The 56,767-nt window shown below is 69.9% G+C and carries 55 protein-coding genes and 2 pseudogenes (2 of these 57 cut by a window edge); 33 read left to right on the forward strand and 24 right to left on the reverse strand.

Annotation, left to right across the window (positions count from 1 at the left end; all coding sequences use genetic code 11):
* A protein-coding gene (locus A0130_15145) for an ABC transporter (GenBank protein ANF32815.1) crosses the window boundary here: on the forward strand, positions 1-328 show its final stretch. Its footprint begins 503 nt before the window's first position; the window shows 328 of its 831 coding nt (coding positions 504-831); its start codon lies off the left edge, out of view; it ends in the stop codon at positions 326-328.
* Between the two features lie 21 nt (positions 329-349).
* Here A0130_15145 and A0130_15150 read toward each other — a convergent pair whose 3' ends face one another.
* Positions 350-1,744, reverse strand: a complete 1,395-nt coding sequence (locus A0130_15150; protein ID ANF32816.1) for an MFS transporter — start codon at positions 1,742-1,744, stop codon at positions 350-352.
* Positions 1,745-1,915: 171 nt separating this feature from the next.
* Here A0130_15150 and A0130_15155 point away from each other — a divergent pair, with 171 nt between their 5' ends.
* From A0130_15155 to A0130_15170, 4 genes are all read left to right on the forward strand, one after another.
* Positions 1,916-2,344: a conjugal transfer protein TrbL gene (locus A0130_15155; protein ID ANF32817.1), complete on the forward strand. Its 429-nt coding sequence runs from the start codon at positions 1,916-1,918 to the stop codon at positions 2,342-2,344.
* Positions 2,345-2,424: 80 nt separating this feature from the next.
* Positions 2,425-2,775 (forward strand): transcriptional regulator, encoded by a 351-nt coding sequence (locus A0130_15160; GenBank protein ID ANF32818.1) that lies wholly within the window; start codon positions 2,425-2,427, stop codon positions 2,773-2,775.
* Positions 2,772-3,248 (forward strand): polyketide cyclase, encoded by a 477-nt coding sequence (locus tag A0130_15165; protein ID ANF32819.1) that lies wholly within the window; start codon positions 2,772-2,774, stop codon positions 3,246-3,248. The genes A0130_15160 and A0130_15165 overlap by 4 nt, the downstream gene beginning before the upstream one ends.
* Before the next feature lie 5 nt (positions 3,249-3,253).
* Positions 3,254-3,868 carry a DNA-binding protein gene (locus tag A0130_15170; GenBank protein ANF33481.1) on the forward strand — a complete coding sequence of 205 codons (615 nt, stop codon included), beginning with the start codon at positions 3,254-3,256 and terminating at the stop codon, positions 3,866-3,868.
* Here A0130_15170 and A0130_15175 read toward each other — a convergent pair.
* The 5 genes from A0130_15175 to A0130_15195 all read right to left on the reverse strand — a co-directional run bounded on the left by A0130_15175 (position 3,865) and on the right by A0130_15195 (position 8,656).
* Positions 3,865-4,341 (reverse strand): 6,7-dimethyl-8-ribityllumazine synthase, encoded by a 477-nt coding sequence (locus A0130_15175; GenBank protein ID ANF32820.1) that lies wholly within the window; start codon positions 4,339-4,341, stop codon positions 3,865-3,867. The two genes, A0130_15170 and A0130_15175, sit on opposite strands and share 4 nt — an antisense overlap.
* Positions 4,338-5,639 carry a bifunctional 3,4-dihydroxy-2-butanone 4-phosphate synthase/GTP cyclohydrolase II gene (locus tag A0130_15180; GenBank protein ANF32821.1) on the reverse strand — a complete coding sequence of 434 codons (1,302 nt, stop codon included), beginning with the start codon at positions 5,637-5,639 and terminating at the stop codon, positions 4,338-4,340. Before A0130_15180 ends, A0130_15175 begins: the two co-directional genes overlap by 4 nt.
* Positions 5,636-6,265, reverse strand: coding sequence for a riboflavin synthase subunit alpha (locus A0130_15185; GenBank protein ANF32822.1), 630 nt, complete (start codon positions 6,263-6,265; stop codon positions 5,636-5,638). The genes A0130_15180 and A0130_15185 overlap by 4 nt, the downstream gene beginning before the upstream one ends.
* Before the next feature lie 4 nt (positions 6,266-6,269).
* Positions 6,270-7,355 carry a riboflavin biosynthesis protein RibD gene (locus A0130_15190; protein ANF32823.1) on the reverse strand — a complete coding sequence of 362 codons (1,086 nt, stop codon included), beginning with the start codon at positions 7,353-7,355 and terminating at the stop codon, positions 6,270-6,272.
* A 293-nt stretch (positions 7,356-7,648) separates the two neighbouring features.
* Positions 7,649-8,656 carry a transcriptional regulator gene (locus tag A0130_15195; protein ID ANF32824.1) on the reverse strand — a complete coding sequence of 336 codons (1,008 nt, stop codon included), beginning with the start codon at positions 8,654-8,656 and terminating at the stop codon, positions 7,649-7,651.
* A gap of 138 nt (positions 8,657-8,794) precedes the next feature.
* Here A0130_15195 and A0130_15200 point away from each other — a divergent pair, with 138 nt between their 5' ends.
* The 3 genes from A0130_15200 to glpK all read left to right on the forward strand — a co-directional run bounded on the left by A0130_15200 (position 8,795) and on the right by glpK (position 13,038).
* Positions 8,795-10,534 (forward strand): FAD-dependent oxidoreductase, encoded by a 1,740-nt coding sequence (locus tag A0130_15200; protein ID ANF32825.1) that lies wholly within the window; start codon positions 8,795-8,797, stop codon positions 10,532-10,534.
* Between the two features lie 181 nt (positions 10,535-10,715).
* Positions 10,716-11,444, forward strand: coding sequence for a glycerol transporter (locus A0130_15205; protein ANF33482.1), 729 nt, complete (start codon positions 10,716-10,718; stop codon positions 11,442-11,444).
* A 73-nt stretch (positions 11,445-11,517) separates the two neighbouring features.
* The gene (glpK, locus tag A0130_15210; protein ANF32826.1) at positions 11,518-13,038 is read left to right on the forward strand and encodes a glycerol kinase; all 1,521 of its coding nucleotides are present in this window, start codon (positions 11,518-11,520) and stop codon (positions 13,036-13,038) included.
* Between the two features lie 51 nt (positions 13,039-13,089).
* Here glpK and A0130_15215 read toward each other — a convergent pair whose 3' ends face one another.
* The 9 genes and pseudogenes from A0130_15215 to A0130_15255 all read right to left on the reverse strand — a co-directional run bounded on the left by A0130_15215 (position 13,090) and on the right by A0130_15255 (position 21,023).
* Positions 13,090-13,815, reverse strand: coding sequence for a hydrolase (locus A0130_15215; protein ID ANF32827.1), 726 nt, complete (start codon positions 13,813-13,815; stop codon positions 13,090-13,092).
* On the reverse strand, positions 13,812-14,399 hold the full coding sequence (locus A0130_15220) for an acetyltransferase (protein ANF32828.1): 588 nt from the start codon (positions 14,397-14,399) through the stop codon (positions 13,812-13,814). Before A0130_15220 ends, A0130_15215 begins: the two co-directional genes overlap by 4 nt.
* Positions 14,399-15,379, reverse strand: a complete 981-nt coding sequence (locus tag A0130_15225; GenBank protein ANF33483.1) for a tryptophan--tRNA ligase — start codon at positions 15,377-15,379, stop codon at positions 14,399-14,401. Before A0130_15225 ends, A0130_15220 begins: the two co-directional genes overlap by 1 nt.
* A 103-nt stretch (positions 15,380-15,482) precedes the next feature.
* Positions 15,483-16,319, reverse strand: coding sequence for an exodeoxyribonuclease III (locus A0130_15230; protein ANF32829.1), 837 nt, complete (start codon positions 16,317-16,319; stop codon positions 15,483-15,485).
* Positions 16,320-16,328: 9 nt separating this feature from the next.
* The gene (locus A0130_15235) at positions 16,329-17,564 is read right to left on the reverse strand and encodes a hypothetical protein (GenBank protein ID ANF32830.1); all 1,236 of its coding nucleotides are present in this window, start codon (positions 17,562-17,564) and stop codon (positions 16,329-16,331) included.
* Positions 17,565-17,655: 91 nt separating this feature from the next.
* Positions 17,656-18,416: pseudogene (locus A0130_15240) on the reverse strand (succinate dehydrogenase iron-sulfur subunit).
* Positions 18,416-20,218, reverse strand: coding sequence for a succinate dehydrogenase flavoprotein subunit (locus A0130_15245; protein ID ANF32831.1), 1,803 nt, complete (start codon positions 20,216-20,218; stop codon positions 18,416-18,418). The pseudogene A0130_15240 and the gene A0130_15245 overlap by 1 nt, the downstream one beginning before the upstream one ends.
* Positions 20,219-20,239: 21 nt before the next feature.
* Positions 20,240-20,683, reverse strand: coding sequence for a succinate dehydrogenase (locus A0130_15250; protein ID ANF32832.1), 444 nt, complete (start codon positions 20,681-20,683; stop codon positions 20,240-20,242).
* Position 20,684: 1 nt separating this feature from the next.
* The gene (locus tag A0130_15255; protein ID ANF32833.1) at positions 20,685-21,023 is read right to left on the reverse strand and encodes a succinate dehydrogenase, cytochrome b556 subunit; all 339 of its coding nucleotides are present in this window, start codon (positions 21,021-21,023) and stop codon (positions 20,685-20,687) included.
* A 240-nt stretch (positions 21,024-21,263) separates the two neighbouring features.
* Between A0130_15255 and A0130_15260 the strand changes: the two genes are divergently transcribed.
* Positions 21,264-21,488: a hypothetical protein gene (locus tag A0130_15260; protein ANF32834.1), complete on the forward strand. Its 225-nt coding sequence runs from the start codon at positions 21,264-21,266 to the stop codon at positions 21,486-21,488.
* A 9-nt stretch (positions 21,489-21,497) separates the two neighbouring features.
* On the opposite strand, the gene A0130_15265 is transcribed toward A0130_15260, so the two are convergent.
* Positions 21,498-22,634, reverse strand: a complete 1,137-nt coding sequence (locus tag A0130_15265) for a mannose-1-phosphate guanylyltransferase (protein ANF32835.1) — start codon at positions 22,632-22,634, stop codon at positions 21,498-21,500.
* Positions 22,635-22,708: 74 nt separating this feature from the next.
* Here A0130_15265 and A0130_15270 point away from each other — a divergent pair, with 74 nt between their 5' ends.
* The 11 genes from A0130_15270 (at position 22,709) to A0130_15320 (ending at position 34,364) form a co-directional block, all read left to right on the forward strand.
* Positions 22,709-23,878 carry a glycosyl transferase gene (locus tag A0130_15270; protein ID ANF32836.1) on the forward strand — a complete coding sequence of 390 codons (1,170 nt, stop codon included), beginning with the start codon at positions 22,709-22,711 and terminating at the stop codon, positions 23,876-23,878.
* A gap of 66 nt (positions 23,879-23,944) precedes the next feature.
* The gene (locus A0130_15275; GenBank protein ANF32837.1) at positions 23,945-25,078 is read left to right on the forward strand and encodes a transporter; all 1,134 of its coding nucleotides are present in this window, start codon (positions 23,945-23,947) and stop codon (positions 25,076-25,078) included.
* A gap of 181 nt (positions 25,079-25,259) precedes the next feature.
* On the forward strand, positions 25,260-26,339 hold the full coding sequence (locus A0130_15280) for a hypothetical protein (GenBank protein ID ANF32838.1): 1,080 nt from the start codon (positions 25,260-25,262) through the stop codon (positions 26,337-26,339).
* Between the two features lie 193 nt (positions 26,340-26,532).
* A complete protein-coding gene (locus tag A0130_15285) occupies positions 26,533-28,053 on the forward strand; it encodes a heme ABC transporter ATP-binding protein (GenBank protein ID ANF32839.1) in 1,521 nt (506 codons plus the stop codon).
* The gene (locus A0130_15290) at positions 28,050-29,336 is read left to right on the forward strand and encodes an ABC transporter permease (protein ANF32840.1); all 1,287 of its coding nucleotides are present in this window, start codon (positions 28,050-28,052) and stop codon (positions 29,334-29,336) included. Before A0130_15285 ends, A0130_15290 begins: the two co-directional genes overlap by 4 nt.
* Entirely contained in the window at positions 29,333-30,622 is a 1,290-nt protein-coding gene (locus A0130_15295; GenBank protein ANF32841.1) for an ABC transporter permease, read from the forward strand. Before A0130_15290 ends, A0130_15295 begins: the two co-directional genes overlap by 4 nt.
* Positions 30,619-31,053: a cytidine deaminase gene (locus A0130_15300; GenBank protein ANF32842.1), complete on the forward strand. Its 435-nt coding sequence runs from the start codon at positions 30,619-30,621 to the stop codon at positions 31,051-31,053. Before A0130_15295 ends, A0130_15300 begins: the two co-directional genes overlap by 4 nt.
* A gap of 14 nt (positions 31,054-31,067) precedes the next feature.
* Positions 31,068-32,375: a thymidine phosphorylase gene (locus tag A0130_15305; GenBank protein ANF32843.1), complete on the forward strand. Its 1,308-nt coding sequence runs from the start codon at positions 31,068-31,070 to the stop codon at positions 32,373-32,375.
* 115 nt (positions 32,376-32,490) lie between these two features.
* A complete protein-coding gene (locus tag A0130_15310; GenBank protein ANF32844.1) occupies positions 32,491-33,609 on the forward strand; it encodes an adenosine deaminase in 1,119 nt (372 codons plus the stop codon).
* 24 nt (positions 33,610-33,633) lie between these two features.
* A complete protein-coding gene (locus A0130_15315) occupies positions 33,634-34,095 on the forward strand; it encodes a PTS ascorbate transporter subunit IIA (protein ANF32845.1) in 462 nt (153 codons plus the stop codon).
* A complete protein-coding gene (locus tag A0130_15320) occupies positions 34,092-34,364 on the forward strand; it encodes a PTS ascorbate transporter subunit IIB (GenBank protein ANF32846.1) in 273 nt (90 codons plus the stop codon). Before A0130_15315 ends, A0130_15320 begins: the two co-directional genes overlap by 4 nt.
* Here the strand turns inward: A0130_15320 and A0130_15325 are convergent.
* Complete coding sequence (locus tag A0130_15325) at positions 34,361-34,663, reverse strand: transcriptional regulator (protein ID ANF32847.1); 303 nt, start codon at positions 34,661-34,663, stop codon at positions 34,361-34,363. The two genes, A0130_15320 and A0130_15325, sit on opposite strands and share 4 nt — an antisense overlap.
* A gap of 52 nt (positions 34,664-34,715) precedes the next feature.
* Here A0130_15325 and A0130_15330 point away from each other — a divergent pair.
* Positions 34,716-35,902, forward strand: a pseudogene (locus tag A0130_15330) (hypothetical protein).
* Positions 35,903-35,916: 14 nt separating this feature from the next.
* Here A0130_15330 and A0130_15335 read toward each other — a convergent pair.
* The gene (locus A0130_15335; protein ANF32848.1) at positions 35,917-37,626 is read right to left on the reverse strand and encodes a phosphomannomutase; all 1,710 of its coding nucleotides are present in this window, start codon (positions 37,624-37,626) and stop codon (positions 35,917-35,919) included.
* Complete coding sequence (locus A0130_15340) at positions 37,623-38,456, reverse strand: purine-nucleoside phosphorylase (protein ID ANF32849.1); 834 nt, start codon at positions 38,454-38,456, stop codon at positions 37,623-37,625. The genes A0130_15335 and A0130_15340 overlap by 4 nt, the downstream gene beginning before the upstream one ends.
* 84 nt (positions 38,457-38,540) lie before the next feature.
* Between A0130_15340 and A0130_15345 the strand changes: the two genes are divergently transcribed.
* The 3 genes from A0130_15345 (at position 38,541) to A0130_15355 (ending at position 42,948) form a co-directional block, all read left to right on the forward strand.
* Entirely contained in the window at positions 38,541-39,977 is a 1,437-nt protein-coding gene (locus tag A0130_15345; protein ID ANF32850.1) for a flavoprotein disulfide reductase, read from the forward strand.
* 15 nt (positions 39,978-39,992) lie between these two features.
* On the forward strand, positions 39,993-41,795 hold the full coding sequence (locus tag A0130_15350) for a hypothetical protein (GenBank protein ANF32851.1): 1,803 nt from the start codon (positions 39,993-39,995) through the stop codon (positions 41,793-41,795).
* Positions 41,796-42,477: 682 nt separating this feature from the next.
* Positions 42,478-42,948, forward strand: a complete 471-nt coding sequence (locus A0130_15355) for a hypothetical protein (protein ID ANF32852.1) — start codon at positions 42,478-42,480, stop codon at positions 42,946-42,948.
* A gap of 117 nt (positions 42,949-43,065) precedes the next feature.
* On the opposite strand, the gene A0130_15360 is transcribed toward A0130_15355, so the two are convergent.
* Entirely contained in the window at positions 43,066-44,838 is a 1,773-nt protein-coding gene (locus A0130_15360) for an acetyl-/propionyl-CoA carboxylase subunit alpha (GenBank protein ID ANF32853.1), read from the reverse strand.
* Positions 44,839-44,932: 94 nt separating this feature from the next.
* Entirely contained in the window at positions 44,933-45,577 is a 645-nt protein-coding gene (locus A0130_15365) for a septum formation inhibitor Maf (protein ANF32854.1), read from the reverse strand.
* 18 nt (positions 45,578-45,595) lie between these two features.
* Here A0130_15365 and A0130_15370 point away from each other — a divergent pair, with 18 nt between their 5' ends.
* Genes A0130_15370 through A0130_15385 form a run of 4 tightly spaced genes read left to right on the forward strand, consistent with a single transcriptional unit; the run spans position 45,596 to position 49,995 of the window.
* Positions 45,596-46,969: a 23S rRNA methyltransferase gene (locus A0130_15370; GenBank protein ANF32855.1), complete on the forward strand. Its 1,374-nt coding sequence runs from the start codon at positions 45,596-45,598 to the stop codon at positions 46,967-46,969.
* A 44-nt stretch (positions 46,970-47,013) separates the two neighbouring features.
* Positions 47,014-47,673, forward strand: a complete 660-nt coding sequence (locus A0130_15375; GenBank protein ID ANF32856.1) for a LuxR family transcriptional regulator — start codon at positions 47,014-47,016, stop codon at positions 47,671-47,673.
* The gene (locus A0130_15380) at positions 47,660-48,970 is read left to right on the forward strand and encodes a two-component system sensor protein (protein ANF32857.1); all 1,311 of its coding nucleotides are present in this window, start codon (positions 47,660-47,662) and stop codon (positions 48,968-48,970) included. The genes A0130_15375 and A0130_15380 overlap by 14 nt, the downstream gene beginning before the upstream one ends.
* On the forward strand, positions 48,967-49,995 hold the full coding sequence (locus A0130_15385; protein ANF32858.1) for a hypothetical protein: 1,029 nt from the start codon (positions 48,967-48,969) through the stop codon (positions 49,993-49,995). Before A0130_15380 ends, A0130_15385 begins: the two co-directional genes overlap by 4 nt.
* 366 nt (positions 49,996-50,361) lie before the next feature.
* Here A0130_15385 and A0130_15390 read toward each other — a convergent pair whose 3' ends face one another.
* Complete coding sequence (locus tag A0130_15390; protein ANF32859.1) at positions 50,362-50,619, reverse strand: hypothetical protein; 258 nt, start codon at positions 50,617-50,619, stop codon at positions 50,362-50,364.
* Complete coding sequence (locus tag A0130_15395) at positions 50,616-52,262, reverse strand: methylmalonyl-CoA carboxyltransferase (GenBank protein ANF32860.1); 1,647 nt, start codon at positions 52,260-52,262, stop codon at positions 50,616-50,618. Before A0130_15395 ends, A0130_15390 begins: the two co-directional genes overlap by 4 nt.
* Positions 52,263-52,332: 70 nt before the next feature.
* Between A0130_15395 and A0130_15400 the strand changes: the two genes are divergently transcribed.
* Both A0130_15400 and A0130_15405 read left to right on the forward strand, forming a co-directional pair.
* Positions 52,333-53,094, forward strand: a complete 762-nt coding sequence (locus A0130_15400; GenBank protein ID ANF32861.1) for a biotin--[acetyl-CoA-carboxylase] ligase — start codon at positions 52,333-52,335, stop codon at positions 53,092-53,094.
* A 63-nt stretch (positions 53,095-53,157) separates the two neighbouring features.
* Positions 53,158-53,658, forward strand: coding sequence for a hypothetical protein (locus A0130_15405; protein ID ANF33484.1), 501 nt, complete (start codon positions 53,158-53,160; stop codon positions 53,656-53,658).
* On the opposite strand, the gene A0130_15410 is transcribed toward A0130_15405, so the two are convergent.
* A complete protein-coding gene (locus A0130_15410) occupies positions 53,620-54,210 on the reverse strand; it encodes a hypothetical protein (protein ANF32862.1) in 591 nt (196 codons plus the stop codon). The two genes, A0130_15405 and A0130_15410, sit on opposite strands and share 39 nt — an antisense overlap.
* Before the next feature lie 118 nt (positions 54,211-54,328).
* On the opposite strand from A0130_15410, the gene A0130_15415 reads away from it, so the two are divergent.
* The 3 genes in view from A0130_15415 to A0130_15425 are tightly spaced (at most 57 nt apart) and all read left to right on the forward strand, a layout consistent with a single transcriptional unit that may run on beyond the window.
* The gene (locus tag A0130_15415) at positions 54,329-55,468 is read left to right on the forward strand and encodes a 5-(carboxyamino)imidazole ribonucleotide synthase (GenBank protein ANF32863.1); all 1,140 of its coding nucleotides are present in this window, start codon (positions 54,329-54,331) and stop codon (positions 55,466-55,468) included.
* Between the two features lie 57 nt (positions 55,469-55,525).
* The gene (locus A0130_15420; GenBank protein ID ANF32864.1) at positions 55,526-56,029 is read left to right on the forward strand and encodes a N5-carboxyaminoimidazole ribonucleotide mutase; all 504 of its coding nucleotides are present in this window, start codon (positions 55,526-55,528) and stop codon (positions 56,027-56,029) included.
* Positions 56,030-56,039: 10 nt separating this feature from the next.
* On the forward strand, positions 56,040-56,767 hold the 5' portion of the coding sequence (locus A0130_15425; GenBank protein ANF32865.1) for a transcriptional regulator. Its footprint extends 634 nt past the window's final position; only the first 728 of its 1,362 coding nucleotides appear in the window; the start codon lies at positions 56,040-56,042; its stop codon lies beyond the right edge, outside the window.

The following is a 56,767-nucleotide window of genomic DNA, read 5'->3' on the forward strand; positions in this document are numbered from 1 at the left end:
GGTGCTGCTGATCGCGTTCGGCTTCGCCAGCTTCGGGATGGGCGTCACGAGCTACATGAAGACGTTCCAGCAGATGGACTGGATCAACTTCATCCTGCTGCCGATGTTCCTGCTATCGGCGACGTTCTACCCGATCACCGTCTACCCGGAACCGTTGCAGGTCATCATCAAGGCGCTGCCGCTGTGGCAGGGCGTCGAGCTCGTCCGCGGGCTCACGACGGGCGACGTCGACCTCGGGATGCTCTGGCACGTCCTGTACTTCGCCGTCATGGTCGTGCTCGGTCTCATCCTGACCACCCGCCGCCTGCGCGCCCTGTTCCTCGACTGAGCGCGCAGGCGGCGGGAGGGGTCAGCTGACGTTGTCGGTGAACTCCACGTCGCGGGTCTCCTTCGAGAGGAGCAGCGCGATGAGGGTCAGCACGCCGGCCAGCGACAGGTAGACGCCGACCCAGACCGTGCTGCCGTGCGCGAGCGTCCACAGCCAGACGGCGATGGTCGGGGCGACGGCCGCGCCGAGCACGCTCGAGAGGTTGTACGAGATCGCCGAGCCGGTGTACCGGACGTTCGTCGGGAACAGCTCCGGAAGCTCGGCACCCATCGGGCCGAACGTGAGCCCCATCAGCGTGAAGCCGATGATGAGCAGTGCCATCGTGCCGACCGTGCCGCCCGCGAACAGCGGGACGAACAGGAGGCCGAACACGATGATCCCGAGGGTCACCCAGATCAGCGTCTTGCGGCGCCCGAAGCGCTCCGCGAGGGGGCCGGCGACGAGCGTGAAGATGCCGAAGAACACGACGCCGATGATCAGCATGATCAGGAAGTCGTTGCGGCTGAACCCGAGGCCCGGCACGAAGGTCGCGGCCGAGAAGGTCTTGCCTGCCTTCTCCGCGGCGGCCTGCGCCTGCTCCGCGGTCGCCGGCGTGGTGCCGTAGGTGAGCGTGAACGCGGTCATCAGGTAGAAGAGCACGTAGGTGGCCAGCATGATGAACGTGCCGAGGATGATCTGGCGCCAGCTGGTGCGGAACACGCGTGCGAGCGGCAGCTTGGCGACCTCGCCGGTGTCGACGACCTTCTGGAAGGCCGGCGTCTCGACCAGCTTGAGCCGCACGTAGAGGCCGACGATGACGAGCACCGCGCTCAGCAGGAACGGGATGCGCCAGCCCCAGGCGGCGAAGGCCTCCGGGGCGATGGTCAGGCTCAGGATGAGGAACAGCACGTTCGCGACGATGAAGCCGATCGGCGCGCCGAGCTGCGGGAAGGTGCCGTAGATGGCGCGCTTGCCGGCGGGGGCGTTCTCGGTCGCCAGCAGCGCCGCGCCGCTCCACTCGCCGCCGAGCCCGAGGCCCTGGCAGAAGCGCATCACGACGAGGAGGAACGGGGCCCAGAACTCCCAGCCGGGGACCTGGGCGGTCGGCAGGCAGCCGATGAGGACGGTCGCGATGCCCATGGTGAGCAGCGATCCGACGAGCGTGCCCTTGCGGCCGATGCGGTCGCCGAAGTGCCCGAACAGGATGGAGCCGACCGGCCGGGCGATGAAGGCGACGCCGAAGACGGCGAAGGACGCGAGGAGCGCCGTGGTCGGATCCTCGCTGGTGAAGAAGAGCGCGGGGAACACCAGGACGGCGGCGGTCGCGTAGACGTAGAAGTCGTAGAACTCGATCGACGTGCCGATGAGGCTGGCGAGGATGACGCGGCCGCGGGTGTTCGCGGGCGCGGGGGTGGTGACGGTTTCCGTCGTGGACATGCGTGTAGGGGCTTCCGGAGAGAGAGTGCGAGAGAGCCGCATGGCGGGCGCGGCGTCGGTCGGGCGGAAGGCGCGCATGGGCGGAAGAACGGGCGGCGCTTGTGGCGCACGTTCTACCCTATGCGCGCACGGTGAGTCCGCCGAATTCGTGCGCTCGCTACGCTGAGGAGCATGGAAACGCTGTTCGCTGTCCTACACGTCGTCACCGCGGTCTTCATCGTCGGGCCGATGGCCATTCTCCCGATGACGGCGATGCGCGCCGTCCGGGCGGGTGACGCCCGTCAGGTGGAGACCCTGGCGAAGTCGACCAACCTGCTCTCGCTGCTCTCGCTCCTGGTGGTGCTGTTCGGGTTCGGTGTGATGGGGCTGGCGGACAAGAAGTACGACCTGAGCGTCACGACGCCGTGGATCCTGTGGTCGATCATCCTGTACGTCGTCGCCCTCGGTCTCACCCTGTTCGTGGTCGTGCCGGCCATGCGACGGGCGGGGGAGGCGCTACGCGACGGGACCGCGTCCCGCTACCCGCAGATCGCCGCGGGCTCCGGCGTCGCGAGCCTGCTGCTGCTCGCCGTGGTCGTGCTGATGGTCTGGAAGCCGTAACCAGGCAGATTCCTCTTGCGCTTCGCGCTCTCTCGTCCTACCGTTGTATTCAACAAATTGGTTGATTAACCGAGAGGTTGATGATGCAGGAGGACGGAGCGCTCGACCGGGCGTTCGCGGCACTGGCCGACCCGATCCGCCGGGCGATGATCGCCCGGCTGAGCCGCGGGCCGGCGACCGTGAACGAGCTGGCCGAACCCTTCGCCATCTCGCTGCAGGCGGTCTCCAAGCACATCAGCGTGCTGGAGGCGGCCGGTCTCGTCTGGCGCAGCCGTGAGGCGCAGCGCCGCCCGGTCCATCTGGATGCCGCCGCCCTGGAGCGGCTGACCTCCTGGATCGACCGCTACCGGCTCGAGGCGGAGGCGCAGTTCCGCCGGCTCGACGCCCTCCTGAAGCAGCAGAACGACTCCACCAAGGAGAAGGAATCATGAGCAACTCCGTCACCATCGAGGCCGTCGAGGGCACCTCGTACGCCGACCTCACCCGCGAGTTCGAGGCGCCGGTCGACGCCGTCTTCCGCGCCTACGCCGACCCCGAACTGTTCGCGCAATGGATCGGTCCGCGACGCCTCCGCAACGTCATCACCCAGTGGGATTTCCGCTCCGGCGGCACCTGGGCGTACGAGTCGCACGACACCGACGGCACCGTCTACGCGTTCCGCGGCACGTTCCACACCGTGGAGCTGAACGAGCAGATCATCCAGACCTTCGAGTGGCTGGGCGCCCCGGGCGAGGTGAGCCTCGACCGGATGCGCTTCGAGGCGCTGCCCGGCGGCCGTGCCCGGCTGTCGGGCCGGTCGGTGATGACCTCCCGCGAGGCGCTCGAGCAGATGATCGAGAGCGGCATGGAGTACGGCGTCCGCGAGGGCTTCGAGAAGCTCGACGAGCTGCTGGCGGGGGAGTGACGGCCGTGACCCGCATCGTCGCCGACATCACGATGTCCCTCGACGGCTTCGTCACCGGGCCGAACGCAGGCCCCGGAAACGGGCTGGGCGACGGGGGAGAGGCGCTCCACCGCTGGGTGTTCGCCGGCGACCCCGCCGACGACCGCATCCTGAAAGAGGGGACGGAGCGCTCCGGCGCGGTCATCATGGGCCGCAACCTGTTCGACGTCATCGACGGCCCGGGCGGATGGAGCGACGACCTCGGCTACGGCGCGCACGAGGTCGGCCGTCCGCCGTTCTTCGTGGTGACGTCCACTCCTCCCGCGGAGCGGCGGCTGACGAACCTCGACTTCACCTTCGTCACGACGGGCCTGGCGGACGCGATCGAGCTGGCCCGGGCCGCGGCGGAGGAGCGGTCGGCGGCGTCCGGCCGCGAGGGCGAGGTGGTCCTGATGGGCGGCGGCGCCCTCATCGGATCGGCCGTGTCCGCGGGCCTCGTCGACGTCCTCAGCCTGCACGTGTCGCCGGTGATCATGGGGTCCGGCGACCCGCTGTTCCGGGATGCGGTGCGCCGCGAGCTCGTGCAGCGGGACGTCGTGGTGACGCCCTACGCCACGCACCTCACTTACGACGTGGGCTAGCCGCGGAGCGCCCGCAGCGCGACCGCGGTCGCGAGCGCGGCGTGCGCCGCCTCTGCGCCCTTGTCCTCCTTCGAGCCGGGCAGGCCGGAGCGGTCGATGCCCTGCTTCTCGTCGTCCAGGGTCAGCACGCCGAAGCCGACCGGTTTGCCCGTGTCGAGCGCGACGCGGGTGAGGCCATCGGTCGCCGCGGCCGACACGTACTCGAAGTGGGGGGTCCCGCCGCGGATGATGACGCCTAGCGCCACCACCGCGTCCGCACCCGCCTCGAGCGCCGCCTTGCTGACGACCGGCAGCTCGAAGCTGCCCGGGACGCGGACCAGCGAGTGCGTCGCGCCCGCCGCATCCAGGGTCCGCTGTGCGCCGGCGATGAGCGCCTCGCTGATCGTCTCGTGCCAGCTGCCGGCGACGACGACGACGTTCAGGCCGGTCCCGTCGATCTGCTCCTGGGCGTCCGGGGCTCCCGCTCCGCTCATCGTGTGGTCCTCTCCGCCGCGATGCCCGCGGCCGTCTCGTCGAGCCCGGCGACCGGGTCGATGTCTCCGATCGCGTGACCCATCCGGTCGCGCTTGGTCTCCAGGTAGCCCTCGTTGAAGGCGCCGACCCCGACGACGAGCGGCACGCGCTCCTCGACCTCGATGCCGTGCTCCTCGAGCTGGCGCACCTTCTCGGGGTTGTTGGTCAGCAGGCGGACCGACTCGATCCCCAGATCCTGCAGGATCGCCGTCGCCGCGCCGTAGTCGCGGGCGTCGATCGGCAGGCCGAGGGCGAGGTTCGCATCCAGCGTGTCCAGCCCCTCCTCCTGCAGCTTGTAGGCACGCAGCTTGTTGATGAGGCCGATGCCGCGCCCCTCGTGGCCGCGCAGGTAGACGACGACGCCGCCCTCGCGCTGGATGGTGTCCATCGCGGCGTCGAGCTGCGGGCCGCACTCGCACTTGAGCGAGCCGAACGCCTCACCGGTCAGGCACTCCGAGTGGACGCGGACCAACGTTCCGTCGCGGCGCGGCGTGCCGGCGACGATGGCGACATGGTCGGCACCGGTCATCCGGTCGCGGTAGGCGCGCATCTTGAAGGGGCCGTGCGTGGTCGGAACGGTCGTCTCGACCTCGAAGATCACCCGCGAGGTCTCCGGGATGGGCGTCACCGTCTCCAGGGGCTGGTCGCAGTGGAACTCCTGCAGGTAGTCGATCAGCGACTCGATGGTGACGACCAGGATCCCCTCGCGCTGGCCCAGCTCGATCAGCCCGGGCAGGCGCATCATCTCGCCGTCGTCCGCGACGATCTCGGCGATCGCGCCGACCGGCGTCATCCCGGCGAGCTTCAGCAGGTCGACGGCGGCCTCGGTGTGGCCGTCGCGCTCGCGCACGCCGCCCTCCACCGCACGCAGCGGGAGGATGTGGCCGGGCCGGTGCAGGCTCGACGGCGTGGAGTCGAGGTCGGCGAGCACACGGAGGGTGTGCGCGCGGTCGGCGGCGCTGATGCCGGTCGAGAGCCGGTCGGCCGCGTCCACGCTCACGGTGTAGTTGGTGCCGCGGGCGTCCTCGTTGTTCGCGACCATGACCGGCAGGTCCAGGCGGTCGGCGATCTCGTCGGTCATTGGCGCGCAGATGAAGCCGGAGGAGTTCTTCACCGTCCAGGCGATCCACTCCTGGCTGGCGAGCTCGGCGGCGAGGACGACGTCGCCCTCGTTCTCGCGGCTCTCGTTGTCGACCACGATGATCGGGCGGCCGGCGCGCAGTTCGGCGAGGGCTTCCGGGATGGTGGCGAGACTCATGACGCACTCCGTTCGGTCAGTGCCGGTTCGAGCGCGAGCATGCGCTCCACGTGACGGGCGAGGATGTCCGTCTCGATGTTGACGCGATCGCCGGGGACGCGGTCCCCGAGCGTGGTGGCGGCGAGGGTCTCGGGGATGAGAGAGACCTCGAACCACCCGTCCTCGCGTCCGCCGCCGACCGCGCTCACCGTGAGCGAGACGCCGTCGATGGCGATGGAGCCCTTGCGCGCGACCAGCGGCGCGTGCTCGGGGTCGAGGCTGAGGCGGACGACGCGCCACGCGCTCCCGTCGGTGACGGAGAGCACGGTCGCCGTGCCGTCGATGTGCCCCTGGACGATGTGGCCGCCGAGACGGTCGCCTACCTGGGCGGCGCGTTCGAGGTTGACCCGGCGCCCGGGCTGGACGTCGTCGAGCGTGCTCATCGCCAGGGTCTCGGCCATCACATCCGCGGTGAAGCCGTCGGCGTCCTTGTCGATCACGGTCAGGCAGACGCCGCTGACCGAGATGGAGTCGCCGTGCCGGGCGTCGCTGACCGCGAGCGGACCGCGGACGGTGAGGCGCGCGGCGTCGGCGGTGCGCTCGACGGCGGTGACCTCGCCCAGCTCTTCGATGATTCCGGTGAACATGCGTTCAGACCTCCTGGGTCGTGGGGAAGATGTCGGCGCCGGCGACGTCCACGGGGTCGCGGTCGGCCGAACGGGGTGCGCCCTGCGGCACGGGCACGGCGCGGATGAGCAGGTCGCCGCCGAGGCGCTCGACGTCGAGGATGCGCAGCCGGCGCTGCTCGCCGATGGTCTCGACGCCGATGTCGCCGAGGGCGAGGCGCGGGCCGCCGAGAAGGGCGGGGGCGAGGTAGACCGCGTACTCGTCGACCAGCCCGGCCGCGACGAACGCGCTGGCGAGCGTCGGTCCGCCTTCCACGTAGATGCGGCGGAAGCCGCGCTGGTGCAGGTCGGCCACGACCTCGTGCAGGTCGTGGGTTCCCTCGAAGATCACCGGGTTGGGGTGCTGGAAGACCGCGGCGTCGTTCGGGACGGCGCGGGTTCCGATCACGACGGGCGTCGGCTGGGTGCCCATCAGCTCGCCGGCGTCGCCGCGCGCGGTGAGGCTCGGGTCGTCGGCGAGCACGGTGCCGGTGCCGACGACGATCGCGTCGGACGCCTCCCGCTGCTCGTGCACGCGCTGGCGCGCGGCGGCGCCGGTGATCCACTTGCTGGTGCCGTCGGCGGCGGCGGCGCGGCCGTCGAGGCTGCTCGCCCACTTCACGACGATGTAGGGTCGGCCCAGCCGCGCGGTGATCAGCCAGTCGCCGAGGAACTCCTCGATCTCGGGGCGCAGCACCCCACCGGTGACCTCGACGCCCGCCTCCCGCAGGCGCTCGGCGCCGCCGCCTGAGTGGTGACCCGGATCATCGACACCGTAGACGACGCGCGACACTCCCGCCTCGATGAGCGCCACCGAGCAGGGGCCCGTGTGGCCCCAGTGATTGCACGGCTCGAGCGTGACGACGGCGGTCGCGCCACGTGCGCCGCCCTCGGGCAGCTTGGTCAGCGCATCCACCTCGGCGTGCGGGGTGCCGACGCCGCGATGCCAGCCTTCGGCCAGGATGTTCCCCTCGGCGTCGAGGAGGACGCACCCGACCCGCGGGTTCACGCCGGTCGCGGGACCGTTGGCGGCGAGTTCGAGCGCCGTGCGCATGGGGGCTTCCCACGTCATCCCGTTGCCATCCTGTCTCTCGTCGAGACGTGTCGCCGGGGTCGCGCGGGCGCCAGCCCATACGGGCTGCCCACCGTGCTGCCTCCCATCCGGACTGAGCGGCAGGCTCTCGCCTGCACGCATTACCGTCGGTGCCGGAATTCCACCGGCTCAGCAGGGCGCCTGGGCGCACCGCTCGCGGACTGTCACCGCCGGTTCGGACTCTCACCGACCCCGGAGCACGTATATTTCGTTGTCGAGTCTAGATCAACGCGTTCGCGCGCCGTCTATTCCCGCGGGCGTGCGACCTCCCGTTACGCCGCGGCGGCCTCCGCCTGCACGCCCGACTGCGTCAACTGCACGAGTGCGCGGGCTGTGCCCTCGTCGACGATGAGGTCGGTGATCAGCCGTGCCGCCAGGGCCCCGCGCAGGCTGTGGACCTTCGACGGGCCCGAGACGATGCAGACCCGGCGCGGCACCCGCTTGATGAGGTCGATGTCCGGGCCGCTCGCGCGTTCGTTCAGCGGGATGCCGTGGTGGCTGCCGTCCTCGCGGAAGAACACGGTCGCCACGTCGCCCACCACGCCGGATTCGTCGAGGGATGCGTAGTCGGCCTGGTCGAGGTACCCGCCGGCGTAGACATGCGAGCGGACTTCGGAGAAGGGGGAGCCGAGGCCGAAGAGGGCCACATCCATCCGCTCCTGGATGTCGAGGATGCGCCGAGTGCTCCGCTCGCGCCACATGGCGATCTTGGTCTGAGGGTCGTCGAACAGGGCCGGCACCGGGAACTCCTGGATCGTTCCCGAGTACGTGTCGCCGAAGCGGCGCAGGATCTCCGACGCGTACAGCACACCGGTCGTGTACGTGTTGCCCGCGCCGTTGAGCTGCACGAACTCGACGTTGTGCAGCTCCTTCGGGATGAGATGGCGGCTGAGTGCGCTCATCGTGGACCCCCAGGCGATCCCGACGGTCTGGTTGGAGTCGATGAAGCGGTCGAGAATGCGTGCAGCCGAGATCGCCACACGCTCCAGGCGGTCGACGTCGCTGATGGCGCTCGGCATCGGGACAATGTGCGCTGCGACCCCGTAGTGCTCGTGGATCGACTGCTGGATCTGGCTTGCACCTTCGTGCGGCTCAGCGATCTGGATGGTCACCAGCCCCGACGAGCGCGCGTAGCTGAGCAGGCGGGAGACACTCGACCGAGACGTGTGCATCTCGTGCGCGATGGCCTCCATGGTGAGGTCCTGCATGTAGTAGAGGTGGCCCGCCTTGAGGGCGTCGCGGACCTTGTCGGGCAGGTGCTCGGTGTCGGGCTGGGGCATTCGGGGCCTTCTTCGCTGGGTCGGCGTTCCGGGGTCCGATCAGGCGGTGCACGTATGTGCACAGCGCTTGATCGAAGTTGTGCCGATGCGAAGACTATAGCTGCACAGCACTTCTAGACACAGCAACAGGAGAACATCGTGACGACGAAGTCGAACACCCGCCCCGAGGTCCAGCGCCTCCGCGAACGCCCCCGAGCACAGGTGCTCGTCGTCGGCGGCGGCATCAACGGTCTCGGCACCTTCCGCGACCTCGCCCTCCAGGGCGTCGACGTCGTGCTCGTCGAGCGCAACGACTTCGTCTCCGGGGCGTCCGCCGCATCCAGCCACATGATCCACGGCGGCATCCGCTACCTCGAGAACGGCGAGTTCCGCCTGGTCAAGGAGTCGGTGACCGAGCGCAACGGCCTGCTCAAGATCGCGCCGCACTATGTGAAGCCGCTCGAGACGACCATCCCGATCTTCTCGACCTTCTCCGGCATCCTCGCGGCCCCGCTGCGATTCCTCACGCACAAGCAGGGCAAGCCGAAGGAGCGCGGCGCGTTCCTCATCAAGACCGGCCTGACCATCTACGACGCGTTCTCGCGCGACGGCGGCTCGGTGCCGCGGCACAGCTTCCACGGCCGCAAGAAGTCGCTCGAGATCCTGCCGAAGCTCAACCCGGGCCTCAAGTACACGGCGACCTACTTCGACGCGTCGGTGCACGACCCCGAGCGCCTCGCGCTCGACGTGCTCGCCGACGGGCTCGCCGCCGGTCCCCACGCCCGCGCGGTCAACTACGTCGAGGCGGTCGGGACGCGCGACGGCGGCGTGCTGGTCCGCGACCGCGAGACCGGCGAGGAGTTCTCCATCACCGCCGACGTCGTGGTCAACGCCTCCGGCCCCTGGACCGACCTCACCAACGAGGCGCTCGGCGGCGCCACCCGGTACATGGGTGGCACCAAGGGATCGCACATCGTCCTCGACAACCCCGAGCTGCTCGAGGCCTGCCGGGGCCGCGAGATGTTCTTCGAGAACAACGACGGCCGCATCGTCCTCATCTACCCGCTCAAGGGCCGGGTCATGGTCGGGACCACCGATATCGACGCCGACATGTCCGAGCGCGCGGTGATCACCGAAGACGAGATCGACTACTTCATCGAGCTGGTCGCGCACGTTTTCCCAACGATCCCGATCACGCGCGATCAGATCGTCTACACCTTCTCGGGCGTGCGGCCCCTCCCGCGGCACGACGACACGGCGCCGGGATTCGTCTCCCGCGACTACCGCATCGTCCCTGGAACGATCACCGGGCTCGGAGACACCACGGTGCTCAGCCTCGTCGGCGGCAAGTGGACGACCTTCCGCGCGCTCAGCGAGCACCTCGCGAACGAGACCCTCGCAGCGCTGAAGGTCGAGCGCACCGTGCCGACCCTCGGCCTCCCGATCGGCGGTGGCGCGGGCTTCCCGACCACCGCGCAGGCCGAGCGCGACTGGGTCGCCCGGTACGGCGCCGATGTCGGAGCCGAGCGCGCGACCACGCTGCTGCACCGCTACGGCACCAAGGCGAGCTTCGTGATCGACGCGATCGCCGGCTGGGACGGCGAGGACGCGCCGCTCGCGGCCGCTCCGACCTACTCCCGCGCCGAGATCGACCACCTGGTGCGCAACGAGCACGTCGTGCACCTCGGGGACGTCTTCCTCCGCCGCACCAGCCTCGCCTTCACGGGGGCGATCACCCCGGCTCTCGTGCACGAGGTGGGCGAAATCGTCGCAAACGCACTCGGATGGTCGCCAAATCAGCGCACGGAGGAGGAAGATTCGTTCGTAGCGGACCTCGCCGACGCCCACCGGGTGCAGCTCAAGTCGGGGGACGGGAGCGAAGCCGCGGCTGTTCGATAAATGCACGAACGTGCATGACACGGTTCTTGTCACGGTGGGCGTGGCCGCAATAGCGTTCAAGTGCCCACCCTGACGAGAGCCACACCAGAACGCACAACAGGGTGCGGGTCAACTGAACAACTGGAAGGTCAACGTGGACAATATCGGTGTAGATTTCCTGTCCGAGGTGGTCGGCACAGCGCTGCTGCTCCTCCTCGGTACCGGTGTCGTGGCGAACGTCGCTCTCATCAGGAACAAGGGCTTCAACGGCGGGTTCCTGATGGTCAACTTCGGTTGGGGCATCGGTGTGTTCGCCGGCGTGGTCGTCGCCTACAACTCGGGCGCGCACCTCAACCCGGCAGTGACGCTCGGCCTGGTCGCGAACCAAGCCAAGACGTTCGGTTCGGCTGCAGCGCACACCCTGGTGCCGGTGAACTTCATCACGGTGCTGCTGTACATCCTCGCCCAGCTGATCGGTGCCATGATCGGCGCCGTCCTCACCTGGCTGGCGTACAAGCAGCACTTCGACGAGGAGCCGGACCCCGCGAACAAGCTGGGCGTCTTCTCGACCGGCCCTGCGATCCGCAGCTACGGCTGGAACCTGGTCACCGAGATCATCGGCACCTTCGTGCTGGTGTTCGTGGTCATCGCCTTCGGTCACCAGCCCGGACAAGCAGCCGGCCTGGCCGCGCTCGGCGCACTCCCCGTCGCCCTCCTCGTGATCGGCATCGGCGCCAGCCTCGGTGGACCGACGGGATACGCCATCAACCCAGCACGTGACCTCGGTCCGCGCATCGTGCACGCCATCCTCCCGATCAAGGGCAAGGGACCGAGCGACTGGTCGTACTCCTGGGTCCCGGTCGTCGGACCGATCATCGGCGGTCTGATCGCAGGCTGGCTCGCACTGCTGCTCCTCCCCATCCTCAAGTAGTACCAGGGGGCCGGCCGGGAGCGATCCCGCCGGCCCCTCCCCGTTCCACCCCCAAAGAACAAAGGAGTTACCTATGGCCGACTACGTCGTCGCCATCGATCAGGGCACCACCAGCACCCGCGCGATCATCTTCGACAAGTCCGGGTCGATCGTGTCGACCGGGCAGCTCGAGCACGAGCAGATCTTCCCGCGCGCGGGCTGGGTCGAGCACAACCCGGTGGAGATCTGGAACAACACCCGTGAGGTCATCGGCCAGGCGCTCTCGAAGGCCGACCTGACCCGCCACGACATCGCGGCCGTGGGCATCACCAACCAGCGCGAGACCGCGGTGGTGTGGGACAAGAACACCGGCGAGCCGGTCTACAACGCCATCGTCTGGCAGGACACCCGGACCCAGCCGATCGTCGACCGCCTCGCGGCGGACGGCGGCACGGAGCGGTTCAAGCAGATCGTCGGCCTCCCGCTGGCGACCTACTTCTCGGGCACGAAGATCGTCTGGATCCTCGAGAACGTCGAAGGGGCCCGCGAGCGCGCCGAGGCGGGAGACCTCCTTTTCGGCACGACCGACAGCTGGGTGCTCTGGAACCTCACCGGCGGCCCGGACGGCGGCGTGCACGCGACCGACGTCACCAACGCCTCCCGGACCCTGTTCATGGACCTGGAGACGCTGAGCTGGCGCGACGACATCCTCGAGGTGTTCGGCGTGCCCAAGTCGATGCTCCCGGAGATCAAGAGCTCCTCCGAGGTCTACGGCCAGGTGGAGTCGTCCAGCCTCCTGCGCGAGGTGCCCGTCGCGGGCATCCTCGGCGACCAGCAGGCCGCGACCTTCGGCCAGGCGGCGTTCGATCCGGGCGAGTCCAAGAACACCTACGGCACCGGCAACTTCCTCATCTTCAACACGGGTGAGGAGATCGTCCACTCCAAGAACGGTCTGCTGACGACGCTCGGCTACAAGCTGGGAGACGAGAAGCCGCACTACGCCCTGGAGGGCTCGATCGCCGTCACCGGTTCGCTGGTGCAGTGGCTCCGCGACAACCTGGGCATCATCTCCAGCGCCCCGGAGATCGAGGAGCTGGCGAAGACCGTCGACGACAACGGCGGCGCGTACTTCGTGCCGGCGTTCTCGGGCCTGTTCGCGCCGTACTGGCGGGCGGACGCCCGCGGCGCTCTCGTCGGCCTCACCCGCTACGTCAACAAGGGTCACATCGCCCGCGCCGTCCTGGAGGCCACGGCCTTCCAGACCCGCGAGGTGCTGGACGCGGTCAACGCCGATTCCGGTGTGGACCTGACGGAGCTCAAGGTCGACGGCGGCATGATCGCCAACAACCTGCTCATGCAGTTCCAGGCGGACATCATCGGCGTGCCGGTGGTCCGTCCGGTGGTCGCCGAGACCACCGCCCTCGGCGCGGCCTACGCGGCCGGTCTCGCGACGGGCTTCTGGGAGAACCTGGATGACCTGCGCAAGAACTGGCAGGAGGACCGCCGCTGGGAGCCGAAGATGGACGAGGCCGAGCGCGAGCGTCAGCTGCGCCTCTGGAAGAAGGCCGTCACGAAGACCTTCGACTGGGTCGACGCGGACACCCAGAACGACTGAGCAGTCCCACCGCGAAGCGCCGTCCGGCTCCTGCCGGGCGGCGCTTCGTCGTCACGCCAGCAGCGTCGGCAGCTCGTCGAGCGAGCGGATGATGCGCACGCCGGCGTCCAGCGCCTCCCGCTCGTCGTCGGGGGAGGGGACGGCGTCGCGCCGGTTGAGCCATACGCCGGTCAGGCCCGCCTCGGCCGCGCCGATGGCGTCCGTGCGCAGGCGGTCGCCCACGTAGGCGGCCTCCTTCGGGAGCACGCCGAACGCGTCGCAGGCCACGCGGAAGATGCGCGCGTCGGGTTTCGGGATGCCGACCTCGCCCGATGCGATCAGGTGCTCGATCCGGGCATCCAGCCCCACCGCCTCGACCTTGCGCCGCTGGAAGGCGAGGTCGCCGTTGGTGATCAGGCCGAAGTGGACGCCGGGAAGGCGCCGCTCGAGCGCATCCAGCGCCGGCAGGGCGTCGTCGTGCAGCGACCAGGCCGCGACATAGTGCTCGAAATAGTCGGCGAACCAGGCGCTCGCCTGCTGGTCGCTGAGCGCGACGCCGTGGCGCGCGGCGAAGTCGCGGGCGCGCGCCCGCCGCTGACCCTCGAAGTCGAGGTCGCCCGCGAGATAGGAGTGGTAGTGCTCCTCCTCGAGGTCGTGCCAGATCGTCACCACCTCGTCCGCCTCCAGCGCTCCGTAGGGGGCGCCGAGCGCCTCCGCGTACGCCAGGATGCCGGACTCCACCGCGGCGCGGTGCGCGAACAGGGTGTCGTCGAGGTCGAACAGGATGACGCGGATCACAGCGCGGCCTGAATGTACGTGATGTCAGGCCAGTCGCCGGCGGGTACGAGGGGGTCGCCCGGCTGGAGGCTCGCGCGCCACTCGTCGAAACGCGCACCGCGCTGCTCCGCGCCGCCGGGCATCACGCCGTCCCAATGGAACCCCGCGCGCCGTGCCACCGCGGCGCTGGCTGCGTTGCCCGCGAGGGCGCGCCACACCATCCGGCGCAGCCCCAGCCCCTCCGGCGCGAAGCCGTAGTCGATCACGACGCGGAGCGCCTCCGACATCACGCCGAGGCCGCGGGCCTCCGGTGCCAGCCAGTACCCGATCTCACCGCGGTGCTGGTGGATGTCGCCGACGCTGACCATTCCGACCAGGATCCCGGCGGTGCGGATCGCCCAGGTGCACACCCGACCGCTCGCCCAGCCGTCGGGGACGACGCTCGTCACGAACCCGACCGCGTGCTGACGCCGGTAGGGCGCCGGCACCGTCGTCCACCGGGCGATGGCCGGGTCGGCGCACAGTTCGGCGATCCGGTCGATGTCGGCCTCGGTCGGCGTCGAGAGCACGACCCGCTCACCGGACAGCACGACCGGCTTGGGCATCAGCGAGCCCGCCGCAGGAACCCGATGCGCTCGTAGGCCTTCGCCAGCGTGGCCTCGGCGACCTCGCTCGCCCGGTCGGCGTTCACCGCGAGGATGCGGTCGAGCTCGGCGGGGTCGGCGAGCAGGTCGAGGGCGCGCCGGCGGACCGGCGCGAACTCCTCGACCACGACCTCCACGAGACCCTTCTTGAAGTCGCCGTAGCCCTTGCCCTCGTACTCGAGCTCGACGGACTCGATCGACCGGCCGGCGAGCGCCGAGTAGATGCTCAGGAGATTGGAGATGCCGGGCTTGCCCTCGCGGTCGAACGCCACGACGCCGTCGGTGTCGGTGACCGCGCGCATGATCTTCTTGCGCGTCACGTCGGGCTCGTCGAGCATCCAGATGATGCCGGCGCCCGACTCGGCCGACTTCGACATCTTCGAGGTCGGGTTCTGCAGGTCGTAGATGCGGGCGCTGTCCTTGAGGATCATCGCCTGCGGCACGACGAACGTCTGCCCGAAGCGGCTGTTGAACCGCTCGGCCAGATCGCGCGTCAGCTCGACGTGCTGCCGCTGGTCGTCGCCGACCGGCACGATCTCGGTGTCGTACAGGAGGATGTCGGCCGCCATCAGCACCGGGTAGGCGAAGAGGCCGACCGAGGTGGCGTCCGCGCCCTGCTTGGCCGACTTGTCCTTGAACTGCGTCATCCGCGACGCCTCGCCGAAGCCGGTGATCGTGTTGAGCACCCAGGCCAGCTGGGCGTGCGCGGGAACGTGCGACTGCACGTACAAGGTCGAGGCGGAAGGGTCGATCCCCGCGGCGATGTACTGCGCGGCTGTGCGGCGGGTCTTCTCGCGGAGTTCGGCCGGGTCCTGCTGGACCGTGATCGCGTGCAGGTCGACGACGGAGAAGAAGGCGTCGTGCGTGCCCTGCAGCTCCTTCCACTGCAGGAGCGCGCCGATGTAGTTGCCGAGGTGCAGGGAGTCGGCCGAGGGCTGCATGCCCGAGTAGAGGCGGGGACGAGGGTTCATGGTTCTGCTTTCGAAGTCGTGAGGAGGGGGATGCGGAGGGGAGGCGCCGCGCGGAGCGGCGCTGTTCATTGCCTCAGAGTGCGTAGTCGACGACCACAGGCGTGTGGTCGGACCATCGCTCGTCGTACGCGGCCGCGCGGTCCACCGCGACGTCCTGCACCCGGGCGGCCAGCGCCGGGGTGGCGAGCTGGTAGTCGATCCGCCAGCCCGAGTCGTTGTCGAACGCCTTGCCGCGCCACGACCACCACGTGTACGGCCCCTCGACGTCGCCCGCGTGACGGCGCACGACATCCACCCAGCCGAGCCCCGCGCCCGCGTTGTACGCCTCGTCGCCTTCGGCGCCGAGGATGCGGTCGAAGTACGCGCGCTCCTCCGGCAGGAAGCCGGCGCGCTTGACGTTGCCCTTCCAGTTGCGGATGTCGAGGGTGCGGTGGCCGACGTTGAGGTCGCCCATCACCACGGCCAGCTCGTTGTGCTTCTGCAGCGCGGGCAGCCGCGCCTCCATCGCGTCGAGGAACCGGTATTTCTCGACCTGCTTGTCGGTGCCGGCCTCGCCCGAGTGGACGTACGCGCTCACCACTGTGACGACGGTCCCGTCGACCTCGTAGTCGGCCTCGAGCCACCGGCCCGCGCTGTCGAAGTCGGTCGGGCCGAGCTCGACGCGGTGGATGGCCGCGCGGTGACGGCTCGCGATCGCGACCCCGGCACGGCCCTTCGCCGTCGCCGGGTCGTGGACGATGTCCCACTCGTCCCCCAACAGCCCCTGCACGTCCTCGGTGGAGGCGCGCACCTCCTGGATCGCCAGGATGTCGATGTCGCGCGCCTCGAGCCACGACCCCATGCCCTTGCGGAAGGCGGCGCGGATGCCGTTGGCGTTGATCGTCGCGATGCGCAGGCGGTTCGAGGGCATGCCTCCAGCCTACCGGCGGGCGCCGACAGCGGTTCCGGCGTCGAGCAGGTCGTTGAGCCGCCCCTCCGCCTTCTCGACGCGGCGCTGCGCCGGGAACCGTGCGAACCATTTCGCGCGGGACAGCTCGTCCCGGGCATCCGACAGCTCGGCTTTCGCCACCAGGACCCGCGCCTCGTGTTCGGCTGCCGCCTGCTCCGCCTCGCGCTGCTCCTCCGTCATCAGGCGCGGCGACAGACCGCTGTCGAACATCCCGACCGCGATCCACGAGGCGGACAGCAGGATCACCTTCGAAATGAGGTTGAACCAGAGCAGCAGACCGATGAAGACGGTGAAGGACGCGAGCAGCGGGTTCTTGGAGGTGTATCCGAGCAGCAGGCCGCCCAGCGCGCTGAGCCCCGCGAGCGCGGCCGCACCCAGGAACGCCCCGAACGCGAGGTTGCGCCACGGTATGAACACGCGCGACATGACCCGGAACATGGCGCCCAGCGTGACGATGTTCAGCGCGACCGAGACGAGAAGGCCTGAGAACCGGTAGGCGGCGGTCGTCCAGAAGGAGTCGGAACTGAGACCCGCCCACTCGAGCAGCAGGGTGAGCGCCTGGGTGCTCAGGATGCTGAGCAGCGCCGACAGTACGAACAGGACTCCGAAGATCAGGGCGAGGCCGAAGTCGCGGATCTTCTGCAACACGTAGTTCGTCGTGTCGCGCGAGAGACCGAACACGGCGCGGACCGCCTGGCGCGTGTAGTAGAGCCAGCCGATGGCGGTCCAGATCAGACCGACGGCGGCGATGACGCCCGTCCAGCCGAAGGATGTCGCAGACTCCAGCTGATCCTGCGAGATGATCCCCTCCTGGGACCCGCTCGAGATCAGACCGGGCACGGCGCGGTTGACGAGCGCGACCATCGCATTGAAGAGCCGCTCGTCGTTGCCCAGCCAGACGCTGAAGACGGAGAAGCCCAGCCAGACCGCTGCGAAGACGGCGAACAGCGACTGGTAGCCGATCCCCGCGGCGCGGAGGTTTCCGTCCGAGTGCGAGTAGTTGATGTAGACGCGGTACGGCCGCAGCGCCTCCACCCACTTCGCCCAGCCGGAGACCCGGGCCACCGGCTTCTGCAGCCGCTTCCGGAGCGGGTCAGCCCGCTCCATCAGGCGCTCCTTGAGCGTGTGCTCGGGAGGCACATCCCCCTCGGCGCGCTGGAGCTCGGGGTCGGGCACCACCGGCGCGGGTCTGGACTTCTTGGCCACGCCGTCAGGATAGCGACGCGGCACGCGCACGGATACGACGCGAGCCCGGGCGCTCAGCGCGCCCGGGCTCGGGGTCGATCGGCGGAACCGCTCAGCGGCGTCCGCGCATGATGGCCTGCTTGACTTCGGCTATCGCCTGCGTCACCTGGATGCCGCGGGGGCACGCGTCAGTGCAGTTGAAGGTCGTGCGGCAGCGCCACACGCCCTCCTTGTCGTTGAGGATGTCCAGGCGCACCTGCGAGTTGTCGTCGCGCGAGTCGAAGATGAAGCGGTGCGCGTTGACGATGGCCGCCGGGCCGAAGTACTGGCCGTCGGTCCAGAACACCGGGCAGGACGAGGTGCACGCGGCGCAGAGGATGCACTTGGTGGTGTCGTCGAAGCGGGCGCGGTCGGCGACCGACTGCACGCGCTCCTTGCCCTTCTCGGGCTTGGAGTTGGCGACCAGGAACGGCTGCACCTCGCGGTACGACTCGAAGAACGGCTCCATGTCGACGATGAGGTCCTTCTCGAGCGGCAGGCCCTTGATCGCCTCGACGTAGATCGGCTTCGAGATGTCGAGGTCCTTGATCAGCGTCTTGCAGGCGAGGCGGTTGCGGCCGTTGATGCGCATGGCGTCCGAGCCGCAGATGCCGTGGGCGCACGAGCGGCGGAACGTCAGCGAGCCGTCCTGCTCCCACTTGATCTTGTGCAGCGCGTCCAGGATGCGGTCGGTCGGGAAGAGCTCGACGTCGAAGTCCTGCCAGCGCGGCTCCGTGTCCACATCCGGGTCGAAGCGGCGGATGATCAGGGTCACGGTGAAGGACTCGACCGGCGCTTCGGGGCCGGCGGAGTCTCGAGCACGGCGTTCGACATCAGTACTTCCTCTCCATCGGCTGGTAGCGGGTCACGACGACGGGCTTCCAGTCGAGCGTGATGTGGTCTGCCGCGTCCGACGAGTGCGGGTCGCCGGTGAGGTAGGCCATGGTGTGCTTCATGTAGTTCTCGTCGTCGCGCTTCGGGAAGTCGTCGCGCATGTGGCCGCCGCGTGACTCCTTGCGGTTGCGCGCGGAGTAGACGACGACCTCGGCGAGGTCGAGCAGGAAGCCGAGCTCAACGGCCTCCAGCAGGTCGGTGTTGTACCGCTTGCCCTTGTCCTGCACCTGCACGTTGCGGTAGCGCTCGCGCAGCTGGTGGATGGTCTCGGTGACCTTCGCGAGCGACTCGTCGGTGCGGAACACCTGGGCGTTCCGGTCCATCTCGTCCTGCAGCTCCTTGCGGATCGCGGCGATCCGCTCGGTGCCGGTCGAGGTGCGGAGCTCGTCGATCATGCCGCGGACGCCGGCGGCCGGGTCCTCCGGCAGCGGGACGATCTTGGCGGTCTTGACGTACTCGACCGCGTTGTTGCCCGCGCGCTTGCCGAACACGTTGATGTCGAGCAGCGAGTTGGTGCCCAGGCGGTTGGAGCCGTGCACCGAGACGCAGGCGCACTCGCCGGCGGCGTACAGGCCGGGGACGACGGTGGTGTTGTCGCGCAGCACCTCGGCGGCCGTATTGGTCGGGATGCCGCCCATCGCGTAGTGGGCGGTCGGCATGACCGGCACCGGCTCGACGACCGGGTCCACGCCCAAGTAGGTGCGGGCGAACTCGGTGATGTCGGGGAGCTTGGTCTCGAGCACCTCGGCACCCAGGTGGGTGCAGTCGAGGAGCACGTAATCCTTGTGCGGGCCGGCGCCGCGACCCTCTGCGACCTCCTGGACCATGCAGCGGGCGACGATGTCGCGGGGCGCCAGGTCTTTGATGGTGGGGGCGTAGCGCTCCATGAACCGCTCGCCGGACGCGTTACGGAGGATCGCGCCCTCGCCTCTGGCGCCCTCGGTCAGGAGGATGCCGAGCCCGGCGAGGCCGGTGGGGTGGAACTGGAAGAACTCCATGTCCTCCAACGGAAGCTTCTTGCGCCAGATGATGCCGACGCCGTCGCCGGTGAGCGTGTGCGCGTTGGAGGTGGTCTTGAAGATCTTGCCGAAGCCGCCGGTTGCGAAGATGATCGCCTTCGAGTGGAAGACGTGCAGCTCGCCGGTGGCCAGCTCGTACGCGACGACGCCCGCGGGCTGCTCGACGCCGTCGACCTCGTTCATGATCACGTCGAGGACGTAGAACTCGTTGAAGAAGTTGATGCCGAGCTTGACGCAGTTCTGGAACAGCGTCTGCAGGATCATGTGGCCCGTGCGGTCGGCCGCGTAGCAGGCCCGGCGCACCGGCGCCTTGCCGTGGTCGCGGGTGTGACCGCCGAAGCGGCGCTGATCGATCTTGCCCTCGGGCGTGCGGTTGAACGGCAGGCCCATGTTCTCGAGGTCGATGACCGCGTCGATGGCCTCCTTGGCGAGGATCTCGGCCGCGTCCTGGTCGACGAGGTAGTCGCCGCCCTTGACGGTGTCGAAGGTGTGCCACTCCCAGCTGTCCTCCTCGACGTTCGCGAGCGCCGCGGCCATGCCGCCCTGCGCCGCGCCGGTGTGGGAGCGGGTGGGGTAGAGCTTCGAGATGACGGCCGTGCGGGCGTGCGGGCCCGCCTCGATCGCCGCGCGCATCCCGGCGCCGCCGGCGCCGACGATGACGATGTCGAACTCGTGGTAGTGGACGCCGTCGATGACGGTCGATTCAGTAGCTTCCGTTGTCACAGGTCTTCCGTTGTCGAAGGATCAGCGTGCCGGGCAGAAGGACGGCAGGTCGGCCGCCGCGGCGCCCGCGGGGCAGGGGTCGAACGTGAAGATCACGAGCGTTCCGAGCACGAGCAGCACGACGACCGCGGCGAGGATGGCCCACTTCAGCACGCGGTTGACGATCCGGTTGTACGCGTAGTCGTTCACGAGGGTGCGCATCCCGTTACCGCCGTGGATCAGCGCGAGCCACAGCATCAGGAGGTCCCAGACCTGCCAGAACGGGGTGGCGTACTTGCCCGCCACGAACGCGAAGTCGATCTGCTTCACGCCGTCGCCGAGGACGAGGTTGATGAGCAGGTGGCCGAAGATGAGGATCACGAGCAGCAGCCCGGAGAACCGCATGTAGATCCAGCCCCACTTCTCCCAGTTCTTGCCGCGGGAGGTGCGGGCGGCGGGGGTGCGCGGCGCTTCGATGGTCGTCACGTCAGTTCACCTCCGAGAAGATGTGCACGAGCTGCACGGGCACGAAGCCCGCCATGAGGATGACCCACAGCGCCAGCACGATCCAGAACATGACCTTCTGGTACTTGACGCCCTTACTCCAGAAGTCGATCAGGATGATGCGCAGGCCGTTGAAGGCGTGGAACACGATGGCCGCGACGAGGGCGATCTCGCCGAGCCCCATGATCGGGTTCTTGTAGGTGCCGATCACCGCGTTGTAAGCCTCGGGGCTCACGCGGATGAGCGACGTGTCCAGGATGTGGACGAGAAGGAAGAAGAAGATGGCGACGCCGGTGATGCGGTGGAGGACCCACGACCACATCCCCTCGCGGCCTCGGTACAGAGTGCCGCCGGGCCGGGTCTTGGCCGGCTGCAGCGTCCCTGTCGTCTGAGTGGACACGGGACAACCCTCCCTGGTTGCGGATCGCTTCATGGGCGCATCGAGCGCAGCGCAAGTCTATGCCGGGACCGTCCATGTCGCCTCTTAGGGTGTCCTCAGTTATCTCGATGTCGAGATAACCCGCTCTCGACGGGGCGGGACGCGCGGCGTACCGTCCACCGCATGACACAGGACGAACCGATCATGCACGGGAGCACCGAGGCCACGGACGAGTCGAAAGTCGCCGGCATCGTGGAGCAGGTGCGCGCCGATGCCCAGCTCCGCCCTCAGGAGGACGCCGAGCGGCTGTTGCGTCAGCGCTTCGACGAGGCCGGGCTGCAGGTCTCGGACGAGGAGATCTCGCGGCACGCCCACGGCATCCAGAACGGGCCGTCTGTCGTCGACTGACGCCCCCGGCTAGAGGACGTCCGTCGACCCGGTGATCTTCAGCGCGTCCACCACCGACTTCACCCGCTGCGCGTTCTCGCTCGTGGTGACCAGCAGCGCGTCCGGCGTGTCGACGACGACGATGTCCTTCACGCCGATCAGGCTGATGACGCGCCCGCTCTGGCTGACCACGATGCCGCTCGACGCGTCCGACAGCACGCGGGCGTTCTCGCCGAGGATCGCGAGGTCCGACTTGCGGCCGCCGGAGTTGAGCTTGGCGAGCGAGGCGAAGTCGCCGACGTCGTCCCAGTCGAAGTAGCCGGGGATGACCGCGAGACGTCCGGCCGCCGCGGCGGGCTCGGCGACCGTGTAGTCGATCGCGATCTTCTCGAGCTCGGGCCAGATCCGGTCGACGGCGGGGCCGCGGGTCGCCGGGTCGTCCCAGGCCTCGGCAAGCTCGATCAGCCCCTCCAGGAGGCGCGGCTTGTTGCGGCCGATCTCCTCCAGCAGGCGGTCCGCGCGGGCGATGAACATGCTCGCGTTCCAGAGATAGTCGCCGCTCTCGAGGTAGCGCTCAGCCGTCTCGAGGTCCGGCTTCTCCTTGAACGAGTCGACGGTCAGCGCGCTCGGCGCTCCCTCCACCTCGAGCCGGTCGCCGTAGTGGATGTAGCCGAACCCGACCGCCGGCTCGGTGGGGCGGATGCCCACCGTGGTGATGTAGCCCGCCTGTGCCGCGGCCACGGCCTCGCGCACCGCCGCCTGGAACAGGGGGAGGTTGTGGATGACATGGTCGGCCGCGAAGGAGCCGATGATCACGCCGGGCTCGCGGCGCTCGAGGATCGCGGCGGCCAGCCCGATCGCCGCGGTGGAGTCGCGCGGCTCGGACTCGAGCACGACGTTCGGGTCGGCCAGCCTCGGGAGCTGCTGCTCGACGGCGGCCCGGTGGGCGCGTCCCGTCACGACCATGATGCGCTGCTCGCCGGAGAGCGGCACGAGCCGGTCCCAGGTGTCGCGGAGCAGCGTCTGGCCGGAGCCGGTGAGGTCGTGGAGGAACTTCGGCGCGTCCGCCCGCGACAGCGGCCACAGCCGCGAGCCGATGCCTCCGGCTGGGATCACGCTGTAGAAGCGCTCGATGGGCGGGCCCTGGGTGATCCTGCGCGGCGTCATGCCGAAAGGATACCGAGCGGTCCCGGACACCGGCCGTTCACGGCCGCGACACCGGCCGCTCCTAGCGTCGAGTCATGCGGGTCGCGGTCGTCAGTGAGAGCTTCCTCCCCACGGTCAACGGGGTCACGACGAGTGTGCTGCGGGTGCTGGACCACCTCGCGGCCGAAGGACACGAGGCCATCGTGATCTGCCCGGACGCGGGGGCGCCGGCCGAGTACGCGGGGTTCCGCATCCATCAGGTGCCGTCGATCGCCTACCGGCAGTTCCCGGTCGGGCTGCCGAGCCCGCAGGTGCAGCGCATCCTGTCCGGATTCGGGCCGGACGTCCTCCACGCGGCCTCTCCCTTCTTCCTGGGAGCGCAGGCGATCGCCGCCGCCAACCGGCTCGGGGTCCCGTCCGTCGCGATCTACCAGACGGACGTCGCCGGCTTCGCCCGGCGCAATGGCCTCGGGATGACGGCGGCCATCGCCTGGAAGTACGTGCGGTGGGTGCACGAGGGCGCCGACCTGACGCTCGCGCCGTCGGCCGCGAGCGAGTACGACCTCCGGACCGCGGGCGTCGGTCGCCTGGGCCGGTGGGGGCGCGGCGTCGACCTGGAGCGCTACCACCCCAATAAAAGGAGAACGGCGTCGGCGGTCGCGCTCCGCGAACGGCTGTCGCCGGACGGCGAGACCGTCGTCGGCTACGTCGGCCGCATCGCGCCGGAGAAGCAGGTCGAGCGGCTGCGGGCGCTGCGGGGCGTCGGGGGCGTCTCCGTCGCGATCGTGGGCGACGGTCCGGCACGGGAGACGGTCGCTCGCGAACTGCGCGGGGTGAACGTGCACTGGCTGGGCAGGCTCGGCGGCGAGGACCTCGCCGCCGCCTACGCCGCGTTCAACCTGTTCGTCCACACCGGCTCCGAGGAGACCTTCGGTCAGACGGTCCAGGAGGCCCACGCCTCCGGGCTCCCCGTGGTGGCCCCGCGCGCGGGCGGCCCGATCGACCTCGTCGAACACGGGGTCGACGGCCTGCTCTTCCCTCCTTCCGACGACCGCGCGTTGCGGGCGGCCGTCTCGATGCTCGTGCGGGACGGCGCCCTGCGGAGGCGCATGGGGGAGGCCGGCCGCCGCGCGGTGCTCGGCCGCAGCTGGGATGTCGTGTGCCGCGAGCTCACCGGCCACTACGAGCGGGTCATCGTGGACGCGGTCACCGCGGCCGCCGCGAGCGGCGTACAGCCTTCGACGGGGTCGCGAGCGTACAGTTAGGTGGCCCATCCGGGCCGTCCACCGTCGCTTGCGACGTCCGCTCCTGGAGCACCCTGGAGGTGACCGATGGCCAACCAGAATCGACGCGGCATCCCGATGCCCTTCGTGACGCGCACCCGCCGGGTCGAGCCTCCGTCTCCCCGGGTGGTGCAGGCGCCGCAGGAGCCCGCACCCGGGCGCCGCAGCATGGTCGACAGCGCGATCTACGCGAACGGCGTGCGCGTCGCGTCGCCGACGACGCTGGCAGAGACGTACGCCGCGCTCGACCGGACTCCCGGTGGCGTCGCGTGGATCGGCCTCTACCGGCCGACCGAGCAGGAGCTGATGTCGCTGTCGGAGGAGTTCGAGCTCCACCCGCTGGCCATCGAGGACGCCATCGTCGCCCATCAGCGCCCGAAGCTGGAGCGGTACGACACCGTGCTGTTCGTCGTGCTCAAGGCGGCCAACTACCTCGACGTGCCCGAGGAAGTCGACTTCGGCGAGCTGCACCTCTTCGTCGGCCCCAACTTCGTCATCACGGTCCGACACAGCGAGTCGCCCGACCTCTCGCATGTCCGGCAGCGGATGGAGGGCGAGCCCGAGCTGCTCGCGCTCGGTCCGCAGGCCATCCTCTACGCGATCATCGATGCGGTGGTGGATGCGTACAGCCCGGTCGTCGCCGGTCTCGCCAACGACATCGACGAGATCGAGACGCAGGTGTTCGGCGGGGACGCGCTGGTCTCCCGACGCATCTACGAGTTGTCGCGCGAGGTGATCGACTTCCAGCGGGCGACGCATCCGCTCTCCGCCGTGATGCTCGCGCTCGAGCGCGGCTCCGCGAAGTACGGCGTCACCCAGGAGCTGGAGCGCCGCCTGCGCGACGTCGCCGACCACCTCACGCAGGTGAACGAGCGCGTCGACGGGTTCCGCTACCTGCTGCGCGACATCCTGACCGTCAACTCCACGCTCGTCTCCGAACGCCAGAACGAGGAGATGACGCGGCTGGCGCACTCCAGCAACCGGCAGGGAGAAGAGGTCAAGAAGATCTCGTCGTGGGCGGCCATCCTGTTCGCGCCGACGCTGATCGCCGGCATCTACGGAATGAACTTCACCCACATGCCCGAGCTCGAGTGGCCGCTCGGGTACCCGCTGGCGGTGATCGCGATGGTCGGGTTGAGCGGCCTGCTGTACGGCATCTTCAAGAAGCGCGGCTGGCTCTGATCCACCCCTCCCCGAACGGGTGACAGTGTGCTCGAATGAGCGCGTGCCAATCGCGTGAGCGTTTGTAACGCTTGCATGAAGAAGCCGGATTTTCGAACGGAGCGGTTCGTCACATTCGGTAACGTGAACCGCACAAGCCTGCGAGCACCCGCACAGGCTTACGCATCTTGGAGGAACAACCTTGTCAATCACAGCCCGAAAGGCCGGTCTCCTCGGCCTCGCGGCGGTCGGCGTCATGTCGCTGCTCGCCGCCTGCTCGGCTGCTCCGTCGGACAACTCGACCGGTGCCGCGAAGAGCGACTTCCTGCCCTGCATGGTCTCCGACTCCGGTGGATTCGACGACCACTCGTTCAACCAGCTCGGCTACGAGGGTCTGCAGCAGGCCGCGAAGTCGCTCAACGTCACGCCGAAGTCGGCCGAGTCGAAGAGCGAGAACGACTTCGCCCCGAACATCCAGAGCATGGTCGACGCGAACTGCAACCTCGTCGTCACCGTCGGCTTCCTGCTGAAGGACGCCACCGAGAAGGCCGCGAAGGCCAACCCCGACGTGAACTTCGCGATCATCGACGACAACGAGATCCAGGCGAAGAACGTCAAGCCGATCATCTTCGACACCGCCCAGGCCGCGTTCCTCGCGGGTTACGCGGCGGCGAGCTACTCGAAGACCGGCATCGTCGGCACCTTCGGCGGCATGCAGATCCCGACCGTCACCATCTTCATGGACGGCTTCGCCGACGGCGTGAAGTACTTCAACGACCAGAAGGGCAAGTCGGTCAAGGTCGTCGGCTGGGACGTCGACAAGCAGAACGGCTCCTTCACCGGCGGCTTCGACGCCAACGAGACCGCGAAGAACACGGCTCAGGGCATCCTCGACCAGAACGCCGACGTCATCATGCCGGTCGGCGGCCCGATCTACCAGTCGGCCGCGCAGGCGATCAAGGACTCCGGCAAGCCGATCGCGATGATCGGTGTCGACGCCGACGTCTACGAGTCCGACCCGACCGTGAAGGACCTGCTCCTCACCTCGGTCATGAAGGGCATGAAGCCGGCGACCAACGACGTCGTCACCCAGGCCGCCAAGGGCAAGTTCGACAGCACCCCGTACGTGGGCACGCTGAAGAACGACGGTGTCGGCATCGCGCCGTTCCACGACTTCGAGTCGAAGGTCGACTCGGGTCTGCAGGGTGAGCTAGACAAGATCAAGGCCGGCATCATCGACGGCTCGATCAAGGTCACCTCGCCTTCGTCGCCGAAGCAGTAATCAGCGACAGAACGCTCGACGGGGAGGTCAGCCACGGCTGGCCTCCCTGTTGCGTTCCGCTCTTGTCATCGCTGCTCATCTGCGCACACACTGACAAATGTGCAAGCAGGTATCGTGAAGAGGCGCGTCGAGGCCACCAGCCGTTCCGCGCTGTCTTCGCTCACGGGCGAGTAGAGAAGGAAACCCACCCGAAATGAAGCTCGAACTCCGCGGCATCACCAAACGGTTCGGTGCCCTGGTCGCGAACGACCACATCGACCTCACCGTAGAACCCGGCGAGATCCACTGTCTGCTCGGCGAGAACGGCGCAGGCAAGTCCACTCTGATGAACGTGCTCTACGGCTTCTATCAGGCCGACGAGGGCGAGATCCTGCTGGACGACGTCGTCCAGCACTTCTCCGGCCCCGGCGACGCCATGAAGGCCGGCATCGGCATGGTCCACCAGCACTTCATGCTCATCCCCGTCTTCACCGTCGCCGAGAACGTCATGCTCGGCCACGAGCAGACGAAGTTCGGCGGTCGTCTCGACCTCAATGCCGCTCGCGCGAAGGTGCGCGAGATCTCGGCGCGGTTCGGCTTCGACGTCGACCCGGACGCGCTGGTCGAAGACCTGCCGGTCGGTGTCCAGCAGCGGGTCGAGATCATCAAGGCGCTGTCGCAGGATGCCAAGGTCCTCGTCTTCGACGAGCCGACCGCCGTGCTGACCCCGCAGGAGACCGACGAGCTGATGGCGATCATGCGCCAGCTCAAGGAGCAGGGCACGGCGATCATCTTCATCACGCACAAGCTCCGCGAGGTGCGCGAGGTCGCCGACCGCATCACCGTCATCCGCCTCGGCAAGGTGATCGGCGAGGCCGAGCCCACCGCGACCAACGCCGAGATGGCGTCGATGATGGTCGGTCGCGCGGTGTCGCTGACCGTCTCGAAGGAGCCGGCGACGCCCGGCGGCCCGGCGCTCGTGGTCAAGGACCTGTCGGTGATCGACCAGATCGGCCAGATCGTCGTCAACAACGTGAGCTTCGAGGTCCGCGCGGGAGAGATCCTCGCGATCGCGGGGGTGCAGGGCAACGGGCAGACCGAGCTGACCGAGGCGATCATCGGCCTCCAGCCGCGTGTCCAGGGCGAGATCCTGCTCGACGGCACGCCCATCCAGGGTCACAGCGTCCGCAAGGTGCTCGACGCCGGCGTCGGCTTCGTGCCGGAGGACCGCAACGAGGACGGCCTGGTCGGCGAGTTCACCATCCAGGAGAACCTGATGCTCGACCGCTCGACCGGCGATCCCTTCGTCAAGGGCGGCAACATCCAGTTCTCCTATCTCAAGGACTTCGCCGAGGAGAAGGTGCGCGAGTTCGACGTGCGCACCCAGTCCATCGACACCAAGGTAGGCCGGCTGTCGGGCGGAAACGCGCAGAAGGTCGTCCTCGCCCGCGAGCTCAGCCGCGAGCTGCGGCTGTTCGTCGCGGCGCAGCCCACCCGCGGCCTCGACGTCGGATCGATCGAGTTCGTCCACAAGCGCATCGTCGAGACCCGGGATGCGGGCGTGCCCGTCATCGTCGTCTCGACCGAGCTCGACGAGGTCGCCGCGCTCGCGGACCGCATCGCCGTGATGTACCGCGGCGGCATCGTAGGAATCGTGCCGGGGAACACGTCTCGCGACGTCCTCGGCCTCATGATGGCCGGCGAGACGCCGGAGCAGGCAGGAGCAGCAGCATGACCGGGACCGACACGGCGCCGGCCCAGCCCGTGAACCCGCAGACGCCGGCCCCCGCGCCCGCCGGCGACAAGGACGACTCGCGCTGGAACCAGGCGATCCGCGACATCATGGGCGGCCCGGTGATCATCTCGATCCTGGCCGTCGTGCTGGCGCTGATCGTCGGCGCGATCCTCATCGCGATCACCGACCCCGGTGTGCAGCGCGCAGCCGGATACTTCTTCGCCCGCCCGGGCGACACGTTCTCGGCGATCTGGACCTCGGTGTCGAACGCCTACGTCTCGATGTTCCAGGGCGCGATCTACAACTTCCGCCGCCCGTCGTTCGCGGCCGGCATCCGTCCGCTGACCGAGACGCTGACGTTCGCCACCCCGCTGATCGTCAGCGGCCTCGGTGTCGCGCTGGCGTTCCGCGTCGGCCTGTTCAACATCGGTGCGCAGGGCCAGATCCTCATCGCCGCGGCGGCGTCCGCGTGGGTCGGGTTCTCGTTCAACCTGCCGCCCGTGATCCACCTGGTGCTCGCGGTCGTCGCGGGCATCGTCGGCGGCGCGATCTGGGCCGGTATCGTCGGAGCGCTGAAGGCGCGGACCGGTGCCCACGAGGTGATCGTCACGATCATGCTCAACTACATCGCGTTCTATCTGATCGCCTACATGCTGCGCACCCAGGGACTGCTCCAGGCGCCGGGCTCGAACAACCCGAAGGCGCCGGCGGTCAAGGCGAATGCGATCTTCCCGCCGCTGTTCGGCGAGCAGTACAACCTGACCTGGGCGTTCGTCGTCGTCATCGCCGCGACCGTCTTCGTCTGGTGGCTGATCAACCGCTCCAGCCTCGGCTTCCGCTTCCGCGCCGTCGGCGAGAACCCGAATGCAGCACGGGTCGCGGGTATCAACGTCAAGAACATCTACCTGTACGCGATGCTCATCGCCGGTGGCCTCGTCGGCATCGCCGGCGCCAGCCAGGCGCTCGGTGTGTTCCCGCAAGGCATCAGCTCGGGCGTGGATGCGGGCATCGGCTTCGACGCCATCACCGTCGCCCTGCTGGGCCGGTCGCGGCCGTGGGGCGTGTTCATCGCCGGTCTGCTGTTCGGTGCGCTCAAGGCCGGCGGCTACACCATCCAGGCCGCCAACGACATCCCGATCGACATCATCCTCATCCTGCAGTCGCTGATCGTGCTGTTCGTCGCGGCGCCGCCGCTGGTGCGCGCGATCTTCCGTCTCCCGACCCCGGGGAGCGCGCCCCGGAGACCGCGTCCCATCGTCACGAAGGAGGTGGAGGCCAAGTGAGCACCACCGCCCCCGTCGTCCCCGACTCCTCGCCGATCGTCCTCGAGAAGGCGGAGATCCGCTCCTGGAAGGCGCCGATCGCGCTCGCGGTCTTCGTCGTGATCAGCCTGGTGCTGTTCTTCGGCTTCGCCCGTCACGGCCAGAGCACCTTCCGGTTCTCCGAGAAGTCGGACGCGATCCGGATCGCCAACCTCACCGTCGACACGTTCGCGACCACCGTGATCGTCACGATCCTGCTCGTCATCCTGACGGCGCTGAGCGCCTGGTACTCGTACCGCGCGCAGAAGACGCCGATCTGGCTGGTCATCGTCTTCGCCCTGCTGTTCATGTTCGGCTTCCTCGCCTGGGCCGGATCGGGCGAGCTGCCCGTCCCGGTCACCGGCCTGCTGCTCGGAACGATCAGCCTCTCGGTGCCGCTCGTCTTCGGCGCCCTGGGCGGTGTGATCTCCGAGCGCGGCGGCGTGGTCAACGTCGCCATCGAGGGTCAGCTCCTCGCCGGCGCCTTCGTCTCGGCCATGACCGCGACGCTCACCGGCAGCTGGGTGGTCGGCCTGCTGGCCGCGCTCGTCGCGGGCGTGCTCGTCTCGTTCGTGCTCGCCGCCTTCTCGATCAAGTACCTGGTCGACCAGGTCATCGTCGGCGTCGTGCTGAACGTGCTCGTCACCGGCCTCACGAGCTTCCTGTACTCCCAGGTGCTCGCGGGCAACCCGCAGCTGCTCAACCACCCGCCGCGCCTGCCGGAGTGGCCGATCCCGGTGCTCAGCGAGATCCCGATCATCGGCCCGGTGCTGTTCCGCCAGACGATCATCGAGTACCTCATGTACATCGCGGTCTTCGCCGTGTGGTTCGGCCTCTTCAAGACCCGCTGGGGCCTCCGCCTCCGCTCGGTCGGCGAGCACCCGGAGGCCGCGGACACCGTGGGCATCAACGTCAACAGCACGAGGTTCTGGAACGTCTCGCTCGCGGGCGCCGTGGCCGGCCTCGGCGGCGCGTACTTCACGCTGGGCTCGGTGGGCGCGTTCTCGAAGGAGATGACCGCAGGCCAGGGCTTCATCGCCCTCGCGGCCGTCATCTTCGGACGCTGGGACCCGATCCGTGCGACCCTCGCGGCCCTGCTGTTCGGCTTCGCGTCGAACCTGCAGAACGTGCTCGGCATCATCGGCTCGCCGGTCCCGAGCGAGTTCATGCTGATGCTGCCCTACGTCGTCACGATCTTCGCGGTCGCCGGCCTCGTCGGCCTTTCGCGGGCCCCGGCCGCCGACGGAAAGCCGTACATCAAATCATGACCGACCTCCCGAACGCCGACTCCATCGACTGGGAGGCCCTGCGCGCCGCCGCGACCGACGCGATGCACCGCGCCTACGCCCCCTACTCGAACTTCCCGGTGGGAGCGGCCGCGCTCGTCGACGACGGACGCATCGTCAGCGGCTGCAACGTCGAGAACGCCAGCTACGGCGTGACGCTCTGTGCGGAATGCGGACTCGTGTCGTCGCTCGCGATGACCGGCGGCGGCCACCTCGTCGCCTTCACCTGCGTCGACGGCGACGGCGCGACGCTCATGCCGTGCGGCCGCTGCCGACAGCTGCTCTACGAGCACTCGGCCGAGGGGATGCTGCTGGAGACCGTCTCCGGCATCCGGACCATCGACCAGGTGCTGCCCGACGCGTTCGGGCCGCGCCAGCTCGCCGCCTACGCGGCCGAGCACGAGAACGACTGAACAGGAACACCTTCGTGAGCGACCTTGCAGGAGAGGTCGAGGCGTTCGACGCCGTCGACCTGATCAGGACCAAGCGCGACCGCGGCGAGCTCAGCACCGCCGAGATCGACTGGCTGGTGGACGCGTACACGCGCGGCTACGTCGGCGATGAGCAGATGTCGGCGATGACCATGGCGATCTTCCTCAACGGGATGACGCGCCGTGAGATCAAGGACCTCACGCTCGCGATGATCGCGTCGGGCGAGCGGATGGACTTCTCCGGCCTCGGCAAGCCGACCGCCGACAAGCACTCCACCGGCGGCGTGGGCGACAAGATCACCCTGCCGCTGATGCCGCTGGTCGCGACCTTCGGCGTCGCGGTGCCGCAGCTCTCCGGCCGCGGACTCGGCCACACCGGCGGCACGCTGGACAAGCTGGAGAGCATCCCGGGCTGGCGCGCGAGCCTCAGCAACGCGGAGATGTTCGCCCAGCTCCAGAACGAGGGCGGCGTCATCTGCGCCGCCGGTTCGGGCCTGGCGCCGGCGGACGGCAAGCTCTACGCGCTGCGCGACATCACAGGGACGGTCGAGGCCATCCCGCTGATCGCATCCTCGATCATGTCGAAGAAGATCGCCGAGGGGACGAGCGCGCTCGTCCTCGACGTGAAGTTCGGCTCGGGCGCGTTCCTCAAGGACATCGAGCGGTCCCGCGAGCTCGCCCGCACGATGGTCGAGCTGGGCCGGGACGCGGGGGTCGCCACCTCCGCGCTGCTGACGGACATGAACGTCCCCCTGGGCCTCACCATCGGCAATGCGAACGAGGTCCGTGAGTCGGTCGAGGTCCTCGCCGGCGGGGGGCCGGCCGACATCGTCGAGCTGACCGTCGCGCTGGCACGCGAGATGCTGACTCTCGCCGGACGTCCGGACGAGGACGTCGAGGCGGCGCTCAAGGATGGCCGCGCGATGGACAAGTGGCGCGAGGTCATCCGAGCGCAGGGCGGCGACCCCGACGCCCCGCTGCCGGTCGCCACGGACACGCACACGGTCGTGGCGGACGAGGACGGCATCCTGGTCGAGCAGCAGGCCCTGCCGTTCGGCATCGCCGCGTGGCGCCTCGGCGCCGGCCGCGCCCGCAAGCAGGACCCGGTGCAGCACGCAGCGGGCATCGACCTGCACGCGAAGCCCGGCGACACCGTCCGCAAGGGCCAGCCGCTGTTCACCCTCTCGGCCGACGAGCCCGCCCGCTTCGAGCGCGCGCTCGAGGCGCTGGAGGGCGCCTACCGCATCGCGCCGACGGGCACCGCGTTCGAGCGCGGCCCGCTGATCGCCGACCGCATCGCCTAACCTTGTCCAACGCATCCCGTTAGTAAAGGTTAGGTCGCGATCCTTTACTAAGGGGCCGCCGAGCGGGCGGGAAGGCGGCAGACGCCGCCCCGACCGCCCCGGTAGGGTTGAACTCATGAGCGACGCCTGGAACGAGTACGCGCTGGCCGACGGCACCGAGATCCGTCCGCTGCCCAAGGTCTCCCTGCACGACCACCTCGACGGCGGCCTCCGGCCGGCGACGGTGCTGGAGCTGGGCGCCGAGATCGGCCTGGAGCTGCCGGCGCAGGATGCGACCGAGCTCGGCCGCTGGTTCGCCGAGAAGTCGAACTCGGGCTCCCTGGTCGAGTACCTGAAGACATTCGACCTGACCACCGCTGTGATGCAGACCCGCGAGGGTCTCAGCCGCGTCGCCCGCGAGTTCGTCCAGGACCTCGGCGACGACGGCGTCGTGTACGGCGAGATCCGCTGGGCGCCCGAGCAGCACCTCAGCCGCGGACTGACTCTCGACGAGACCGTCGAGGCCGTTCAGGAGGGCGTCGAGCAGGGCATTCAGGACGTCCGGAACGCCGGTGGGCGCATCCGGGTCGGCCAGCTGGTCACGGCCATGCGGCACAACGACCGCGGGCTGGAGATCGCCGAGCTCGCCGTCCGCCACCGCGACCGCGGCGTGGTCGGCTTCGACATCGCCGGTCCCGAGGCGGGCTTCCCGCCCTCGAACCACCGCGCGGCGTTCGACTACCTGGCCGCTCAGTTCTTCCCCGCCACCGTGCACGCGGGCGAGGCGGACGGCCTCGACAGCATCCGGAGCGCGCTGCTCGACGGGCGCGCCCTGCGTCTCGGCCACGGCGTGCGCCTGGCGGAGGACATCACGATCGAGCGCCAGGACGACGAGAACACCTACGTCACGCTCGGCAACCTGTCCCAGTGGGTGAAGGACCGCGAGATCGCGCTCGAGACGAGCCCGACCTCCAACCTGCAGACCGGTGCCATCGCGGCCTGGGGCGACGACATCCTCGACCACCCGTTCGACCTGCTCTACCAGCTGGGCTTCAGGGTCACCGTGAACACCGACAACCGCCTGATGAGCGGCACCACGCTGACGCGCGAGATGAGCATCCTGGCCGACGCCTTCGCCTACGACCGCACCGACCTGGAGATCTTCCAGCTCAACGCCGCGGCCGGCGCCTTCCTCCCGCTCGAGGAGCGTGAGGAACTGGCCGAGATCATCACAGCAGGTTTCGAGGGTTCGTAGACCCCCGGGCGCTACTGTAGAAATATGTCACTGCCACCGCTGCCTGATTCCGCCATCACCGTCGGCGCGCACGCTGACGACTGGCGTCAGGCGGTCGAGCTGGCCGGTGAGGCACTGGCCCGCTCGGGAGCGACGGAGCAGGGCTACGCGCAGCGGATGATCCAGGTGATCGAGGAGTTCGGCGCCTACATCGTGATCGCGCCCGGTCTCGCACTGGCGCACGCGCGCCCCGGGCCCGACGTGAACACTGACGGCCTGTCGGTCGTCACCCTCGACGACCCGGTCGTCTTCGGTCACCCGCACAACGACCCGGTGTCGGTCGTGCTCGGGCTCGCGGTCTCGACGCCCGAGGCGCACGTGACGAGCGTCGCCGAGCTGGCGAATGTCTTCAACGACCCGGAGGCGATCCCGGCGCTGGCCGCGGCGACCGACGTGGCCGACGTGCAGCGCATCCTCACGCTGAGCGAAGAAGAGGCGTCGCGGTGAAGATCGTCGCGATCTGCGGCGTGGGAGTCGGCACCTCCGGCATCCTGAAGGTGAACGCCGAGCGCGTGCTCGACCGGCTCGGGATCGACGCCGACGTGACCGCGTCCGACGCGGCCCACATCGGCGAGGCGGCGGCGGATGCGCAGGTCGTGCTCACCTCGCCGGAGCTGGTGGACCGCATCGGAAAGACCAATGCCGACGTCATCGTCGTGCACAACTACTTCGACCTCGAAGAACTCGAGCAGAAGCTCGACGAAGCCCTCGGCTAACCGCGCAGCAGCGCCTCGATCAGGCCGGGGAACCGCTGGTCGAGCTCGTCCCTGCGCAGCTGGATCTCGTGCGTCCGGCCGCTGACGATGGTGCGGGTGACGCCGCCCTCGCGCAGCGTCTTGAAGTGGTGCGCCATGGTCGACTTCTGCACGTCGACACCCCACTCGGTGAGCGTCTTGGGGTGCGGCCTGCCGTCGGCCAGGACACGGACGATCTGGAGCCGGATGGGGTCGCCGACCGCACGCAGGACGTCGACGAGCTGCACGTCCTGGATGTCGGGGCTGGGGTAGTCGGTCATGCTCACCACAAATTGTTTGACAACCATCGAACAATAGTCGTACCGTAACGGTATGACGTTCGTCGAACAATCCTACCGCAAGACCCTCCCGGCCTTGCTCGTGCTCGCTCTGGGCCTCTTCGCCGTCGGCACGAACGCGTTCGTGATCGCCGGGCTGCTGCCGCGCGTCGCCGCCGGTCTGGGCGCCACCGCGACGCAGGTCAGCTGGTCGATCACCAGCTACTCGCTCGTCGTCGCCGTCGCCGCCCCCGCGGTCTCCATCCTTCTCCCGCGCGTCCCGCGGGCCACCCTCATGGCCGCAGGGCTCGGGATCTTCGCCCTCGGCACCGCCGTCTCCGCGCTGGCGCCCGACCTCGGGGTCTTCATCGCCGGCCGCACCTTCTCCGGCCTCGGGGAGCGGCCCTCGTCCCGACGGCGACCGCGGCCGCCGCATCCCTCGCCCGTCCGGAGAAGCGCGGGCAGGCGCTCGCCATCGTCGGCGCCGGCTTCACCCTCGCGACGGCCGTCGGCTCACCGCTCGGCACCGCGCTGGGCGGTATGGCGGGCTGGCGCTTCGCACTGTGGTGCATCGTCGGCATCGCCGCCGTTCTCGTGGTCGCCATCCCGCTGGTGGTACGGGATGTGCCCGTTCCGCCGGCGGTGACGCTCAAGCGCCGGCTCGCCCCGCTGGCCGACCTGCGCATCGTCGCACCGCTCGGGACGACCCTGCTCATGATCGCCGGGTTCAACATCGTGTACATCTTCTCGGCGGCGGTGACCCACGCGTCCACCGGAGGGTCGGGGACGCTGCTCGCGGTGCTGCTGCTGGCATACGGCGTCGCCGGGGTCGCGGGGAATGCGATCGCCGGACCGCTCACCGACCGCTTCGGCAGCCGTCCGGTCGCGCTGATCGCGCTCGGCGCCCAGGCGCTCACGCTCGTCGTGCTGGCGTTCTCCGAGGCGTCGTTTGCGGCGACCATCGTCGTCTTCGCGGTCTGGGGCGTCGCGGCCTTCGCGATCGCGATCCCGGTGCAGCATCGGCTCGTTCACGTCGAACCGGGCAGCGCCGCGCTCGCCCTGTCGTGGTACTCGACCGCGATGTACGTCGGCATCGCCGTCGCGCCGCCGATCGGGACGCTGGCGCTGGCCGCCGGGGGAGCGGTGGCGGTCCCGCTCGCCGGCGCGGTCGTCACGGTCGCGGCGCTCCCGGTGTTCCTGCTCGGATACCTCGCGCGCACGCCGCGCACCGTGACGGCCTGAGCCGTGGCCGAACCTCAGGCGGTCAGCAGTCGCATCGCCTCGGCGAGGGCGGCCACGCGGGAGGTCGCGGTCGCGCGGCGCTCCTCCAGGCTGCCCTCGTCGCTCGAGGCGTCGATGTAGATCTTGAGCTTCGGCTCGGTGCCGCTCGGGCGGACCATGACGCGGGAGCCGTCCTCGAGCAGGATGCGCAGCACGTCGCTCGGCGGAAGGCCGCCGAAGCCGTCCTTCAGGTCGTCGATCTGCGCGACCTTCACCTCGCCGAGGTGGCTCGGCGGGGTGGACCGCAGCGCCGCCATGATCTCGCCGATGCGCGACAGGTCCGTGACGCGCAGCGAGACCTGGTCGCTGGCGAAGAACCCGAAGCGCTCGGCGAAGGCGTCCAGGCGCTGGGCCACGCTGATCCCCTCGGCGGCCAGGCCGTTCGCCAGGTCGAGGAACGCGACGGCGGCCGAGATGCCGTCCTTGTCGCGCACCGTCTCGGGGTTCACGAGGTAGCCGAGGGCCTCCTCGTAGCCGTAGATGAGACCCGGTGCCCGCGAGACCCACTTGAAGCCGGTCAGCGTGTCCGCGAAGTCCAGCTTGTAGGCGCGAGCGACGGCGGCGAGGGCGGGGGAGGAGACGATCGAGCAGGCCAGCGTGCCGATCGGCCCGCGGTCGTCCGCCCGCGCCTCGGCGAGCTCGGCGGCGCGCCAGCCGAGCAGCGCGCCCACCTCGTTGCCGGAGAGCCGGCGATAGCCGTCCGTGCTCGACGGGTCGGGGATGGCGACGGCGAGCCGGTCGGCGTCGGGGTCGTTGGCGATCACCAGGTCGGCGCCGGATTCCCGCGCGGCGGCGAAGGACAGATCCATCGCGCCGGGCTCCTCCGGGTTCGGGAACGCGACCGTGGGGAACGCGGGGTCGGGATCGATCTGTGCGGTCACCGGGGTGGGCTCGGCGAAGCCCGCGCGGGCGAAGACCTCGCGTGCTGTGCGCCATCCGACGCCGTGCATGGCGGTGTACACGAACGACACGGCGTCCCGCGGAGTCTCCGTGGCCGCGACGGCGACGGTGGCGTCGATGTACGCCTGCTCCACGTCGTCGGACGCGACCTCGTACCGGTCGGAGCGCGGGAGGTCTGCCACGCTGCCCTGCGCGACGTCGAGGATATGCGCGGCGATCTCCGCATCCACCGGGGACACGATCTGCGAGCCGTGGTCCTCGCCGCCCAGGTAGACCTTGTACCCGTTGTCGTTCGGCGGGTTGTGGCTGGCGGTCACCATGACGCCCGCGCTCGCGTCCAGGTGCCGGACGGCGAAGGCCAGCACCGGGGTCGGCAGGAGGCGGGGGAGCAGGATCGCGTGCACGCCGACGCCCGCCATCAGCTCTGCCGTGTCGCGGGCGAAGACGTCGGAGTTCTTGCGGCCGTCGTAGCCGATCACGACCGACGGCGTGCCGCCCTCAGCGTGCTCGAGGAGCCAGCGGGCGAACCCGGCGGCGGCCTGGGCCACCAGCACGCGGTTCATCCGGTTGGGGCCGGCGGCGATCGCGCCGCGCAGTCCGGCGGTGCCGAAGGCGAGACGCTCGTCGAACCGCGAGTGGAGGTCGGCGATGGCCTCGGCGGAGCCCGCCTCCGCGGCGACGATCAGCGACTCGAGCTCTTCGCGGGTCTCCGGGTCGGGGTCCTGCGCCAGCCAGGCGCGGGCGTCGGCGAGCAGCTGCGGGGTGTCCTTCGTCGTGTCGGTCACAGCGCCTCCACGATCTGGGCGAGCAGGGCGCTGATCACCGGCTCGGCGGCGCGGCCGGCCTCGATGACCTCCTGGTGGCTCAGCGGGGTCTTCTGGATGCCCGCGGCGAGGTTGGTGACGAGCGACATGCCCAGGATCTCCATCCCGGCCTGACGCGCCGCGATCGCCTCGAGGGCGGTCGACATGCCGACGATGTGGCCGCCGATCGCCTTCGCCATCTGGACCTCGGCCGGCGTCTCGTAGTGCGGGCCGCGGAACTGCGTGTACACGCCCTCGTCGAGCGACGGTTCGATGGTGCGCGCGAGGTCGCGGAGGCGCTGCGAGTAGAGGTCCGTGAGGTCGATGAAGGTCGCGCCCTCCAAGGGGGAGTCGGCCGTCAGGTTGATGTGGTCGCTGATGAGCACCGGCGTGCCGGGCTTCCAGTGGTCCTTGATCCCGCCGGCGCCGTTGGTGAGGACCATCGTGGTCGCTCCGGCTGCGGCCGCGGTGCGCACGCTGTGGACGACACGGCGGACGCCGTGGTTCTCGTAGTAATGGGTGCGCGCGCCGATGACCAGAGCGTGCTTGCCGTTGGCCAGGCGGACGGAACGCAGGGTGCCGACGTGGCCCTCCAGGGCGGGCTTGCTGAAACCGACGATCTCGGTGGCCGGGACGGTCGCCACGGTTTCGCCGATCAGGTCCGCTGCCTTGCCCCATCCGCTCCCCAAAGTGAGGGCGATGTCGTGGCGCTGCACACCGGTCTTCTCAGCCAGCTGCGAGGCGGCTTCGCGCGCGATCTCGAACGGGTCGGCGGCGGGGTCGTCGAGGGGGTTCGTGAAGGAATCCGACATGCCCCAACTCTACTGAGCCGCCGGTTGTCCACAGCGGCCGTCCGGGATGCGCATCGGTGCATCCCATACGGAAGAATGGTCGGCATGTCGTATGAATTCGAGCGCAAGCAGCGGCTCGCCGTGCTCGGCGGAGGTCCCGGCGGGTACGAGGCGGCGCTCGCGGGCGCCCAGCTGGGAGCCGACGTGACCATCGTGGAGCGCTCCGGGGTGGGCGGCTCCGCCGTCATCACCGACGTCGTGCCCTCGAAGAGCCTCATCGCGACGGCCGAGGCCACCAACTCCATCGGCGAGGCGACCGACCTCGGCGTGCAGTTCTTCTCGCGCGGCGAGACCGGCAAGCCGGTGCGGCCCGAGATCGCCGTCAACCTGGCGGCGGTCAACAAGCGGCTGGTGGGCCTCGCGCGACAGCAGTCGGAGGACATGCGGGCCGAGCTGGTGCGCTCCGGCGTCCGCATCGTGACCGGTGAGGGGCGCCTCGACGGCGCCGGCGCCGTGATCGTGTCCACCGGCAGGGGCGACTCGGGCACCGACTTCGATCGCATCGAGGCCGACACCATCGTCGTCGCCGTGGGCGCGACGCCGCGCATCCTGCCGTCGGCGGTGCCGGATGGGGAGCGCATCCTCACCTGGACCCAGCTCTACGACCTGCAGACCGTGCCGTCGCACCTGATCGTGGTCGGGTCCGGTGTGACCGGCGCCGAGTTCGCGTCCGCGTACAACGCCCTGGGCTCCAAGGTGACGCTCATCTCGTCGCGCGACCAGGTCCTCCCTGGCGAGGACGCCGATGCCGCGGCCGTGATCGAGAACGTGTTCCGCCGCAACGGCATGCAGGTGCTGTCGAAGTCGCGGGCGGAGTCGGTGGTCCGCACCGAGGACGGCGTGGTCGCCACACTGACCGACGGCCGCACGATCGAGGGCTCGCACTGCCTCATGGCGGTCGGCTCCGTGCCGAACACCGCCGGCATCGGGCTGGAGGAGGCGGGGGTGCAGGTGACGCCGTCGGGCCACATCCGTGTCAACCGGGTCGCGCGCACCTCCATCCCCAACATCTACGCCGCAGGCGACTGCTCCGACTCGCTGCCGCTCGCGTCCGTCGCGTCGATGCAGGGCCGCACCGCCGTCTTCCACGCGATGGGCGACGCCGTGAACCCGATCGAGCTCCGCAACGTCAGTTCCAACATCTTCACCCAGCCCGAGATCGCCACGGTCGGCTGGAGCCAGAAGCAGATCGAGGAGGGCATCGCGCAGGGCGACATCTACAAGCTGCCGCTCAAGTCCAACCCGCGCGCCAAGATGCTCGGCATCCGCGACGGCTTCGTGAAGCTCTTCGCGCGCACCGGGTCGGGCACCGTCATCGGCGGCGTGATCGTGGCGCCGCGGGCGTCCGAGCTGATCTTCCCGCTCGCGCTCGCTGTGGAGCAGCGGCTCACCGTCGACCAGGTCGCCCGCGCCTTCACGGTCTACCCGTCGCTGTCGGGGTCGATCACCGACGCGGCCCGCGCCATGCACATCGTGCTCTGACGGAAGGCACCGGGGATGGAGACCGCGCTCGTCATCGGCGTCCTCGCCGTCCTGACGATCGCGGCCGCCACCACCATCGGGCCGAAGTTCGGGGTGGCCTCGCCGCTCATCCTCGTGGTGGTCGGAATCCTCGTGAGCCTGCTGCCGTTCGTCCCGGCTCTGGTGATCCAGCCGGAGTGGGTGATCGCGGGGGTGCTGCCGCCGCTGCTCTACTCGGCGTCGGTGTCGATGCCGGCGATGACCTTCCGGCGGGAGTTCGGCGCGATCGGCGGCCTATCTGTCATCCTGGTCATCGTCAGTTCGGTGGTGCTGGGGCTGTTCTTCGCCTGGATCATCCCCGGGCTGGGCCTCGGCTGGGGCGTCGCGCTCGGGGCGATCGTGAGTCCGACGGACGCCGTGGCCACCGGCATCGTCAAGCGCGCGGGCGTCTCGCCCCGGGTGGTCGCGATCCTGGAAGGCGAGAGTCTGCTGAACGACGCGACCGCGCTGGTGCTGTTGCGGGCCGCGGTCGCGGCGGCGGGCGTGGCGACCTTCACGGTCGGCGCGGTGACACTCTCGTTCGTTTATTCGGTCGTGATCGCCGTTGCGTTCGGCGGCCTCGTGGGCTGGCTCAACCTGCTCGTGCGCGCCCGGGTCAAGGACGCGACGGTCAACACGGTGATCTCGTTCACCGTGCCGTTCCTCGCGTCCATCCCGGCCGAAGCGCTCGGGGCATCGGGGCTCGTGGCGGCGGTGGTTGCGGGACTCGTCACCGGCTTCCGGGCGCCGCGTGTGCTGTCACCCGAGCACCGGCTGTCCGATGCGCAGAACTGGCGGACGGTCGAGCTCATCCTCGAAGGGCTGATCTTCCTCACGATGGGGCTCGAGCTGTTCGGCATCCTGCAGAAGGTGCAGCAGGACCATTCCGGGGTGGCGCCGGCGGTCGGCATCGCGGCGCTCGCCCTGGTTCTCACCATCGTGGTGCGGGCGGCCTTCGTCGCGCCGCTGCTGGCGCTGCTCGCCCGGCGCCACCGCCGCGGTCAGCGCATGCGACCGCGGCTGGAGCAGATGCAGGAGCACCTCTCCGATCCCGAAGCGGTGCAGCGCGGGATCGCCCAGCGGATCGCGCCCGCCGAGACGCCGGCGCTGACGACCGGCGCCGACGAGAACCCACCGGTCGCGGACCTGTCGCCCTTCGCGGTGGCCGATGCTGCACGGACGGTCTCGCCGAAGCAGGCCGAACGGCGGCGGCGACGTCTCGCGCGGCGCGGCGTCCCGACCGCCGAGAACCTCGCGCGGTTCGGCACGCGCGTGCGGCGGCTGATCGCGGACATCGAGTACTTCACCGGCGCACCGCTCGGCTGGCGCGAGGGCGCGATCGTCGTGTGGGCCGGGATGCGCGGAGCCGTGACCGTCGCCGCCGCCCAGTCGCTTCCCGGCGATACTCCGGGCCGCTCCGTACTCGTCCTCATCGCGTTCCTCATCGCTGCGGGGTCGCTCCTGCTGCAGGGCGGAACCCTCGGGCTCGTCCTGCGGCTGGTGAAGCCCGCCGCGGCGGATCCTGCGGCCGAGAAGGAGGAGCGGCGGCGGCTCTTGGAGGTGCTCTACGAAGCGGGCAAGTCCGTCCCTGAGCCGGCCACGCGAGAGCGCACGCCGGAAGCCTTCGCCGAGCACAAGGCCGCCCGCCTCGCCCGCCTGCGCGCCCAGCGCGACGCCCTCCTCGACGCCCGTGACGACGGCACGTTCAGCGCCGACGTCCTCGCGGGCGCGCTCACCAACCTCGACGCCGACGAGATCAGCATCGACCTCAAGGGCGACCCCACCGAGGCCACCGGCTGACGCTCCGCCGCCGCCCCCGCCGCGCGTGTCCCGCCGCCGCCAGAAACGGAGGACATCCGCCTCCCTCAGCTGTCCGTTCTCCTCCCTTTCGCATTACCCGGCGGCGTGTCGGCTCGGCCCTCCTCCCTTTCCCGCGCCCTCTCCGCTCCGCTCGAAATGGAGGACATCGGCGTCCGGCAGCAGCCGGTTCCCTCCCTTTCGCGACATCCGGCGGCGTGTCGGCTAGGCCCTCCTCCCTTATGAACCCGTCCACAGGTCGTAGGTGCGGCGACATCTCCACAGATCTCGGGGTCACCGTGTCGCGAGGCCTGTCGCTCGCGACGATGGATGCATGACCTGGAACGAACGACTCGAGCGCTGGGGAGGCGCAGCCTCAACGCGTCAGCTCCGCAGCGCCGGAGTGACTCAGCGCGAGTTGACAGCGGCGGTCTCGTCCGGGGAGCTGCTGCGGCCACGCAACGGTCGTTACGCGTCCTTGTCGGCGCCGCATCCGATACTCGTCGCCCTTTCCGCAGGTTCGCGTCTCTGCTGCCTGTCGGCGGCGCGAACCTACGGGCTCTGGGGAGGTACGGACGACCGCATCCACCTCGCCGTGCCTCCGAACTTAGGTAGGTCTGGCACTGACGCTCCGCGGATCGTCCGGCATTGGCGGCGGGTCGAGGAGCATCCCGAGATCTGGCGAGTGTCGTTCCACGACTGTCTGCGCACCGTGGTGCGCTGCGCCGATGACGTCACGGCCGTCGCCGTGCTGGACACTGCTCTGACGTCGGGTCGTGTCTCACCATACGGCCTCGACCGCATCTTCGCCGGGGAGCCTCAGTCGTCGCGTCGGCTCGCCCAACAAGCGCGACCCGGTTCGGAATCCGGGGTGGAGTCGATCCTCCGCCAGCTGCTCGAGAGCCGGGGCCATCGGGTCGAGCAGCAACTGCAGGTCTCGGGGGTGGGGCGTGTCGACATGCGGATCGACGGGATGCTTCTCGTCGAGGTCGACGGCTTCGCGTTCCATCGGGACCGGGTGCGTTCGAGCGTGATCGCGCGCGCGATACCGCGCTCGCGCTGCGGGGGATGCGGTGGCTCCGCGTGCCCGCTCGGCAGGTGTTGGACCATTCCGTGGCCGCCGTGGATGCGGTCGAGCGGATGCTGGGCCTGCTGAGAAGGGAGGAAGACAGTGTCCGTGAAGCGAGCTGAAACGCGAAAGGGAGGAGCCCTCGAGCCGGGTGGCTCGGAGACTCCTCCCTTTCGGACGGTGCGCGGCGCGCGCCGGCGCGTGTCAGACGATGTTGAGCAGCAGGTGGCCGGAGGAGACGGTCTCGCCGACCGCGGCGTTGATGCCGGAGACCGTGCCGTCCTTGTGGGCGGTGAGCGGCTGCTCCATCTTCATGGCTTCGAGGACGAGCACGAGGTCACCCTTGACGACCGGGTCGCCGTCCGCGACCGCGACCTTGACGACGGTGGCCTGCATCGGAGCGGTGACCGAGTCGCCGGTCGCCGTCTCGACGCTGTGCGCCGCACCGCGGCGACGCGGCGCCGGAGCGGCCGCGGCGGCTGCGCCGGCGGAACCGCCGCCGGAGAGCAGGCGTGCGGGCAGCGACACCTCGATCCGCTTGCCCTCGACCTCCACCACGACGTTGCTGCGACGCTCGGCGGCAGCCTGGTCGCCCAGCTCGCCCGACCACGGCTCGATGTCGTTGACCCACTCGGTCTCGATCCAGCGGGTGTACACCGAGAACGGCTCGCCGTCCTGCGGGGCGAAAGCCGGATCGCGCACGATGGCGCGGTGGAAGGGGAGGACGGTCGGCAGACCGGCGACCTCGAACTCCTCGAGGGCGCGGCGGGAGCGCTCGAGCGCCTCCTCGCGGCTGGAGCCGGTCACGATGAGCTTCGCGAGCATGGAGTCGAAGGCGCCGCTGATGACGTCGCCCGCCTGGATGCCGCTGTCGACGCGCACGCCGGGGCCGCCGGGGGCCTTGAACACGTGCACGGGGCCCGGGGAGGGGATGAAGTTGCGGCCGGCGTCCTCGCCGTTGATCCGGAACTCGAAGGAGTGTCCGCGCGGAGCCGGGTCGTCGTAGTCCAGCTCGCCGCCCTCGGCGAGGCGGAACTGCTCGCGCACGAGGTCGATGCCGGTGACCTCTTCGGAGACCGGGTGCTCGACCTGAAGACGGGTGTTGACCTCGAGGAACGACACGGTGCCGTCCTTGCCGATCAGGAACTCGCACGTGCCCGCGCCCTGGTAGCCGACCTCCTTGAGGATGGCCTTGGACGACGAGTAGAGCTTCTCCATCTGCTCGGGCGTGAGGAACGGCGCGGGCGCCTCCTCGACGAGCTTCTGGTGGCGGCGCTGCAGCGAGCAGTCGCGCGTGGAGACCACGACCACGTTGCCGTAGGCGTCGGCGAGACACTGGGTCTCGACGTGACGCGGCTGGTCGAGGTACTTCTCGACGAAGCACTCGCCGCGGCCGAACGCCGCGATGGCCTCGCGGGTGGCCGACTCGAAGAGCTCGGGCACCTCTTCGCGGGTGCGGGCGACCTTGAGGCCGCGACCGCCGCCGCCGAAGGCCGCCTTGATGGCGACGGGGAGGCCGTACACGTCGACGAAGTCGAGCACCTCGGACGCGTCGGCGACCGGGTTCAGGGTTCCCGGGGCGAGCGGGGCGCCCACCTTCTCGGCGACATGACGCGCCGAGACCTTGTCACCCAGGCGCTCGATGGCCTCCGGCGACGGGCCGATCCAGGTGAGGCCGGCGGCGATCACGGCGCGGGCGAAATCGGCGTTCTCGGCGAGGAAGCCGTAGCCCGGGTGGACCGCGTCGGCGCCCGAGCGGCGGGCGACCGACAGCAGCTTGTCGATCACCAGGTAGGTGTCGGCGCTGGTGGTCCCGTCGAGGGCGTACGCCTCGTCGGCGAGGCGGACGTGGACGGCGTCGCGATCCTGGTCCGCGTACACCGCGACGGACGCGATACCGCTGTCCTTCGCCGCACGGATGACACGGACGGCGATCTCGCCGCGGTTGGCGATCAAAACCTTGGTGATACGTGGCACAGTTCCCTAGCCTATTGCTCGATATCGAACGACCTTTGGTCGATCCCCACAAAAATGGGACGCCGAAGACTTCAGGAGCCTACAAGATGCGGTGTCAGTGGCCGCGATTCCACAGCGACGTCCACTCGACGCCGAGCTCGCGCACCAGGTCGCGCAGCGTCGAGAGCGAGAGCCCGACGACGGTGCTCGGGTCGCCCTCCACCCGGGTGATGAACGGGCCGCCGAGGCTGTCGACGGTGAACGCGCCGGCTACCTCCAGCGGCTCCCCACTGGCGACGTACGCGTCGATCTCGGCGTCGGTCACGTCGGCGAAGGTGACGGCTGCGGTGGCGACGGCTCCCGCAGCGGCGTTCTCTCGGCCGTCGCGGTGGTCGATGAGCCAGTGGCCGGAGTGCAGCACGCCGGTCCGGCCGCGCTGCCGAAGCCAGCGCTCGCGGGCGATCTCCGGCAGGTGCGGCTTGCCGTGGATGGCGCCGTCGATCGCGAACGCGGAGTCACCGCCGAGGATCAGGCCGTCGAGGGGCTCGCCGTCGAGGGTGCCGCGCACCGCCTCCGCCTTCAGGCGCGCCAGCAGCTGCACCATCGCGTCCGCGTTCAACGGTCCGTGCTCGGCTTCGGCCGCGGCGACGGCGGCCGGCTCGTCGACATGCGATGGGACGACCACCGGCTCGATGCCCGCTGCCCGCAGCAGGGCGAGCCGGGCCGGGGAGGTGGAGGCGAGGTAGAGGCGCATGGTCACCTATGGAATGCTCGAAGGATGCCCCAGAACGATGAGGGAGACCTCGCGCAGCACGAGGTCGAGCTCGACATTACCAACGTCGCCCACGGCGGCGTGTTCGTCGCCCGGCACGAAGGACGCGTGGTCTTCGTCCCCGACACGATGCCGGGGGAGCGGGTGCGCGTGCGCATCGGCGACACCCGGCACGAGAGCTTCTGGCGCGGCGAGGTGGTGGAGGTGCTGAAGGCCGCGCCCGAGCGGCAGCCGCACGTGTGGGCGGCCGCGGCGATCGAGCGTCCGCCGGCGCAGCGCGCGGGCGGCGCGGAGTTCGGCCACATCCGTCTGGAGCACCAGCGCGAGTTGAAGCGCCGCGTGATCGAGGATGCGCTCACCCGTACTGCGAAGCTGTCGCCCGAGGCCGTCGCCATGGCCGGCGTGGGCGGCGGCCGCGTCACCGTCGAGCCGGTCGCCGGCGAGACGGACGACGGCACGGGATGGCGCACCCGCGTCCGCCTCCAGGTCGACCGCACGGGCCGTCTCGGTCCGTTCGCGCCGCGCTCGCACACGGTCATCCCGGTGGACGACCTCCCGCTCGCGACCGCGCTCGTGCAGGAGGCGACGCCGTTCGGGCAGCTCTTTCCCGGCGCGGAGTCGGTGGATGTCGTCGCGACGGGGCTCGGCACCTCCCACGTCCTCGTCAACGACGCGCCGGAGCGTCCGAGCGGAAACCGCAACGCGGCGGGGAACCGCGCCGGCCGCGGCCGCAACCGTGCCGGGGCGCGGCCGCAGCGTCCGCGCTCCCGGCCTCAGCCGGTCCCCATCCGCGAGAGGGTCGGCGATCGCGAGTTCCGGCTCGACGCCCGCGGCTTCTGGCAGGTCCACCGCGCCGCCGCGCAGACTCTCACCGAGGCCGTGCAGTCCGCCGTCGACGAAGCGCTGTTCGACCCGCGTGCCGCCAACCTCGACCTGTACGGCGGCGTCGGGCTGCTCGCCGCCGCGCTCGGGGACAGGTTCGGCTCGACCCTGCGGATCACCTCCGTCGAGAGCAGCGAAGCGGCCACCGACGACGCGGCGGAGAACCTCGCCGACTGGGTCGGCGCCTCGGCGATCACGGACCGGGTGGAGCGGTACATCACCCGCGTCGCCGCGGACGCGTCCGCCGCGGAGCGCGCACGGCTGCGGGCGGCGACCGTCGTGCTCGACCCGCCGCGCTCCGGCGCCGGCCGCGAGGTCGTCGACGCGATCTCGTCGCTGACCCCGGCGCAGGTCGTCTACGTCGCCTGCGACCCGGTCGCACTGGCGCGCGACCTCGCGTTCTTCGCCCGGCACGGCTATGAGCTGCGCGGGATGCGTGCGTTCGACCTGTTCCCCAACACGCACCACGTCGAGGCGGTCGCCACGCTGACGCGCTGACGGTGGAACACGACCGAATGCATTCACCCCCTACGATGGTCAGCATGGTGCGGGTGGCAATCGTCGACGATCACGAGTCCGTGCGCCTGGGGCTGAAGGCGGCCTGCCAGGACGCGGGGTACGACGTCGTCGTGACCGCTCCCACGGTGGACGACTTCGTGTCCCAGCTCGGCTCGCAGGAGTGCGACGTCGTCGTGCTGGACCTGTCGCTCGGCGACGGCTCGAAGGTCACCGACAACGTCAAGCGCGCGCAGGCGACCGGCGCGGCCGTGCTCGTGCACAGCATCGCGGACCGGGTGGCGAGCGTCCGGGAGGCGCTGGCCGCCGGCGCCGCGGGCGTCATCCCCAAGTCCTCCCCGACCACCACCGTGATCAGTGCGATCGCCACGGTCGCGCGCGGCGATGTGCTCAACAACCTGGAGTGGGCCACCGCGATCGACGCCGACAGCGACTTCGCGAAGGCCCAGCTCGGGCGCCGCGAGCGCGACGTGCTCCACCTCTACGCGTCCGGACTGCCCCTGAAGGCCGTGGCGGCGCAGCTCGGCATCGCGAACTCCACGGCTCGCGAGTACCTCGACCGCATCCGCGTCAAGTACGTCGAGGTCGGCCGGCCGGCGCCCACCAAGGTGGACCTCCTCCGCAGGGCGGTGGAGGACGGCATCCTCCCCGGGCTCGACCCGGAGACGGGCAATGAGCGTTCCTAGCGGGGTTCGCCCCGGCCTGCCGTTGGAGTCGGCCAAACCCCGCAACCCGCTGAGCCGCGCGCGCATCGAGCGCATCGCGGACCGGACGGTCTCCGCCTTCGGCCTCGTGTTCGGCCTGCAGACGCTGCCGACCGCTCTCGGCCAGCTGCACGACCTGCGGGAGCCGTGGGGGGCCGCGTGGATGATCGCCGTCTTCGGCGGCCTCGCACTCACCGTGATCCTCGCCGTCGTCCAGCGCGGTGTGAAGATCGCGATGGCCGTGCTCGCCGTCGTCTACCTCGCCGCCATCGTCACCTGGCCGCTCATCGCGGGCGACCCGGCCGCCTTCCAGACCGACAAGCCGTGGGTCTGGTTCCTGTGCTCCGTCTTCACCGCGTTCGCCGCGGTCGCATATCCGCTGTGGCTCGCCATCGCGTACACGTTCCTGGCCCCGATCGCGTACGGCGTCGTCCGCGCGCTCCCGGCGGGCGGCGGAGTCGGCTTCGAGCTGGCCGCCCTGGACACCATCTACGCGATCATCCTCGGCGGCGTCATCCTCGCCATCATCGCGATGATGCGGCAGGCGTCGAGCGCCGTCGACACCGCGCAGAGCCAGGCTCTCGCACGCTATGCCAATGCGGTCCGCCAGCACGCGACCGAGGTTGAGCGCGTCCAGGTGGATGCGATCGTCCACGACAGCGTGCTCACCACCCTGCTCTCGGCCGCCTCGGCGCGGACCCCCGAGCAGAAGGAGCTCGCCGCCGCGATGGCGGCGGACGCCATCGGGCACCTGCACGCCGCCGAGGCGGCGACCCCCGAGGACCAGTCGGCTGTCGGCCTCGATCGGCTCACCGAACGCCTGGTGACCGCCGCGAACGCCTTCTCCTCCCCGTTCGACGTCGAGGTGTACGACGTGGAGGTCCACACGCTGCCGGTCAACGTCGCCGAGGCGGTCTACTCGGCCACGGTCCAGGCCATGGTGAACAGCATGCAGCACGCCGGCGGCCCGGAGGTGCACCGGAGCGTCTCGATCCGCGGCGGAGGACCGGCGGCGACCGTGGAGGTCGTCGTGCGCGACGACGGCCGCGGTTTCACCGAGTCCGAGGTTCCCGCGGAGCGGCTGGGGCTGCGGATCAGCATCCGGGACCGGCTCGCCAAGGTCGGCGGCCGCGCGAGCATCGAGTCCGAGCCGGGCGTCGGGACGACGGTGACCATCCTCTGGCCGTCGGCCGACCAGAGCGCGCTGGGCGGCACCTCCGCGGCGACGGCGCTGCACGACCCGCTGGCTCCGGCCACGGCGGCGGAGGCGGCCGAGTGATCACCCTCAACCGCGTCCTCTTCCTCAGCCTCGGTGCCCTCTTCTCGGCGTACCACCTCTTCCTCGCGCTCTCGTCGCTGTCGACGCCGGCGGCGCCCGGGCCGGCCGTCGTGGCCATGGTGCTGTACGGGATCGCCACCATCCTCAGCCTGTGGCCCACGAGTCCGACCAAGATGCCGCTCTGGCTGGCCGCGTTCGACCTGGCCGTGAGCATCGTCGCGACCATCCTCGTGACCAGCCAGCTCGATCCGGCGAAGGACAACGGCTACGCCACCTGGTACGTCGCCGCGGTCGGCACCCTGATGACCATCTGCGCGGTCCGCCGCCAGCAGGTCGTCGCCTGGGTCGGTGTCGGGTTCCTCGCGGTGCAGACGGTGGTCTGGGCCGGTCCTGGCGCGCTCGCCGGACTGGGCGTGATCGGCTCGGTCGTCTGGGTCGGCGTCGCGGTGGTCATCTCGGGCTCGCTGGCGAAGGCCGGCCGGGACGCGCTGCAGTTCGCCCGCGCCGAGCGCGAGGCGACGGAGTGGCAGGCGGCTCAGGAGGCGCACGTCATGGAGCGACAGCTGCGCCTGCGGCAGACCTATCGCGTCGCAGCGCCGATGCTCGCCGAGATCGTCCGCCGGGGAGGAGACCTCACGGAGGCCGAACGGCGAGAGTGCCGCTACCTGGAGGGGGCCATCCGCGACGAGATCCGCGGACGCCGGCTCCTCAACGACGACGTCCGCCGCGAGGTCATGGACGCGCGACGCCGGGGCGTGGTCGTCAGCCTGCTCGACGAGGGCGGCATCGACGACCTCGACCAGCGCGGGCTCGAGACGGTGCTGCGGAGACTGGCCGAGGCCATCCGCGGGACGACCACCGACAAGCTCATCGTGCGCACGGTTCCCCGCTCGTCGAAGACAGCCGTGACAGTCGTCGGCCTGCGCATGTCGGACGACGGCGCCGCGAACGCACTCGGGGCGGAGTCGGAGGACGACGAGGTCGACCTGTGGCTCGAGATCCCGCGTCCCGTCGGCACCCTCTGAGGACCGGGTCGTCGCGACCTCTCGTCACGAATCGGGGCGCGCTCCCGTCTTTAACAGGAGAAAGGGGCCGACACCCGAATTGTCGGCCCCTTTTCAAACCCCGAGTCAGGGCGACAACCCGAATATCGCCCTGACTCGCCCCCAAAGCACTCGCCCGCTTACCCTAGTCGGCGAGTGATTGGCGGTGTGACTCACGAGGAGAGACACCTAGCAATATCTATAGTGGTGCGGCTCCCAGTAAATACATAGTCGTCATTTTGGAGGACACCTGGGGGACACCACACGACCCCCGTTCAGGGTGCACCCGCGACATGACGCCCGACCCGCTTTCGGGGGACAGACCAGTCGGGGTACAAACGCCCGATCTCAGCCCGAGAACGATCGCCATGCGCCTGTTCCGGGGCGCAGTTCGCCGCGCAGGGCGCGCTGGGTCCGAGCCCAGGCGTCCGGCCCCTGCTCGGCCTGCGCCTCCTTGGCGGCCGCCGCCTGCTCGGCCGCCGCGGCAGCGAGCACCGCGGTCACCGCGGCGACCTCCTCCGGCGTCACGCCGCGCGTGAGGAACCGCAGCTGGGAGGGGTCGAGCGGCGAGTCCGCGCTCGCCGCCGCTGCGTGCGCGCCGCTCACAGCGGGATGTTCCCGTGCTTCTTCGGCGGCAGCGAAGCGCGCTTGGTGCGCAGCGCACGCAGTGCCTTGATCACCGAAACGCGCGTCGCGGCCGGCTCGATGACGCCGTCGAGCTCGCCGCGCTCGGCGGCCAGGAACGGGCTGGCCACGTTGTAAGTGTACTCGTTGGCGAGCTTCGTCCGCACGGCCGCGACATCCTCGCCGGCCTCCTCCGCACGTTTGATCTCACCCCGATACAGGATGTTGACCGCACCCTGACCGCCCATGACGGCGATCTCGGCGGTCGGCCAGGCGAGGTTGATGTCGGCGCCGAGCTGCTTGGAGCCCATGACGATGTAGGCGCCGCCGTAGGCCTTGCGGGTGATGATCGTGACGAGGGGCACGGTCGCCTCGGCGTACGCGTACAGCAGCTTCGCACCGCGGCGGATGACGCCCGTCCACTCCTGGTCCGTGCCGGGCAGGTAGCCGGGGACGTCGACGAGGGTCAGGATCGGGATGCCGAACGCGTCGCAGAAGCGCACGAACCGCGACGCCTTCTCACCCGCGTCGATGTTCAGCGTCCCGGCCATGGAGCTCGGCTGGTTGGCGACGATGCCGACGGAGCGTCCCTCCACCCGGGCGAAGCCGATGACGATGTTCGGCGCGAACAGCGGCTGCACCTCGAGGAACTCGCCGTCGTCCACGATGCCCTCGATGATCGTCTTGACGTCGTACGGCTGATTCGGCGAGTCCGGGATGACCGTGTTGAGACGCCGGTCGGCGTCCGTGATCTCGAGCTCCGGCTCGGACTGGAAGGTGGGCAGCTCCGCCAGGTTGTTCTGCGGCAGGTAGCTGAGCAGGGTGCGCGCGTAGTCGAGGGCGTCCTCCTCGTCGCTCGCCAGGTAGTGGGAGACGCCGGAGACCTTGTTGTGGGTCAGAGCGCCGCCGAGCTCCTCGAAGCCGACGTCCTCGCCGGTGACGGTCTTGATGACGTCCGGGCCGGTGACGAACATGTGGCTCGACTTGTCGACCATGATCACGAAGTCGGTGAGCGCGGGAGAGTACACCGCGCCGCCGGCCGCCGGGCCCATGACGATCGAGATCTGCGGGATGACGCCGGAGGCGGCGGTGTTGCGGCGGAAGATCTCGCCGTACTTGCCGAGCGCGACCACGCCCTCCTGGATGCGCGCGCCGCCGGAGTCGAGGATGCCGATCATGGGCACGCCGGTCTTGAGCGCGTGGTCCATGACCTTGATGATCTTCTCGCCGGCCACCTCGCCGAGCGAGCCGCCGAAGATGGTGAAGTCCTGGCTGAACACGGCGACATTGCGGCCGTGGATGGTGCCGACGCCGGTGACGACGGCATCGCCGTAGGGGCGCTTGGCCTCCATGCCGAAGGCGTGGGTGCGGTGGCGGACGAACTCGTCCAGCTCGACGAAGGACCCCTGGTCGAGCAGCAGGTCGATCCGCTCGCGGGCGGTCAGCTTGCCTTTGGCGTGCTGCTTCTCGATGGCGGCCTGCCCGCTCGCGGTCACGGCCTCGTGGAACCGTTCCTTCAGGTCGGCGAGCTTGCCGGCGGTGGTGGTCAGGTCGGGGAGCTGGTCGGTCTGACGGTCTTCGGTGTCGGTCACGCCGTTCACTCTACCGGCCAGTGGAACGGGCATGCCGTTGACGAAATCCTACAAATCCGCCCGTCCGCTCTGGGGAACGGAGCCAGTGCGACAGACTGGGCGCGTGGAGTTCCGACGCAGCCGTGCCATCGTCCCCGTGCTCGAGGTCCTGCCCGAGGCGGGATCGACCAACGACGTCCTGCGCGAGCGCGCGGGCGACCTGCCCGATCTCGCGGTGCTGGTCACCGACAACCAGACCGGCGGCCGCGGTCGGCTCGGCCGCGAGTGGGTCACCCCTCCCGGCACGGCGCTCGCCATCTCGGTCCTGCTCAAGCCCGTCGGGCTGCCCTCTGCGGCATACGGCTGGTTCCCGCTTCTCGCCGGCCTCGCCATGAGCCGGGCGCTCGGACCGCTCGTGCCGGGCGGCGTGCAGGTGAAGTGGCCCAATGACGTCCTCATCGAGGGCGACAAGGTGTGCGGGATCCTGGCCGAGCTGCTTCCCGACCTGTCCGGGCTGATCATCGGCGCAGGCGTCAACCTGGCGCAGACGCGCGAGCAGCTCCCGACGGAGACGTCCACCTCCCTCGCCCTCGCCGGGGCCGACGGCGTGGACGCGGATGCCGTGCTCTCGGCGTATCTCATCCAGCTGAGCACGGTCTACCGCGAGTTCCTCGCGGCCGGGGGCGATCCGATCCGCAGCGCCCTGCGGGACGAGGTCGTCGAGGCGTGCCACACCGTCGGCCGGTCGGTGCGCGTCCAGCTGCCCTCGGGAGACGACCTGCTCGGGACCGCGGCGGGCATCGACGAGGACGGCCGGCTCATCGTGGAGTCGGATGCGGGCCGCACCGCGGTGGCGGCGGGCGACGTGACGCACCTGCGGTATTAATGGAGCATGAGCAGCACCCCGGACGGGACCTTCGCGCAGCCCGCCCAGCCGCCCGAGCGCGTCATCGCCCGGCTGCGGACCAACGCTCGCCGGCTGTTCTGGCCGAGCCTGGCGCTGATCGCCGCCGCGGGTGCTGTGGGGTTCTTCGCCGGCCGGCTCGACGAGGTCTGGGAGATCGTGCTGCTCTGGTCGGCCGCCGCCGCGGTCGTGCTGCTCCTCTTCCTGCTGCCGCTCGCCGCGTGGCTCAGCCGCCGGTACACGATCACGACGCGACGGCTCATCATCCGGCACGGATTCTTCATCCGGGTGCGTCAGGAGCTGCTGCACAGTCGCGGCTACGACGTGAGCGTGCGGCGCACCTGGCTGCAGAGCGCCTTCCGTTCGGGTGACGTGCTGATCAACTCCGGGCTCGACCACCCGGTCGTCCTCAAGGACGTGCCGAAGGCCGACCAGGTCCAGCGGGCGCTGTCCGAGCTGATGGACCACTCGCAGACGGTCGTCGCCGTCCGCCGTCAGCAGTCGGAGTCAGTCACCGATGAGACCACGGTCTGGGGCAGCCGCTAGCGTCGAACCGGTGATCGGCGGCTTCTCGCGCGCCGCCCGCGGAGTGACGTGCGCACCCGACGACAGGGCACCGCGTGCGGCGGCGCGACGGTCGCGTGCGGCGGCCCGCTCGGGCGAGAACACCCACCAGCGGTAGAACGCGAAGCGGAAGACCGTGCCGAGAGCGAGGCCCACCACGTTGTTGGCGATGTTGTCGGCCAGCAGGCTCTGGAAGCCCAGCAGGTAGTGGGAGACCCACACGCAGAGCAGGGGGATGGCCATCCCGGCCAGGCTCACGATGAAGAACTCGATGCCCTCGCGGGTCGCGTCGGAGTTGCGGTTGCCCGCGAACGCCCAGTAGCGGTTGCCGAGCCAGTTGGCGGCGATGGCGACGAGGGTGGCGATGGCGGTCGCGTACAGCGTCTTGTGCGGCACGTTGACCAGCACGAAGAGCATGAGGACGTTGAAGACGACCAGATTGACGACGAAGCCGACAGCACCGACGGCGCCGAACTTGATCAGCTGCGGCAGCAGTCGCGCCTTGTGCGCTGAGGTGCGGGTCTCGGTCGTCATGCCCCTGCCTGAGATGCGGGAAGATGGTCAGTGCGTTCTTCACGGTACGCGGACGAGGTTTCGCGTTCCTGTGAATCACCCCAACCGGCATGAAAAGTATCAGAGAGGCGGGCAGTCCATGGCTAGTCAGATCGTCGGAGTGATCGGCGGAGGCCAGTTGGCCCGGATGATGATCCCTCCCGCGATCGAGCTGGGCATCGAGATCCGGGTGCTCGAGGAGGCCGAGGGGATGAGCGCCGATATCGCCGCCACCGGCGTGGGCGACTACCGCGACCTCGACACCGTGCTCGCCTTCGCTGAGACCGTCGACGTCGTCACGTTCGATCACGAGCACGTCCCGCAGCCGATCCTGAACGAGCTGATCGCGCGGGGCGTCCCGGTGCACCCCGGACCGGATGCCCTCCTCTACGCGCAGGACAAGCTGCAGATGCGGGCCAAGCTGAGCGAGTTGGGGCTGCCGGTCCCGGACTGGGCGGCCGTCGAATCGGCCGACGAGCTGGGGGCGTTCCTGGCGGACCACGGCGGTCGCGCGGTCGTGAAGACGGCGCGCGGCGGCTACGACGGCAAGGGCGTCCGGGTGGTGTCCGAGGCCATCGGCGCCGACGACTGGTTCGCCGCGCTCGCCGAGGACGGCCGCGGCGGCGCGCTCCTGGTGGAGGAGCTGGTGCCCTTCCGCCGCGAGCTCGCGCAGCTCGTCGCACGGCGGCCCTCCGGCGAGATCGCCGCGTGGCCGGTCGTCGAGACGGTCCAGCGCGACGGCGTCTGCGCCGAGGTGCTCGCGCCGGCCCCGGGATCGGCGGGCCGGGTGGCCGAGGTCGCCGCCGACATCGCGCACCGCGTCGCGGAGGGTCTCGGCGTGACGGGAGTCCTCGCCGTGGAGCTGTTCGAGACGACCGACGGCCGGGTCCTCGTCAACGAGCTCGCGATGCGCCCGCACAACAGCGGCCACTGGTCCATCGAAGGCGCCGTCACCAGCCAGTTCGAGCAGCACCTGCGTGCGGTGCTCGACCTGCCGCTCGGCTCCACGGAGCCGCGTGCCGACTGGTCGGTCATGGTCAACATCCTGGGCGGCCCGGCCGAGGGCACGCTGCAGGACCGCTACCCGGCCGCGCTCGCCGCGCATCCCGAGGCCAAGTTCCACGGCTACGGAAAGGCGCCGCGCCCCGGACGCAAGGTCGGGCACGTGACCGTCGGCGGCGAAGACCTGGACGACGTCGTGTACCGCGCCCGCGCCGCCGCGGCGTTCTTCGAGGGGTAGGCGCCCGCCCCGCGTGGCAACCGGCCGGGATGGGGACACGCCTTTAAAGTGTCAGCCATGCCGTCCTCCGCTTCGCCGCTCATCTCCGTCGTGATGGGGTCCGACTCCGACTGGTCCGTCATGCAGGAGGCGTCGCGCGTGCTCACCGAGTTCGGCGTCGCTCACGAGGTCGAGGTCGTCTCGGCGCACCGCACGCCGGAGAAGATGATCGCGTTCGGCAAGGAGGCCGCGGGCCGCGGCGTCAAGGCGATCATCGCCGGAGCCGGGGGAGCGGCGCACCTGCCCGGCATGCTCGCCGCCGTCACCACGCTCCCCGTCATCGGCGTGCCGGTGCCGCTCGCGCGCCTCGACGGGCTCGACTCCCTGCTGTCCATCGTGCAGATGCCTGCCGGCGTCCCGGTCGCGACCGTCTCCATCGGCGGCGCTCGGAACGCCGGACTGCTCGCCGTCAAGATCCTCGCCACCTCCGACGACGCGCTCGCCGAGGCGCTCGCGCGGTTCGCCGCCGACCTCGAGGTCAGCGTCGAAGAGAAGAACCGGGCGCTTCAGGCGCAGCTGTGAGCAGGACCGCATGACCACGATCGCGACCCCGCTGCGCCATCCGGACGCGTCGTCCCCGCACACCATGACCCGTCGCGGCTGGTGGCTGGTGCTGATGAACATCCTGCTGCCCGGGTCTGCGCAGCTCGTCGCCGGCAACCGGCGGCTCGGGCGGATCGGCGTGCTCTCGACGCTCGCCCTCTGGCTGCTCGCCATCGTTTTGCTCGTGCTGTACCTGGCGGCGCCGTCCACGGTCTACATGCTGTTCACGCAGTCCGCGAGCCTGACCGTGCTGCAGATCGCGCTCATCCTCTACGCCGTGCTGTGGGTCGTGCTCACGCTCGACACGCTGCGGCTGGTCCGGCTGGTGCGCACCGCGAAGAACTCCCGCGGGTGGATCGCCGCCTTCGCGATCCTCGTCCTCGTCGGCGTGACCGGCACGGCCGGCTACGCGTCGGTCGTCGCCGGCTCGGCGCGCGGCGCCCTCGGCGACATCTTCTCGGCGGGGCCGTCGCAGCCGCCCGTCGACGGCCGCTACAACATCATGCTGCTCGGCGGCGATGCCGGTCCCGATCGCGACGGACTGCGGCCGGACAGCATGTCGATCGTCAGCATCGACGCGAACACCGGCCAGGCGGTCACCATCGGCCTGCCACGCGACCTCGACCCGGTGCCGTTCCAGAAGGACTCCCCGCTCCACAAGCTGTACCCCGACGGCTACGGCTACGAGGACCGCTGCGACGTCGACGTCTGCCAGCT

Source organism: Leifsonia xyli, assembly GCA_001647635.1.
GTDB lineage: Bacteria > Actinomycetota > Actinomycetes > Actinomycetales > Microbacteriaceae > Leifsonia > Leifsonia xyli_A.

Excerpts from the sequence above, each read along its gene's own strand:
- A0130_15150 (ANF32816.1), bottom strand. The coding sequence starts at position 1,744 with ATGTCCACGACGGAAACCGTCACCACCCCCGCGCCCGCGAACACCCGC.
- A0130_15155 (ANF32817.1), top strand. The coding sequence starts at position 1,916 with ATGGAAACGCTGTTCGCTGTCCTACACGTCGTCACCGCGGTCTTCATC.
- A0130_15160 (ANF32818.1), top strand. The coding sequence starts at position 2,425 with ATGATGCAGGAGGACGGAGCGCTCGACCGGGCGTTCGCGGCACTGGCC.
- A0130_15165 (ANF32819.1), top strand. The coding sequence starts at position 2,772 with ATGAGCAACTCCGTCACCATCGAGGCCGTCGAGGGCACCTCGTACGCC.
- A0130_15175 (ANF32820.1), bottom strand. The coding sequence starts at position 4,341 with ATGAGCGGAGCGGGAGCCCCGGACGCCCAGGAGCAGATCGACGGGACC.
- A0130_15180 (ANF32821.1), bottom strand. The coding sequence starts at position 5,639 with ATGAGTCTCGCCACCATCCCGGAAGCCCTCGCCGAACTGCGCGCCGGC.
- A0130_15185 (ANF32822.1), bottom strand. The coding sequence starts at position 6,265 with ATGTTCACCGGAATCATCGAAGAGCTGGGCGAGGTCACCGCCGTCGAG.
- A0130_15190 (ANF32823.1), bottom strand. The coding sequence starts at position 7,355 with ATGACGTGGGAAGCCCCCATGCGCACGGCGCTCGAACTCGCCGCCAAC.
- A0130_15195 (ANF32824.1), bottom strand. The coding sequence starts at position 8,656 with ATGCCCCAGCCCGACACCGAGCACCTGCCCGACAAGGTCCGCGACGCC.
- glpK (ANF32826.1), top strand. The coding sequence starts at position 11,518 with ATGGCCGACTACGTCGTCGCCATCGATCAGGGCACCACCAGCACCCGC.
- A0130_15220 (ANF32828.1), bottom strand. The coding sequence starts at position 14,399 with ATGCCCAAGCCGGTCGTGCTGTCCGGTGAGCGGGTCGTGCTCTCGACG.
- A0130_15225 (ANF33483.1), bottom strand. The coding sequence starts at position 15,379 with ATGCAGCCCTCGGCCGACTCCCTGCACCTCGGCAACTACATCGGCGCG.
- A0130_15230 (ANF32829.1), bottom strand. The coding sequence starts at position 16,319 with ATGCCCTCGAACCGCCTGCGCATCGCGACGATCAACGCCAACGGCATC.
- A0130_15255 (ANF32833.1), bottom strand. The coding sequence starts at position 21,023 with ATGTGGTCGTGGGTCCTCCACCGCATCACCGGCGTCGCCATCTTCTTC.
- A0130_15260 (ANF32834.1), top strand. The coding sequence starts at position 21,264 with ATGACACAGGACGAACCGATCATGCACGGGAGCACCGAGGCCACGGAC.
- A0130_15265 (ANF32835.1), bottom strand. The coding sequence starts at position 22,634 with ATGACGCCGCGCAGGATCACCCAGGGCCCGCCCATCGAGCGCTTCTAC.
- A0130_15270 (ANF32836.1), top strand. The coding sequence starts at position 22,709 with ATGCGGGTCGCGGTCGTCAGTGAGAGCTTCCTCCCCACGGTCAACGGG.
- A0130_15275 (ANF32837.1), top strand. The coding sequence starts at position 23,945 with ATGGCCAACCAGAATCGACGCGGCATCCCGATGCCCTTCGTGACGCGC.
- A0130_15285 (ANF32839.1), top strand. The coding sequence starts at position 26,533 with ATGAAGCTCGAACTCCGCGGCATCACCAAACGGTTCGGTGCCCTGGTC.
- A0130_15290 (ANF32840.1), top strand. The coding sequence starts at position 28,050 with ATGACCGGGACCGACACGGCGCCGGCCCAGCCCGTGAACCCGCAGACG.
- A0130_15300 (ANF32842.1), top strand. The coding sequence starts at position 30,619 with ATGACCGACCTCCCGAACGCCGACTCCATCGACTGGGAGGCCCTGCGC.
- A0130_15310 (ANF32844.1), top strand. The coding sequence starts at position 32,491 with ATGAGCGACGCCTGGAACGAGTACGCGCTGGCCGACGGCACCGAGATC.
- A0130_15315 (ANF32845.1), top strand. The coding sequence starts at position 33,634 with ATGTCACTGCCACCGCTGCCTGATTCCGCCATCACCGTCGGCGCGCAC.
- A0130_15325 (ANF32847.1), bottom strand. The coding sequence starts at position 34,663 with ATGACCGACTACCCCAGCCCCGACATCCAGGACGTGCAGCTCGTCGAC.
- A0130_15340 (ANF32849.1), bottom strand. The coding sequence starts at position 38,456 with ATGTCGGATTCCTTCACGAACCCCCTCGACGACCCCGCCGCCGACCCG.
- A0130_15345 (ANF32850.1), top strand. The coding sequence starts at position 38,541 with ATGTCGTATGAATTCGAGCGCAAGCAGCGGCTCGCCGTGCTCGGCGGA.
- A0130_15350 (ANF32851.1), top strand. The coding sequence starts at position 39,993 with ATGGAGACCGCGCTCGTCATCGGCGTCCTCGCCGTCCTGACGATCGCG.
- A0130_15370 (ANF32855.1), top strand. The coding sequence starts at position 45,596 with ATGCCCCAGAACGATGAGGGAGACCTCGCGCAGCACGAGGTCGAGCTC.
- A0130_15375 (ANF32856.1), top strand. The coding sequence starts at position 47,014 with ATGGTGCGGGTGGCAATCGTCGACGATCACGAGTCCGTGCGCCTGGGG.
- A0130_15380 (ANF32857.1), top strand. The coding sequence starts at position 47,660 with ATGAGCGTTCCTAGCGGGGTTCGCCCCGGCCTGCCGTTGGAGTCGGCC.
- A0130_15395 (ANF32860.1), bottom strand. The coding sequence starts at position 52,262 with ATGCCCGTTCCACTGGCCGGTAGAGTGAACGGCGTGACCGACACCGAA.
- A0130_15410 (ANF32862.1), bottom strand. The coding sequence starts at position 54,210 with ATGACGACCGAGACCCGCACCTCAGCGCACAAGGCGCGACTGCTGCCG.
- A0130_15415 (ANF32863.1), top strand. The coding sequence starts at position 54,329 with ATGGCTAGTCAGATCGTCGGAGTGATCGGCGGAGGCCAGTTGGCCCGG.
- A0130_15420 (ANF32864.1), top strand. The coding sequence starts at position 55,526 with ATGCCGTCCTCCGCTTCGCCGCTCATCTCCGTCGTGATGGGGTCCGAC.